The 42,624-nt window shown below is 43.1% G+C and carries 37 protein-coding genes; 24 read left to right on the top strand and 13 right to left on the bottom strand.

Annotated elements, in window-relative coordinates; all coding sequences use genetic code 11:
- Positions 1–201 precede the first annotated feature (201 nt).
- The 3 genes from ACEYW6_RS10715 to ACEYW6_RS10725 all read right to left on the bottom strand — a co-directional run bounded on the left by ACEYW6_RS10715 (position 202) and on the right by ACEYW6_RS10725 (position 4,917).
- Positions 202–462 carry a hypothetical protein gene (locus tag ACEYW6_RS10715; RefSeq protein WP_412979700.1) on the bottom strand — a complete coding sequence of 87 codons (261 nt, stop codon included), beginning with the start codon at positions 460–462 and terminating at the stop codon, positions 202–204.
- A gap of 1,262 nt (positions 463–1,724) precedes the next feature.
- The gene (locus tag ACEYW6_RS10720; protein WP_412979701.1) at positions 1,725–3,233 is read right to left on the bottom strand and encodes a M16 family metallopeptidase; all 1,509 of its coding nucleotides are present in this window, start codon (positions 3,231–3,233) and stop codon (positions 1,725–1,727) included.
- A gap of 28 nt (positions 3,234–3,261) precedes the next feature.
- Positions 3,262–4,917, bottom strand: coding sequence for a M16 family metallopeptidase (locus tag ACEYW6_RS10725; RefSeq protein ID WP_412979702.1), 1,656 nt, complete (start codon positions 4,915–4,917; stop codon positions 3,262–3,264).
- Between the two features lie 150 nt (positions 4,918–5,067).
- Here ACEYW6_RS10725 and ACEYW6_RS10730 point away from each other — a divergent pair, with 150 nt between their 5' ends.
- Complete coding sequence (locus ACEYW6_RS10730; RefSeq protein WP_190889630.1) at positions 5,068–5,682, top strand: TetR/AcrR family transcriptional regulator; 615 nt, start codon at positions 5,068–5,070, stop codon at positions 5,680–5,682.
- Between the two features lie 48 nt (positions 5,683–5,730).
- Here the strand turns inward: ACEYW6_RS10730 and ACEYW6_RS10735 are convergent, their stop codons facing one another.
- Entirely contained in the window at positions 5,731–6,171 is a 441-nt protein-coding gene (locus tag ACEYW6_RS10735; RefSeq protein ID WP_190889628.1) for a DUF4332 domain-containing protein, read from the bottom strand.
- Between the two features lie 481 nt (positions 6,172–6,652).
- Entirely contained in the window at positions 6,653–7,453 is an 801-nt protein-coding gene (locus tag ACEYW6_RS10740; RefSeq protein ID WP_412979703.1) for a PhzF family phenazine biosynthesis protein, read from the bottom strand.
- Between the two features lie 203 nt (positions 7,454–7,656).
- Here ACEYW6_RS10740 and ACEYW6_RS10745 point away from each other — a divergent pair, with 203 nt between their 5' ends.
- The 9 genes from ACEYW6_RS10745 to ACEYW6_RS10785 all read left to right on the top strand — a co-directional run bounded on the left by ACEYW6_RS10745 (position 7,657) and on the right by ACEYW6_RS10785 (position 17,574).
- Entirely contained in the window at positions 7,657–7,887 is a 231-nt protein-coding gene (locus ACEYW6_RS10745; protein WP_412979704.1) for a hypothetical protein, read from the top strand.
- Positions 7,888–8,049: 162 nt separating this feature from the next.
- Positions 8,050–9,432 carry an aminopeptidase P family protein gene (locus tag ACEYW6_RS10750; protein WP_412979705.1) on the top strand — a complete coding sequence of 461 codons (1,383 nt, stop codon included), beginning with the start codon at positions 8,050–8,052 and terminating at the stop codon, positions 9,430–9,432.
- 86 nt (positions 9,433–9,518) lie between these two features.
- Complete coding sequence (locus tag ACEYW6_RS10755) at positions 9,519–10,004, top strand: hypothetical protein (RefSeq protein ID WP_412979706.1); 486 nt, start codon at positions 9,519–9,521, stop codon at positions 10,002–10,004.
- A gap of 124 nt (positions 10,005–10,128) precedes the next feature.
- Positions 10,129–13,329 carry a GAF domain-containing protein gene (locus ACEYW6_RS10760; RefSeq protein WP_412979707.1) on the top strand — a complete coding sequence of 1,067 codons (3,201 nt, stop codon included), beginning with the start codon at positions 10,129–10,131 and terminating at the stop codon, positions 13,327–13,329.
- Between the two features lie 343 nt (positions 13,330–13,672).
- A complete protein-coding gene (gene ffh, locus ACEYW6_RS10765) occupies positions 13,673–15,139 on the top strand; it encodes a signal recognition particle protein (protein WP_412979708.1) in 1,467 nt (488 codons plus the stop codon).
- A 120-nt stretch (positions 15,140–15,259) separates the two neighbouring features.
- Positions 15,260–15,520, top strand: a complete 261-nt coding sequence (gene rpsP, locus ACEYW6_RS10770) for a 30S ribosomal protein S16 (RefSeq protein WP_012409382.1) — start codon at positions 15,260–15,262, stop codon at positions 15,518–15,520.
- Positions 15,483–15,917, top strand: coding sequence for a KH domain-containing protein (locus ACEYW6_RS10775; RefSeq protein ID WP_190889616.1), 435 nt, complete (start codon positions 15,483–15,485; stop codon positions 15,915–15,917). The genes rpsP and ACEYW6_RS10775 overlap by 38 nt, the downstream gene beginning before the upstream one ends.
- Before the next feature lie 257 nt (positions 15,918–16,174).
- Entirely contained in the window at positions 16,175–17,128 is a 954-nt protein-coding gene (locus ACEYW6_RS10780) for a PhoH family protein (protein WP_190889615.1), read from the top strand.
- Positions 17,129–17,169: 41 nt separating this feature from the next.
- The gene (locus tag ACEYW6_RS10785) at positions 17,170–17,574 is read left to right on the top strand and encodes a ChuX/HutX family heme-like substrate-binding protein (protein WP_412979709.1); all 405 of its coding nucleotides are present in this window, start codon (positions 17,170–17,172) and stop codon (positions 17,572–17,574) included.
- Positions 17,575–17,579: 5 nt separating this feature from the next.
- Here ACEYW6_RS10785 and ACEYW6_RS10790 read toward each other — a convergent pair whose 3' ends face one another.
- A complete protein-coding gene (locus tag ACEYW6_RS10790; RefSeq protein ID WP_412979710.1) occupies positions 17,580–17,918 on the bottom strand; it encodes a carbon dioxide-concentrating mechanism protein CcmK in 339 nt (112 codons plus the stop codon).
- Positions 17,919–18,221: 303 nt separating this feature from the next.
- On the opposite strand from ACEYW6_RS10790, the gene ACEYW6_RS10795 reads away from it, so the two are divergent.
- Positions 18,222–19,022, top strand: a complete 801-nt coding sequence (locus tag ACEYW6_RS10795) for a DUF6816 family protein (RefSeq protein WP_412979711.1) — start codon at positions 18,222–18,224, stop codon at positions 19,020–19,022.
- Between the two features lie 88 nt (positions 19,023–19,110).
- Positions 19,111–20,931, top strand: coding sequence for an ABC transporter ATP-binding protein (locus tag ACEYW6_RS10800; protein WP_196509719.1), 1,821 nt, complete (start codon positions 19,111–19,113; stop codon positions 20,929–20,931).
- Positions 20,932–21,034: 103 nt separating this feature from the next.
- Here ACEYW6_RS10800 and ACEYW6_RS10805 read toward each other — a convergent pair whose 3' ends face one another.
- Positions 21,035–21,991 (bottom strand): hypothetical protein, encoded by a 957-nt coding sequence (locus ACEYW6_RS10805; protein WP_412979712.1) that lies wholly within the window; start codon positions 21,989–21,991, stop codon positions 21,035–21,037.
- Positions 21,992–22,547: 556 nt separating this feature from the next.
- On the opposite strand from ACEYW6_RS10805, the gene ACEYW6_RS10810 reads away from it, so the two are divergent.
- Positions 22,548–24,659 carry a M3 family metallopeptidase gene (locus ACEYW6_RS10810; protein ID WP_412979713.1) on the top strand — a complete coding sequence of 704 codons (2,112 nt, stop codon included), beginning with the start codon at positions 22,548–22,550 and terminating at the stop codon, positions 24,657–24,659.
- Between the two features lie 109 nt (positions 24,660–24,768).
- On the top strand, positions 24,769–25,635 hold the full coding sequence (locus ACEYW6_RS10815) for a sulfite exporter TauE/SafE family protein (RefSeq protein WP_412979714.1): 867 nt from the start codon (positions 24,769–24,771) through the stop codon (positions 25,633–25,635).
- Positions 25,636–25,851: 216 nt separating this feature from the next.
- On the opposite strand, the gene ACEYW6_RS10820 is transcribed toward ACEYW6_RS10815, so the two are convergent.
- Both ACEYW6_RS10820 and ACEYW6_RS10825 read right to left on the bottom strand, forming a co-directional pair.
- Positions 25,852–26,307 (bottom strand): pentapeptide repeat-containing protein, encoded by a 456-nt coding sequence (locus ACEYW6_RS10820; RefSeq protein WP_190889598.1) that lies wholly within the window; start codon positions 26,305–26,307, stop codon positions 25,852–25,854.
- 291 nt (positions 26,308–26,598) lie between these two features.
- Positions 26,599–27,462, bottom strand: a complete 864-nt coding sequence (locus ACEYW6_RS10825) for an alpha/beta fold hydrolase (protein ID WP_412979715.1) — start codon at positions 27,460–27,462, stop codon at positions 26,599–26,601.
- A 207-nt stretch (positions 27,463–27,669) separates the two neighbouring features.
- Here ACEYW6_RS10825 and ACEYW6_RS10830 point away from each other — a divergent pair, with 207 nt between their 5' ends.
- The 6 genes from ACEYW6_RS10830 to ACEYW6_RS10855 all read left to right on the top strand — a co-directional run bounded on the left by ACEYW6_RS10830 (position 27,670) and on the right by ACEYW6_RS10855 (position 34,064).
- Positions 27,670–28,488, top strand: a complete 819-nt coding sequence (locus tag ACEYW6_RS10830) for a DUF1206 domain-containing protein (RefSeq protein WP_412979716.1) — start codon at positions 27,670–27,672, stop codon at positions 28,486–28,488.
- Between the two features lie 33 nt (positions 28,489–28,521).
- A complete protein-coding gene (locus ACEYW6_RS10835; RefSeq protein WP_412979717.1) occupies positions 28,522–29,673 on the top strand; it encodes a glycoside hydrolase family 10 protein in 1,152 nt (383 codons plus the stop codon).
- A gap of 12 nt (positions 29,674–29,685) precedes the next feature.
- Positions 29,686–30,114: a DUF2358 domain-containing protein gene (locus ACEYW6_RS10840; RefSeq protein ID WP_196509711.1), complete on the top strand. Its 429-nt coding sequence runs from the start codon at positions 29,686–29,688 to the stop codon at positions 30,112–30,114.
- Between the two features lie 354 nt (positions 30,115–30,468).
- Positions 30,469–31,983: a C-3',4' desaturase CrtD gene (gene crtD / locus ACEYW6_RS10845; protein WP_412979718.1), complete on the top strand. Its 1,515-nt coding sequence runs from the start codon at positions 30,469–30,471 to the stop codon at positions 31,981–31,983.
- Between the two features lie 152 nt (positions 31,984–32,135).
- Positions 32,136–33,242 carry a saccharopine dehydrogenase family protein gene (locus ACEYW6_RS10850; RefSeq protein WP_412979719.1) on the top strand — a complete coding sequence of 369 codons (1,107 nt, stop codon included), beginning with the start codon at positions 32,136–32,138 and terminating at the stop codon, positions 33,240–33,242.
- A gap of 435 nt (positions 33,243–33,677) precedes the next feature.
- The gene (locus ACEYW6_RS10855) at positions 33,678–34,064 is read left to right on the top strand and encodes a hypothetical protein (protein ID WP_412979720.1); all 387 of its coding nucleotides are present in this window, start codon (positions 33,678–33,680) and stop codon (positions 34,062–34,064) included.
- A gap of 193 nt (positions 34,065–34,257) precedes the next feature.
- Here the strand turns inward: ACEYW6_RS10855 and ACEYW6_RS10860 are convergent, their stop codons facing one another.
- Entirely contained in the window at positions 34,258–35,556 is a 1,299-nt protein-coding gene (locus ACEYW6_RS10860) for a cation:proton antiporter (protein ID WP_412979721.1), read from the bottom strand.
- Between the two features lie 510 nt (positions 35,557–36,066).
- Between ACEYW6_RS10860 and ACEYW6_RS10865 the strand changes: the two genes are divergently transcribed.
- Together ACEYW6_RS10865 and ACEYW6_RS10870 are read left to right on the top strand one after the other, a co-directional pair.
- Positions 36,067–36,330: a hypothetical protein gene (locus tag ACEYW6_RS10865; RefSeq protein ID WP_412979722.1), complete on the top strand. Its 264-nt coding sequence runs from the start codon at positions 36,067–36,069 to the stop codon at positions 36,328–36,330.
- 23 nt (positions 36,331–36,353) lie between these two features.
- Positions 36,354–36,485 (top strand): hypothetical protein, encoded by a 132-nt coding sequence (locus ACEYW6_RS10870; RefSeq protein WP_412979723.1) that lies wholly within the window; start codon positions 36,354–36,356, stop codon positions 36,483–36,485.
- A gap of 99 nt (positions 36,486–36,584) precedes the next feature.
- Here ACEYW6_RS10870 and ACEYW6_RS10875 read toward each other — a convergent pair whose 3' ends face one another.
- A complete protein-coding gene (locus ACEYW6_RS10875; protein WP_190889575.1) occupies positions 36,585–36,740 on the bottom strand; it encodes a hypothetical protein in 156 nt (51 codons plus the stop codon).
- Between the two features lie 111 nt (positions 36,741–36,851).
- Between ACEYW6_RS10875 and ACEYW6_RS10880 the strand changes: the two genes are divergently transcribed.
- Positions 36,852–37,655 (top strand): S-adenosyl-l-methionine hydroxide adenosyltransferase family protein, encoded by an 804-nt coding sequence (locus ACEYW6_RS10880; RefSeq protein WP_412979724.1) that lies wholly within the window; start codon positions 36,852–36,854, stop codon positions 37,653–37,655.
- A 110-nt stretch (positions 37,656–37,765) separates the two neighbouring features.
- Here ACEYW6_RS10880 and ACEYW6_RS10885 read toward each other — a convergent pair whose 3' ends face one another.
- Complete coding sequence (locus ACEYW6_RS10885; protein ID WP_412979725.1) at positions 37,766–39,754, bottom strand: ATP-binding protein; 1,989 nt, start codon at positions 39,752–39,754, stop codon at positions 37,766–37,768.
- Positions 39,751–41,025 (bottom strand): DUF4255 domain-containing protein, encoded by a 1,275-nt coding sequence (locus tag ACEYW6_RS10890; RefSeq protein WP_412979726.1) that lies wholly within the window; start codon positions 41,023–41,025, stop codon positions 39,751–39,753. The genes ACEYW6_RS10885 and ACEYW6_RS10890 overlap by 4 nt, the downstream gene beginning before the upstream one ends.
- Positions 41,026–41,595: 570 nt before the next feature.
- On the opposite strand from ACEYW6_RS10890, the gene ACEYW6_RS10895 reads away from it, so the two are divergent.
- A partial coding sequence (locus tag ACEYW6_RS10895) for a serine/threonine protein kinase (protein WP_412979727.1) occupies positions 41,596–42,624 on the top strand: 1,029 nt, incomplete at its 3' end.

Here is a 42,624-nt window from a genome sequence, read left to right on the forward strand (position 1 = left end):
ATTGTTCAGGTCGTTGAGGAAGCTTTCAGAATCTTGGAACAGTTCAGAACCAGTGGTATTTAGTTGCGAAAGAGCGATACTCGCCATAATTTTCTCCTAAAGGAATTGTCTACAGTTGAGCAGATTTGGTAGCGATTAAGCTGTGTATTGCTTAATCGCTAATTCCAAAAGTTCTACAGAGCAATGTAGCTCAGTAGTCAATTACAAGAAAGTATCAGTGTCGCTATATGACTTGAGGATGTGTGCAGTCAAGCTAGCTCCAAAGGCTAACAATCCGAACTCTTGTCCCTTAATGCCGTAACCTAAAAGTGGCTCTATGCCCTCAGAAACATCGGAAACTTCACTATCACCACCATAAATAGTGATGGAATCTAAATTGTTCAGGTCGTTGAGGAAGCTTTCAGAATCTTGGAACAGTTCAGAACCAGTGGTATTTAGTTGCGAAAGAGCGATACTCGCCATAATTTTCTCCTAAAATAATTGTCACAGTTGAGCAGATTTAGCGGCGATTAAGCTGTGTATTGCTTAACCGCTGATTCCATTTTTATTCGTAATTTTTAGAAAAATCAAGCTTGTAAACCTGATTCGTAAGACATAAATAAATGGGTTACGTCTTTCTTTATGGCTCTATTTTTATTCAAAAAATGTTTTATAAAGGGTAGCATTAAGTTTATTTATATACTCTCTTAACAATCAAGTATTTTTGGTTTTTCATAATTATGTATTGATGTCATCTATGAAAATTATCACTGTCCAGATTCCCGAATTATTGAGAATTCGAGAACCTAACTTTTAACGAATGATTTACGACTGCTATATTTAGCAACCTATTCGAGTTGAAGCTAATAGAGCCAGGTGTAGGGGCACGGGCAGTGCCCATTGGTGTCAACTTAAGCTAGACCTCGTTTCCAGCAAGAGGCTGGAAATGCTACTCAAAAGCGGCTCTGCCGCCAGCAAGAGAGGCGGCAGCCCCAACGACGGGCATTCCCAGTCTCCGACTGGGAACGAGGTAAGAGATAATCTTTAAAACCTTGTTTTAGACTGGCTTTCACGTTAAGTTGACACCAATGGGGCAGTGCCGTGCCCCTACGGGTGTACCTCACGTAAACGAGAACCGCTATATTTGGAGTTATCTGTTCAATCATTTGGAAAAATATCTGAATAAAAATCGTGCGCTCTTAATTAATCTAAGAGCGCACGATCCTAATGACTATCAAATTGTTATGATTGTGCACCACTAAGCTGAAGTCGTAAATCTACTATCTGTTGATCTAGCCTAGTTAACCAAGCAGCAACAGTCTCTTCCATATTTTCTGTTGAAAGTATATTAGAAGTATCTACTTCCTCTGTTCTTGATCTTCTTCTTCTTCTTCCACCCTCTATAGTTCTCATTTCCCAAGCGGTTACTTCAGTAAGCAGACTTTCGCCACTACTAGAATGCAGGTCGGATATTATTATCATGACTATTGATGTACCTCACAAAATCTAGTGATATTACTTGATTTAGCCTTAGATAAGATTAAGCTACAAATCCAGACTCCATCACTTTTATTTTGCAATCTAATTTTAAAGATTTAAATTTTTAGGCTTAATTTTCAAGACATAACTAAAGGAGTTTCGTCTGTAAAAGAAATGATTTTATAATATTCTGATATTGCTTGTCTTTCTAAATGAGTAGAGACACGATTGATCGCGTCTCTACTCATTTAGATTGCAATTTGTGATTAATTCTTCGCCTGTGGCTGCGAACCAGGAATGGTTACATCTATTGGTGTCACCTGTGCTGCTAGCTGCGTTAATGGTGGTTGAATGGCGGTTTGATTACCCACCACTAGAGTCACAAGCTTTTCTGGCTTGAGGTATTCTCGTGCTACCCGTTGCACATCAGCGGCGGTGGTGGCGGCGACGGCTTTTTGATAGCGAAAGAGGAAATCAGCAGGATAGCCGTAATATTCGTATCGCATCAACCGTGATAAGGTTTGGCTGGGGTCTTGAAAGTTGAATACAAAAGAGTTGAGTGTAGACTCTTTTGCAAAAGCGAGTTCTTTTGCAGTCACTCTTTGAGTTTGGATGCGCTTGATTTCATCTTGTAAGGCTTTGACAAACTGCACGGTAGCATCCGATCGCGTTTGCCCACCAGCAATAAACATGCCAGGATAGTCGAAACGGGGACTCCAGTGGCCATAGACAGAGTAAGCTAAACCTTGACGCGATCGCAATTCATTAAATAAGCGTCCACCAAATCCATTCAACACCCCATTCAATACATCTAGCGCTGCATAATCGGGATTGTCGAACCGTCCGCCTAAATGTCCTAGAAGCACACTACTTTGCGTCAGTTGTGGCTGATTGACAAAAAAGACTCCACCTGTATTAGCTGGCGAAACATTTGGTAATTTGGGTTTAGCAATACCTGGGTTGCGCTTCCAGTCACCAAACTTAGCTTGAATAAGCGATCGCATTTTCTTAGAGTCAAAATCCCCCACAATCCCCAAAATCATATTATTGGGGTGGAAATATTGCTGATAAAACTTGAGCAAATCCTCACGCTCAACCTGATCCACCGTTGCATACTCTATGGTGCGAGCATAGGGGCTATCTTTCCCATAGATCAATTTCTTAAATTCTCGACTTGCAATCCCATCTGGATCATCATTGCGACGGGCAATGCCACCCTTAGCCTGTGTCTTAGCCAAGTCTAGCTTTTCTTGAGCAAATACTGGCGATCGCAACACCTCAGCAAACAGCCCAAACACCGTTTCTAAATCTTCACTGAGTGCGTCAAAGCTAGCACTACCAGAAGCTTCAGCAATACTAACTTCCACAGATGCCGCGCGTTGTTCCAACATCTCGTTGAGTTCATCAGCCGAATGCTTCTTAGTTCCCCCAGTTCGCATCACCGCCCCTGTAAAACCAGCCAAGCCGACTTTTTCCAGTGGTTCCAAGCGATTTCCTGTCCGCACAAACGCTGTCCCATTCACCAACGGTAACTCGTGATCCTCCATTAAATAGACAACCAAGCCGTTTTGGAGAACAAACCGCTCATACTTGGGTAACTTGATCTCAGGTAGCGATGGCAACTGCAACTCAGTATGATGCTTTGCCTCAGCCGTCGCCGCCAGAGAAAAGTTACAAGTTAAAAGTAAACACGTAAAAACAGCAACCAAAGCATAAATCAGCCTCTGACTCTTTTGAATTCCGAATTGTTTACCCTTCACCTTAGACCTCTGCATATCTCTTTACCTTTGCGGTTCCTTTCTCTTAAGCTTCTTTCGACAACAACTTACCAATCGTGCGATTTTTCGGCGTAAATGTCTCCTTTGCCACGCGCACAATATCAGCCGTCGTCACCGCCGAAATATCATCCAACTGCTTAAACAAATTCCGCCAAGAGCCAGTTTTCACTTCATATTCCAACAATTGTTGAGCCATCCCCATATTTGAATCGAGGGTACGTAACAAACCCGCCCGTGCTTGGGTTTTCACCCGTTTTAAATCAGCCGCCGCTACAGGCTCAGTTTTTAATTTGTCAATTTCTTGGCGCAAAGCCACCGCCAATTCATCAACTGTATGACCAGGAGCCGTGAGAGCATAGAAAAATATGAGGTTTGGGTACTTATCTCCAGGAAATCCACTGTAACCTTGAGCATTTAACGCCAAACGTTGCTTTTCTACCAAAGATTTATACAACCGCGACGTGCGCCCATCACTTAATAAACTGCCAATGATTTCATAAACTGCATTATCTGGATGGGTAATTGCCGGACGATGATAACCTTCTAAATACCAGGGCTGAGAAGGTAGCTGTAAAGTAACTTCCCGTGTTTGTTGTTGTGGCGGTTCCACCGGGATTTGTTCAACAGCTTTGGTTTTTGCTTGAAAGCGGCCAAAATAAGTTTGCGCCAGTTTTTTCACCTCAGCCGGGTTAACATCTCCGACAATGGCAATGGTCAAATTACTTGGTACGTAGTGAGTATCAAAAAACTTTTGGACATCTTCTGGGGTCAGATTACGGATATCTTGGTCATAACCAATCACCGGCCGCCTATATGGATGTGCTTTGTAAGCAGTATCGATAAATTTTTCCACCATCTGTCCAATAGGTGAATTATCTACCCGCATCCGTCGCTCTTCTAAAATTACATCTTTCTCTTTATAAAACTCACGACGAATTACAGGATCGAGAAACCGTTCCGACTCCAGCGACATCCAAAGTTCCAGCTTATTGGCAGGAAAGCTGTACAAATAACGGGTAGCTTCAGTTGAAGTATTGGCATTTAAACCCACGCCTCCCGCTTGTTCGACAATTTGCCCCAATTCGTTTTGCTTGACAAGCTTGGCTGCTTGCAATTCCACTTGCTTAAACTCAGCTTCTAACCGAGCAACCTCATCTTTTTTGCCATCGGCTTTTGCTGTTTTAATTTGGCCATCCAACCGTTCTAAGGTTTCTAATAGAGGTTTTTCTTTTTTGTAGTCTTCTGTACCAATACGCGTCGTCCCTTTAAACGCCAAATGTTCCAGAAAGTGAGCTACACCAGTTTTGCCATCTGGCTCATCCACTCCACCGACATTTGCATAGGTAAGAAAAGAAACTACAGGCGCTTGATGTCGTTCCAAGACAATGAACTTTAGACCATTGTCGAGGCGAAATTCCGTTAACTCCTTGATGACTCGATCCAGATAAGGTTGGATCGAACTTTGAAGTGGTGGAGTTTGAGTTTTTGTAGGTTGCAGAACTCTTTGGGGAAAAGGTACCGTCTGAGTTTGAGCCAGAGCAATTTCTGGCAGCAATCCCCACCAGAAAATGATCAAAGCCAACAAAGCGACAAACAACCGCCGCAATATGACAGATACTTTATCTGACCAATGCAAAATCCCCAATCTAAAATCCAAAATTGACCGACTCATCTGGTTCATAAGCGCAAATTAAGATAAAGTTACACTACCTAAAAAACAGGATACTTAGCAAAAGGGCGTTAATGTTGTATTAAGCATGTTAGGCTTTTTGTTCTTGACGTTAGACAATAATGCTACAAATCCTGTTCCGCAAATCTCACCATAACTGTTATGCGAGTTTTTAATTCTTCCCCACCCTCAGAGGCTCAGACACGCACCCGGATTTTACAGGCAGCACAACGCTTGTTTGCCTCTCAAGGATTTGACGGCACTACCACCCGCGACTTGGCACAAGCAGCAGGTGTAGCTGAAGGCACTCTCTTTCGTCATTTTCCCAATAAAAAGGCAATTTTGGTGGAAGTAGCCACGAGTGGATGGGTAGAGATTCTCACAGATTTGCTGACAGAATTAAGTGAGATGGGCAGCTATAAAGCCGTAGCTCAGGTGATGCGTCGCCGGATGTGGAACTTCCAAAAAAATGCCGATTTAATGCGCGTTTGTTTTATGGAGGTGCAGTTTCATCCTGACTTGCGCGATCGCATCCAGTTAGAAGTCATTACCAAAATGACTGATGTGGGCGAAGCATTCTTTCAAACAGCTATGGATAAAGGCATTTATCGCAAAATGGATGCCAAGCTAGTTGCCAAAGTTTTCTTGGGAATGTTTGCGATCGCAGGTTTTTCTAACAACACCCTCATAGAACCTGACGCTTCTCCCCAACAAATGCAGGAAATGGCAGAAGGACTCGCTGATATCTTCCTTAATGGTGTTTTAGCCAAAGAGTAAAGAATTATGAGTTAGGAGTTATGAATGATGAATTATGAGTTTTAACTCCTAACTAATGATTGCTTGCGCTTGCTGACTCCACTGTTGTACTAGCTCAATAGCTGGACACAAATCTCGTCGCTGCATTGTTGCTACTTGCAAACGCATAATTTGTTGGTGCAATCTGTGAGTGGGAGTTTGAGCCAACTGCGCCACAGAGCCAATACCCGCATGGAGCAATAAACCACAATATTGTATGCCTACACTGGGAATACGCGCCAAGTCAGCTAAAGCCATCCATTTATTTACATACTGAAGATGGATTTGTAGTTTATTTGCTAACGCTAGTCTTGCCTCTAGAGTTTTCCCTTGTTTAATTAGCGCTACTGTGCTAGGAATTCCACAATTTTGCAGTTGAGATTGTTCCTCGTGGCTCAGTCCAGGCAATTGCTCAATTGGCCAGTCACGAGATTGGATACGACTCCGATTATTTGTATTTTTAGCAGACATTTTTGAAATTAAATATAGGCTTCTTTAAATATTGTGACAGTTGCCATCCAACCTCTTGCAATGAGATTGTATCGACTGACCGAAGAGGCGGAGGGGCAGTTCTTGCTGGGAGCAGGGGGAGCAATAGAAAGTCCCGTTTGCGCAGCGTCTCCAAGAGTTGCCGTGAAGCAGAGCGGAACATAGGTATCAAGCCCCGCCCAAAAGCGAGGGTTCTCGATTGGTCGGAGTACAAGATCCGTTACTACCTCCCCCTTGCTCCCTGCTCCCCGCTCCCCTGCCTCTTCTGACCCCGATTCCGAAAAGCGCAGCCCAACTCTATCAAACAAACTTTGTAGCATTCTTATTTCAAACGATTAAAATCCCGGCTAGACAAATCAAGTCTGCATCTGCGTACTAAGGTAAAATCAAGGGTTTTGAAGCTTGCCCATGCAGGCTTTGTTCTTGTAGCCGTGATTTTAATCGTTTGATGCAAGATATAAATTTATGCGGTAAATAATTCTCCTCGCATAACAGTTACCGCTTGTCCGCTGAGAAAGACGCGATCGCCTCCGTCATAATACACCTTCACCACCCCACCGCGTCTGGATGCCTGATAAGCCAATAACTCATTTTTGTGCAAGCGATCGCGCCAGAAGGGAGCAAGACAGCAATGAGTCGCCCCAGTTACAGGGTCTTCATCAATTCCTAAACCCGGTGCAAATAAGCGAGAAACGAAATCATATTGAGAATCAGGTTTAGTGAGGCTGGTGACAATGATCTCAGAAATAGGCAACGTTTTTAGTATTTGGAAATTTGGCTGAATTTGCCGTACCAAATCTTCAGATGCCAATTCCACTAAATAGCCAAAGGAATTCAAGAAAACAGATTTGTACGGTACACCCAAAGCAGCCTTAAGTTCTCGCGGGGCGACTGTTTCTTGTGAATGATTCACAGGAAAATCTAACTCAATCCACTCACCTTGCAAGTTAGCAATTAGCACTCCGCTTTTGGTGTAAAAACGCGCAACTTCATTCCGTGGCAAATGCCCCTCTGACCAAAGCACATGGGCACTAGCTAAAGTTGCATGACCACAAAGCGGTACTTCTACTGTGGGCGTAAACCAACGCAGATTGAAGCCATCATCCTGTCTAACTAGAAAAGCCGTCTCAGATAAATTCATCTCCTGCGCCACATTCTGCATCCAGCGTTCGTCTTGGGGAGTAGGCAAAACACAAACAGCAGCAGGATTACCTGTAAAAGGTGTATTGGTAAAAGCATCAACCTGGGTAATGGTTTGTCCCATTAGAGTCACCTTGAAAGTTAGATAGCAATATATTTATCAGCAGTGCGTTAAAGATTTATGCCGACCGTTGCAATTCTTCTAAGACTGCGGATCATTCCTAGGGGCGTACAGCCAGCCGTGTTACATCCAAACGCGCCATATACATATAAATTAGGAATAGAATCTCCAAAAACTGGGATCTAATGTCAAAGCAAAACGTAAACATGACGATAAAAATCTTTAGAAGCATCTTTGCTGCTGTCAACTTGGCGCTAATTTCTGGAGGATTAGTTAGTTGTGCTGTTGAAGTACCACAGCCACTTGCTCCAACTGAGCAACAAAAACCAGTCGTACAACCTAACCAGAACGACGAAGATGACGACGACAAAGATAGCGATCGCAAGAATAATGATCGCCAGGATAATAAAGACGATGACGATGATGATAACGACTAAATAAAGGCAAAGCTATAAGGGAACTCCAAAAAATAAATTATTCTGCTTGAGGTCGTTGACTGTTGACTGTGAACTGTCAACGGTCAACAGTTAACAGTAGCAATGAAATATTTTTTTAGTTGGAAGTCCCTAAACTTTATCCTTCTCTTTGAGTTTCCATTTATGCTGATTCAACAAACTTCTACTTCCCTCATCGATACTTTACGCCACCGTCGGCAACAACTAGCCAATCTCATTGATCTTCCAGTAATTTTGTGGTCAGGTAGCAACACTCCACGCAACTTTGCAGCAAATCCCTTTCCGTTTCGCGCTAGCAGTCATTTCCTCTATTTTGCCGGACTGCCATTATCAAAGGCGGCAATTCGTCTAGAAGCCGGCAAGCTAGAACTATTTATCGATGATCCATCACCTAGCAGCGCCCTTTGGCATGGAGAAATGCCAACCCGTGAGGAAATAGCTCAGAAGATTGGAGCGGATGTGGCCCGACCGATGGCAGAATTAGAGTCTTGGATAGAAGATGCCGCCACACTTGCTGTACAAGATGCAGCTACTTGGACGCAGCAGACGCAGCTATTAAGTAGATGGGTTTTACCACAAAGTCCTCCCCAAGGAATTGACTTAGAGTTAGCTAAAGCGATCGTTTCTCTCCGCCTCACTCATGATGAAGCTGCATTAACCCAGTTGCGAAAAGCTGCGGCTGTCACTGTTGAGGCGCACAAAGCTGGTATGGCAGCAACACCTAAAGCCAAGTTGGAAGCAGAAGTTCGTGCAGCGATGGAAGGGGTAATTATTGCCCACAATATGACAACTTCTTACAACAGTATTGTCACCGTCCACGGTGAAGTTTTGCACAACGAACAGTATCACCATCCCCTACAACCAGGCGACTTATTACTTGCCGATGTTGGTGCTGAAACTGAGATGGGTTGGGCAGGTGATGTGACTCGCACGTGGCCAGTTTCCGGTAAGTTTTCATCCACCCAAAGAGAGATATATAATGTCGTATTGGCAGCCCATGATGCTTGCATTGCTAAAATACACCCTGGTGCAGAGTATGGGGATATTCATTTGCTAGCTGCCACGGTTATAGCTGAAGGTTTAGTAGAGTTGGGCATTTTACAAGGAAATCCCCAAGATTTAGTAGAAATGGATGCCCATGCGCTGTTTTTCCCTCATGGTATCGGTCATCTACTGGGTTTAGATGTCCATGATATGGAAGATTTGGGTGATTTAGCAGGGTATGAAGAGGGACGTGAAAGGAGCGATCGCTTTGGCTTAGGCTACCTCCGTTTAAATCGTCCCCTGCGTCCAGGAATGTTAGTCACAATTGAACCTGGTTTTTATCAAGTACCAGCAATTTTAAATGATGTAAATGTGCGCTCAAAATATCAGAATGTAGTGAATTGGCAGCGTTTATCTGAATTTGCTGATGTGCGCGGAATCCGCATCGAAGATGATGTTTTAGTTACCGCAAAAGGTAGCGAAGTTTTAACAGCCGCATTACCGAATAGTGCCAGTGCTATAGAAGATTTAGTGGGTTGTTAAAAAATATCCACTACTTTAAGCCTTGCCGATTGGTATCGTGAAGACATAGTATTTCACCTCGTAATATCTAAAATAATTCCAAATTCATGATAAAAAACCCCATAGGATTATTACTCAACGGAGTTATTGTCAGCTTCGGACTCTTGCCATTATTAGCTCAAGCACAGCAGCCGGTTTCTGATATTCAAGTTGCGGCGATGGTAGAGGCATTGCGACAAGCTGCACCGCAGACAAAAAATCCCAACGATGGATATTACAGCGAATGGCAAGTTAAACCAGAAACCCTCAAAGGCTGGACAAAAACTTGTCTAAAACGAGAACTGACACCGACACAGTTTGAAAACAGCCCTGCGATCGCTCGTCAAGTTGTTTCTTGTATTACCCGCCGTGAGTTAACCAATCAGTTGAGCGCCACCAACAATAATGAAATTGCATCTGTGCGCGGCGCAGCTTGTTGGTGGATGACTGGTAGCTATACAGGTTGTGACAAAGGCTTCACTGCTGAGTATGTGCAAAAAGTTGTCCGCTTTTATCAACAACAGCGTTCAAAACCAACAGCAACTCAATCATAAAAGGGCAATTACAGCAGTTTTTAAATGATATGACCCAATAATATTGGCAATCTAGTTTCATTCTGTGATCTAAAAAATCAACAAGGGAATACTAAAAGGAGGTATTTCATTTTCTCTATACTTTATGACGATAAACGGTTATGAGTCGAACCTATTAGACCTGCAAGATTGCCACAAACAGCTACAGCTAACGGTCCAGTACCAAAAAATCTTGGGGAGAATTCTGGCTAAGATTCGCTCATCTGTAAACCTAGAATCTCTATGCTCGACTTCTTGTCAAGATATTTGTCGGCAATTGAAGATTGAGCGAGTTGCAATTTATCGCTTCAACCCAGACTGGAGCGGTAGTTTCATCAATCATTTTGGCTTTGCAGAACCTCCTTGGGATAGACTGACCGCCTTTGGGCAGGGCTTAGTATGGGAAGATTCACATTTGCAAGAAACTCAGGGAGGGCGATATCGCAAAAATGAGCCATTTGCCGTGGCTGACATTTACGATGCAGGACATTCTCGGTGTCATCTTGAGGTATTAGAACAGTTTCAAATTCGGGCTTATGCGATCGCACCTATTTTCATTGGTGCAAAACTATGGGGGATGCTTGCAGCATATCAACACTCCGCTCCTAGACAATGGCATCGTAACGAAGTCGAATTCTTAGTGCAAGCTGCCAGCCATCTCGGTGTGGCAATGCAGCAGGCAGAAAACCTAGAACAAACCAAACAACGCACAGCAGAACTGCAAGATGCGATCGCGCGGCAACGCGCCTTGACGGAAGTGGTAGGGAATATTCGCTCGTCTGTGAACACCGAAATTATTCTGAATACCGCCTGTCAGGAACTTTGCAAACTCCTGAAGCTAGAGCGGGCGGCGGTTTATCGCTTCAATGAAGACTGGAGCGGTGAATTTGTGAGCCAATTCGGTCTGGTAGAGGCACAGTGGGAGCGAATCAATCCATTTGGTAGAAATCTCGTTTGGGAAGATACCCACCTCCAAGAGACAAAAGGCGGTCGCTACCGCAATAACGAAAGTTTTACCGTAAATGATATTTATCAAGTCGGTCACTCGCGTTGTCACATTGACATTCTAGAGCAATTTAAGATTCGGGCGTATATCTTAGCGCCCATCTTCATCGGGCCAAAACTGTGGGGACTGATATCGGCGTATCAACACTCTGGGCCGCGGCAATGGGCAAATTACGAAGTTGAGTTCCTCGGACAGGTAGGGGCACAATTAGGGGTTGCAATTCAGCAAGCCGAGAATTTAACTCAGTCAAAACAACAGGCGATCGCCCTACAAGATGCGATCGCTCGGCAACGGGGATTAACTGAAGTTGTCGGCAAAATTCGCTCATCTCTGGATATTGATTTAATCCTGAAAACTACTTGCCAGGAAGTGTGTAAATTGCTGCGAGTTGAGCGAGTCGGCGTTTATCGTTTTAATCCAGACTGGAGTGGTGAATTCGTCAGTCATTTCGGCATGCTTGAGGCCCAGTGGGACAGCATCAATCCCTTTGGCAAAAATCTCGTTTGGGAAGATACCCACCTCCAAGAAACCAAAGGCGGACGCTACCGCAACAACGAAAATTTTGCTGTAAATGACATCTACCAAGCCGGACACTCACGTTGTCACCTAGATATTTTGGAGCAGTTTAAGATTCGCGCCTATGTGTTGACCCCAATTTTTGTAGGACGGAATCTGTGGGGATTGTTGGCTGCCTATCAACATTCTGCGCCGCGCCAGTGGGATAGTGTGGAAGTGGAATTTTTGGGGCAGGTTGCCAGCCAACTCGGAGTAGCGCTGCAAAGTTCGCAAATGGTGACTCAAATTCAAACTCGCGCTGATGAACTACACAAATCAGCGGAACAGCGCCGGATTTTATTTGATTTGGTCGTCAAAATTCGGGAATCGTTGGATTTGGAGACGATCCTTAAAACCACAGTACAGGAAGTGCGGCGATCGCTAAGTACAGATCGAGTCGGCATCTTCCGCTTTGATCCTAATGTCGGTTTTTGCAGCGGTGAATTTATTGCTGAAGATGTGTTACCCAAATTTGATTCTGCCCTCGCTGTAAAGGTGCAAGACTATTGCTTCGGTGACCAATACGCACCGCAATATCGCCAAGGGCAAGTGCAAGTAATATCTGATGTCAACAGCGTTGGCTCCAAAGTACCTCATCTTGATGTGATTGAGCGATTCCAAGTCAAAGCACAGATTATTGTGCCGTTGATGGAAGGCGATGAACTATGGGGTTTGTTGTGCATTCACCAATGCACCCATACACGTAATTGGGAAGAGGCTGAATTGGAATTTGTCACCCAAGTGGCAGCTCAACTCAGCGTAGCGCTGCATCAAGCCAACTTGTTTCAGCAATCCAGTTTGCTGGGTCAAACTCGTGAAGAAGCGAATCAACTCGCCCAGACACTAAATGAGTTGCGTAAAGCCCAGATGCAAATTATCCACGCTGAAAAAATGGCTAGTTTGGGTCAACTAGTGGCGGGAGTTGCCCATGAAATTAATAATCCCATTAATTTCATCCACGGCAACTTGGAACATGCCCACCAATACACGCAAGAATTGCTTCGCTATGTGGAACTTTTTTGGCATCATTATCCCAATGCCGTACCAGAGATCCAAGAGTTTTTCAATAAAGCTGAAATAGAGTATTTATTTGAGGACTTACCTAAATTATTCCAGTCCATGCAGGTCGGCACTGAGCGCATTTGCGAAATTGTCACCTCTTTGCGGAACTTCTCGCGCCTAGACGAAGCTGACTTCAAGCCAGCAAATATTCACGAAGGCATCGACAGTACATTGATGATTTTGCAAAACCGTTTGAAGCCCTCAGCCGATAGCTTCACCATTGATGTGAGCAAAGATTATAATACATTACCTCTAATAGAATGCTATCCCGGTCAGTTGAATCAGGTATTTATGAATTTGCTGTCCAATGCCATTGATGCCCTAGAAGAACGAACCACGCAACAATCTTCCGAAGCAATCGCAAAAAACCCCAGCAAAATCCGAATTTCTACCTCCCTGCTCAATAAAGATTGGATTGTCATTCGCATAGCCGACAACGGACTTGGCATGGATGAAAAAGTCCTTTCTCGACTGTTCGATCCATTTTTTACTACCAAGGTTGTCGGTAAAGGTACAGGACTGGGATTGTCTATCAGCTATCAGATAGTTACAGAAAAACACAACGGCAAGATATACTGCCAATCTGAACTTGGCAAAGGTACAGAGTTTGTGGTTGAGTTGCCAATTCGTCAGGTAACAGCTAGAAAATCAGTATCTAAAGTTAATGTGTTAGACCAAGTATAAACAAAGAGGCAAAGTGATGATTTTTGCGAACTCACCTGAAAAATTATCACTCAGCCCTCAGTACTGTTTTGATCACGGTAGTATTACATAATTGTTTTAACTTTTCAGTCACCCAGATAACTTTCCTAATCATCTGTAGTGCTGGCATTTTTCCCTTTGAAAAAATCAAAATTTACAACCAAAGGACAGTTTGCCAATTCAATAAAGGTAGGTATTTGGTTGCTACAGTCGCGGTGAAAAATACTAAGCTGGTAAATAGCACGTTTAAATTTTAGCGGAAATTCGGAATCGCATTCATCGGCGGTTCAAAATTTCCCATTGGCGAACTACCTGTAATTACATTATGTTTGATGCTTTATCTGACCGTTTAGAAGCCGCCTGGAAAAAACTGCGGGGACAGGACAAAATTTCTCAATCCAACATTCAAGATGCTTTGCGCGAAGTGCGCCGCGCCTTGTTGGAGGCAGATGTCAATCTCCAGGTAGTCAAAGATTTTATTAGCGAAGTCGAAGCCAAGGCACAGGGAGCCGAGGTGATTACCGGCGTGCGACCTGACCAACAGTTCATCAAAATTGTTCACGATGAACTGGTGCAGGTGATGGGAGAAGAAAATGTTCCCATAGCAGAAGCCCAGGAACAGCCTACTATTGTGTTGATGGCTGGGTTGCAAGGTACTGGTAAAACCACAGCTACCGCTAAGTTAGCCTTACATCTGAGAAAATTAGATCGTAGCTGTTTGTTGGTGGCGACAGACGTATATCGCCCAGCAGCGATCGACCAGTTACTGACGTTGGGTAAGCAAATTGACGTACCAGTATTTGAACTAGGAAGCGATGCAGATCCCGTAGAAATTGCAAGGCAAGGTGTAGAACGCGCTAGGGCAGAAGGTGTAAACACAGTAATTATTGATACTGCCGGTCGTCTGCAAATTGACGAAGATATGATGGCGGAGTTAGCCCGCATCAAAGCAACTGTCCAACCCCATGAAACTCTGTTGGTGGTGGATGCGATGACCGGTCAAGAGGCAGCTAATCTTACCCGCACATTCCATGAGCAGATAGGAATTACTGGGGCCATTCTCACCAAGTTGGATGGTGATAGCCGTGGCGGTGCAGCGCTGTCAGTGCGAAAGATTTCGGGAGCGCCGATTAAATTTGTGGGCGTGGGTGAGAAAGTCGAGGCACTGCAACCGTTTTATCCCGATCGCATGGCATCGCGGATTCTGGGAATGGGCGATGTGCTGACCCTGGTAGAAAAAGCCCAAGAAGAGTTTGATTTAGCCGATGCTGAGAAAATGCAGGAGAAAATCCTGTCAGCGAAGTTTGACTTTACTGACTTTCTCAAGCAGTTGCGGATGCTGAAGAATATGGGATCTCTGGGAGGCTTCATCAAAATGATCCCAGGGATGAACAAGCTCTCAGACGATCAGCTTAAGCAGGGAGAAACCCAGCTAAAACGCTGTGAGGCGATGATTAACTCCATGACTCGCCAAGAACGTCACGACCCCGATTTATTAGCCAGTTCTCCCAGTCGGCGGCGGCGGATTGCTGCTGGCTCCGGCTATAGAGAGTCAGATGTGACTAAACTGGTGGGTGATTTCCAAAAAATGCGATCGCTCATGCAGCAAATGGGTCAAGGTGGCTTCCCTGGAATGCCGGGAATGTTTGGCGGTGGCGGTATGGGCAACGCCTTCGCAGGCGCAGGCAATCGTCCCCCAGCCCCCGGATGGCGGGGTTACGATGGTGGTGCCCCAGCCACGAAAAAGAAAAAACCTAAAGATAAAAAGAAAAAAGGCTTTGGCAATCTTTAGTTCTTGGGCATGGGGCATTGCTAATGACTAATGACTAATGACTAATAGCACCAAATGCTAGACGAGTGCTAAAATTAGCATTTCGGCATACTTACCAATTAGGAGAATGATTCTTCAACCATGATCAAACTGCGCTTGAAGCGATTCGGTAAAAAGCGGGAAGCAAGTTACCGCATTGTCGCCATTAACAACCTCGCTCGCCGCGATGGCCGTCCCCTAGAAGAGTTGGGATTTTATAACCCCAGAACCGATGAAGTGCGATTAGACGTTCCCGGTATCGTCAAGCGACTACAACAAGGCGCTCAACCCACTGACACCGTCCGTCGCATTCTAGTAAAAGCTAATGTTTTTGAACAGGTCAGTGCAACAGCCGCATCATAATTTCGGAACAAAATTCCCAACAGCTAGTCCCAACTATGTTGGGCTGGTTCGGTTTTTGGTGCAGCCGTTTTTGGAATCTCCAGAGACTTTAAGCGTCGATTGTGAAATTTCTCAGGCCCTTAACCGGGTTTGGGTTCGTATCGCTTTTGAAAGCACAGATAAAGGGAAAGTTTTTGGTCGAGGGGGACGCAATATTCAGGCGATTCGTACAGTAATTGCCGCAGCCGCAGCCGCAGCTGGACAATCAATATACCTGGATATCTACGGCAGCACCACTCCGGGCCGCGAAGGTATGTCTTTTGATGAAGAGACAGAAGAACGATCGCCACCGCCGACTAGGAGAGAACCGCGTGGAAATGATGGGCCTAAACCCATTGTTAAACCCCGTCTCCGCTAGGTTAAAAGTAGAGAGCAAGTCTGAGCGGTTGTAGTTACCTCCGCTCAGAATTTTTGTAAAGATGGAAAGTAGCAAAAGGATTTTTGGATCTTTTTTTGGACTCTTCACCGATAGGGGCGTACCGCTGTACGCCCCTACAACCGATTCTTTTATTGCAAATATTTTTTCAAAATGTAAGTAATAAAAGCGTAATTTCGCCCTTGGCGAGAAAACATTAACCTTTGTCAAAAACAGATCCTCACCAATTAAGAAATACTATGGCAGGTGCCTTAACAATTCAGCTGCCCAATATTCCCAGTGCGATCGCTCTTGCGGGAGATGGAGAAGAAAATCTTAAAATCCTATCTCGCCAAACAGGAGCCACCTTAGTGCTACGTGGGCAGGAATTACTAATTTCTGGTACTGAAGGGCAAATTGATCTGGCTTCTAGATTAGTGCGATCGCTTGAAGACCTCTGGATTAAAGGCAATACTATTTCCAGTGCCGATATTTTAACAGCTCGTCAAGCCATAGATAGCGATCGGCAAGGAGAACTGCAAGATTTACAACGAGATGTCCTTGCTAAAAGTCGCCGGGGCGAAGAAGTCCGTGCCAAAACCTTCCGCCAGCGTCAATATATCGACGCACTCCGTAGGCGTGACCTCACTTTTGGCATTGGGCCAGCTGGTACCGGCAAGACTTATCTCGCTGTTGTTGTCGCCGTGCAAGCACTCCTTGCCAACCAGTTTGAAAAGCTAATTTTAACTCGCCCTGCGGTCGAAGCCGGTGAAAAACTCGGTTTTTTGCCAGGAGACTTACAGCAGAAAGTTAATCCCTATCTTCGCCCACTTTATGATGCTATTTATGAATTCATCGATCCAGAAAAAGTACCCAGTTTAATGGAACGCGGTGTGATTGAAGTCGCACCACTCGCCTATATGCGGGGACGTACCCTCAATAACGCCTTTGTAATTGTGGATGAAGCTCAAAATACTACACCCGCTCAGATGAAAATGGTTTTGACTCGTTTGGGCTTCCGTTCTCGGATGGTGATTACAGGCGACATGACACAAACAGATTTGCCGCTTTACCAACAATCAGGTTTAGGAGTGGCTTTACAAATTTTAAAACACGTTGAAGGCATTGCCTTTTGTGAATTTTCCCAAAAAGATGTTGTACGCCATCCTCTAGTTCAGCGCATTGTCGCTGCTTATGAACAATACGAAAAATAGGGATTAGTCATTAGTCAAAAAACTAACAAGGATAACAATTTATGAGTACTACTTTGAAAGAATTTTTAACAGCTTGCGAGACTTTGGGAACCTTGCGTTTAATTGTGACTAGCAGCGCTGCTGTATTAGAAGCACGAGGCAAAGTAGAAAAGTTATTTTATGCAGAATTGCCCAAAGGTAAGTATGCGAATATGCACACCGAAGGCTTTGAGTTTCACTTGAATATGGACAAAATTACTCAGGTGAAATTTGAAACTGGTGAAGCGAAGAGGGGTAACTTTACAACCTATGCTATTCGGTTTTTAGATGATAAACAGGAGCCTGCTTTAAGCCTATTTTTGCAATGGGGTAAACCGGGAGAATATGAACCAGGGCAGGTGGAAGCTTGGCAGTTTCTACGAGAAAAATATGGGGATCTTTGGCAACCTTTACCAGCAGAAATTTAATACAGCTAAACTGATAAGGGTGGAGGAAATCGGATATCTGCACTGAACTGCTCCATATTAACGCTGTGATGAATCGGTAAAACATATTCTAAATTTTCGTGGGGGCGAGGAATAATATGAGAAGAAAGCACCTCGCCACCGTTAACTAGGAGCACCGCCTTTAGTCCTGCTGTCACCGCCACATTCACCTCACCTATAACCCCCCGAATTAACACGGTAATTCGTCCCAAATCAGTATTTTCATAACCAACAAGAGTGACACGGGCAGCTTTACACATCGCATCTCCCACTTCTACTGCTGTGGGAACGCCATAAACTTCAATCATGCCTAGTGCCAATGTCATGCTGTCACCATAATTTAGGATTGTAGGGTTAAGTAACTTTAACTACATTGATTTCTTGTGATGTTAAATTAATGAATAAACGATATTCTGTAAGTGAATAGCTAGCAGGATAATACGCAATAAATTAAGTGTATCATTATCCCATAGATTAAGTAAAATGGTGCGACTAAAGTGAACTATACAAATAAAAATAAAACTCTATGATTAGCTGTTAGTAAGCGATTACTACAAACTTTTAATTTTTTACACAAACTTACTTAATTTTTTATCGATAAATAATAAACGTTAAATATAAAACTACTAATGCTTACAATGAAGGGAATTTGGAGTTTTTGCTTGCTGCTTTTATTCTTCCTGTGGGATGGTGAAGCTCTTGCAGGAGAGTTGTCTGAACGGTTAGCAAATTTTCCCCAATGGGAAAAATTAACTTCAGTGCAACCCGCTTCGGGTGATTTAGTTTACCCGGAATGGATGGCTGGTTCTTGGCAAGTTACAAGTACGTTGGTAGATTTGGCTGCGCCTTTGGCACCAGATATAGTAACTCCAGGTTTTGAAGGTAATCGCCGACAATTAAATCAGCCTGTGAGTTTTGTAGTAAGATTTGTGAAAGAGCAACCACATGTTTCTGGGTTAAATATATTACCTAAGATAGATAGCAAATCCTCATTTTTAGTAGCAGATAGAGCGTTTAATAGCTTGAATTTGGCAAGGGCTTATTTAGGGGATGAAGCAGTATTATTAGTCAAAGTAGATCCAGATTCACCTAATCGTCAGATTACATTTTTGCGTAGCAGTCGCCAACTAGTTTCCATTGTGACTGCACGGGGTACAGAAACTACCCCTGATGACATATTCATCACTACAGAACTGTTTCAACAAATATTCAAAGGCGGTTCACGCCCCTATTTAAACTCTGTAGAATCTACCACTGCTTATCATAAACTTCCAACAGCCAATCCGGCAATTGAGGCAGATCAAGTTACTGCTGTCTATCTTTCACCACAAGATCCAGATTACTTTAAAGCTGGTTCTCGACCAGTTGCTCTCTATCGCTATCGCCTAGAATTTGTCCCCACACAAATACCTACTACTCCAAAGGAGTGATTTAAATCTATAGCTCTTGACTACTTTGTAATACGCATGTAGTATATAAATTCCAAGTTTACGATCGCGCTCTTGGACGGTGTGCATCATGGCAAAATTTCGAGATATTGTCAATTACTTTCGCTCTTACTGGAAGCTGAGTGTTTTCAGTATTACAGCATCTAGCATTTACGAAGTTATTGATTTAGTTGTACCTTACGCGATCGGGCAGATTTTAAACGTTTTGTCTGATCAACCTTTGGATAAACCACTTCAAAGTGCGATCGCAACTTTTTCTGACATCACCAATTACCCAGTTAATAAAGCTCTATCTTTAGGCGTGTTACTGGGTTTAATATTCGTTGTCACCGTAGTGAAAGCGCCAACACAACCCTGGTTAACCAATTGGTTTCATTGGGATATAGCTTTCAGATCGCGTCGAGATAACAACGAAACAGCGATCGCTAAAGTTCTCACTCTCCCACTAGAATTTTATGATGAAAATAACCCTGGACGGATTGCCGGAAGAGTAGCTAGAGGTGTTGCTAACCACACTTGGGTGTATCCCGAAATCGCCGGACAGTTGATTCCTAAACTGGCTCGTGTATTGGGGATTTTTGTGTTTATCTTGTTCATTGAGTGGCGGATTGCAATTTTATATCTAATTTCCTTTGTAATTATTCTCAGCTTCAGCTTGAAGAATTTACAAAAGCTAATTGGGTATGAAAGTCGTCTGGATAAATATGGAGAAGACACCGAAAGCCGCACTTCCGAATTGATCACTAATATCAAAACGGTGAAAGCATTTGCTACAGAAGGAAGGGAACTGAAACGGCAAAAGCAACGTTTAGATCGTGAACTAACGGTACTTGATTATCGCATTCACAAAGGTTATACGATACTGGGTACTTGGCAAAGAACTGTAATTCAGTTTTGTGTGTTTACAATACTGGGTTTGACTCTAGCAGCAACAGTAAATGGGAGAATTTCTCTCGGTCACTTTGTCATGACCTTAACTCTTTCTAGCATGGCATATGCCGAATTAGAACCTATTAGTAGCTTGGCAGAAGTTTTTGCCCGTCGTTATTCTTCCATGCTGCGGTTTCACGAATTTCTGCAAGAGCCTACGGCATCTGATTCAGCTAGCCTTTTAGAAGAGAACAACCAGACAGAATCACCTTATAAATTTACTGGAAAAGTTGAGTTGTCGCACCTCAGTTTTGGATATGATGCCAAGCGTCAAGTTTTGCAAGATATTAACTTGTTGATTGAGCCATACCAAACAGTGGCATTAGTGGGGCGTTCCGGTTCTGGTAAGTCTACTTTAGTGAAATTGCTGTTGCGATATTTTGAACCTCAAGAAGGTCAAATTCTCATTGATGGTCAAGATATTCGGACTTTGGATGTGGGTAAGTATAGACGGCGATTAGCGATCGTTCACCAAGAAGTAGACGTTTTCAACGGTACCATATTAGATAACCTCACCTACGGCAGGCCGAATGCTAGTTTGGAGCAGGTTCAGGAAGCCTGTAGAATTGCCAGAGTTGATGAAGTCGTGCAGCATTTACCAAAAGGTTATTATACCGTCGTCGGGGAACGAGGTGTCAGGTTATCTGGAGGACAAAGACAACGGTTAGGAATTGCTAGGGCGTTGCTAGTGGAACCAGACGTGCTGATTTTTGACGAAGCCACCTCTAGTTTAGATTATGAGTCTGAACGTTCAATTCAGCTAGCAATGCGATCGATTCAGGGCACTTGTACAACCATCGTGATTGCCCATCGTTTAAGCACAGTGCGAGAAGCCGATAAAATTGTGGTTCTGGAGCAAGGAAAGATTGTAGAAGTGGGTAGCCACGATGAACTCTTGCGTCATGAGGGCATTTACCGCCGCTTGCACTCCCTGCAAGAAACAGGAGAACTCCTGAATTAGGGGACATATATATTTTGGATTTTAGATTGGCCCTACGAATTAATCCGCTTGATTAAATCGGTCTTATTGTTAATAAGGTCGATTTTTTTTCAATAATAAAAATCTAAGATTTACTCTTATCGGCTTCATTCTGTGCCGCCTCACTGTATTTCTTATATAGTTGAGTACGAATCTTAGCTTCCTGATAACGGCTGTGGTTTTGTGGCACCGTGCCCATTAAATCTGAAGCCCGTTGCCACTTAGCGGCGATCTCTAACCACTGAGTTGAGGTTGTGGCTGTTTTACCAGATGCAGAAGCTTGGTTGGCAATTCTCACAGATATTGCAAATGGGTCATCAGATACTTCAGAAAGGCTATTGTTAGGAGCACGGGATAGTGTTTGGGCTTTCTTCTCTTTAGTATTTTCTGTAGTTAAAGATTTAGAAGTTTCTAGTTGCATTAGGTTTTTCACTTTATTACCTAACTGGGCATAAACAACCCAACTAAGCAACAACAGTGAACATAAACCAGCCGCTGCTAATATCTTGGTTTTAGGCTTATTTTTGTGTTTTTCTTGATTAATAAGTACTAAAGGACGAGAAACTGGAGTTTTAGGAAAACTTGGTTTTCCTAGTTCAGCTTGAGCTTCTGTAAAATCTTTAATGAGTTGCTTGACAATATTAGGCTGAATTAATGTAATTTCCTGTGACCAAAGCAATTGATTTTCGCGATCGCTATCTATTTCTTTTAACCAAAGTAATTGTTGTTCCCGAACAATCCGACTGTTGATATTGACTCGGCGAATGTGACGCGGGGCGATGGAATCAAGAATTTGCTGGATTTGTTCTACGAGGGGAGATTGCTCAAGTTGCTCTACCCTAGCCGCCTCACACAGAAGTTGTAAGACACCATCAGAAAAAATGGCTCTAGTTCTGACACCAGACTTGGCTAGCTTTTCATTCAATAGCTGAATAATCGCAGCAACGCTACCTTGGTGAGCTTGCCAAACAATATCATTTATCCGGTCTACCATCTGAAATTTAGTGATAGCTCTTCCATCCTGACTGATTAACGTATTCATTAATTTAGGGACTCTTTTCTACTGACCTTGATCTTGTCTTCGATTTTACGAGTAAAAAGATGAGTTGCCAAATAAAATCATAAATATACAGCCTACTTTTTCGGTTCGGCAAGGACGCTCGATCACGCTAAGTTAATTGGACACTCTCACGCCTTGAAAGCGTGGGCTTCTTGAGATTAAACTGCGCTTTCAGGGTAATCCCCATGCTGGCGGACGAGCTACCTGTTTGACATAGTACATGATGATGTCTTTTAGCGATCGCCTTTAGTCAGGTTGAGGTAAGTAAATGCATTCTGTGATGGTGTGAAGCACCCACCATAGGCGATCGCAAATGTATACGAAGACTTTCGCTGATATTTCTGGAACTGTCACGCCGCCAGATATTGTTCACAAACCAAACAGAATAGCTGTATCAGGATAATTTTCTGAGTAATTCTTGCTTTTTTTACCTTTTTGTCAGAATGGCAAGATTATTGAGCACAGCGATCGCTACATTAGAAGATATATAAATAAAAATCATTATTGATTTTTATTCGTTCGCAGTTCATACAAAACCATGAGTGCAAGTACCATTATTTCCGACAATCCCTTACTCCAAGGCACTAGTTTACCTCCCTTTGCAGAGATTAAACCAGAACGAGTAGTACCAGCCTTTAATCAGTTGTTGGCAGAACTTGATCAGCAGCTTACCACCTTAGAGGCTAGTGTAGAGCCTACTTGGAGTGGTTTAGTAGAACCCTTAGAAAAGCTGACAGAACGGCTTACCTGGAGTTGGGGGGTGGTAAATCATTTAATGGGTGTTAAAAATAGCCCAGAACTGCGCGAAGCTCATGAAATCGTACAGCCACTAGTAGTACAATTTATCAATAAGCTCGGTCAAAGCCAACCCATCTACAATGCTTTTAAGGCACTCCGTACCAGTGATGGTTGGGCAACTTTAGAATTAGCCCAACAGCGCATTGTAGAAGCCGCCATTCGAGATGCAGAACTTTCTGGTGTTGGCTTAGAAGGGGAGTCAAGAGAACGTTTCAACGCTATACAAATGGAGTTAGCAGAACTTTCTACCAAATTCTCTAACCATGTACTTGATGCCACTAAAGCCTTCAGCTTAACCCTAACAACACAAGCGGAAATTGACGGTTTACCACCAAGCTTACTGAGTTTAGCAGCCCAAGGTGCTCGTGCAGCTGGCGAAAGCAATGCCACGCCAGAAAATGGCCCCTGGCGGATTACTTTGGACTTCCCCAGCTATGGCCCTTTCATGCAACACAGCACCCGTCGAGATTTGCGTGAAAAGCTCTACAAAGCTCATATCACCCGCGCTTCTGGTGGCGATTTGGATAACAACCCCTTAATTGAGCGCATTTTGAAGTTGCGCCAAGAACTCGCAGATATACTAGGCTTTAAAAGTTTTGCCCAATTGAGCCTCGCTAGTAAAATGGCTCCCAACGTTGAGGCAGTCAACGCCCTATTAGAAGAACTACGCCGCGCTAGTTATGATGCTGCTGTCAAAGACTTGGAAGAACTCAAAGCTTTTGCAGCAGCACAGGGAGCAGCAGAAGCTGAGGATTTAAAACACTGGGATATCAGCTTTTGGGCAGAACGCCAACGAGAAGCAAAATTTGCCTTTACCGCTGAAGAATTGCGTCCCTACTTCCCTCTTCCCCAAGTGTTAGATGGCTTATTTGGACTAGTCAAGCGGCTGTTTGGCGTTACTGTCACCTCTGCCGATGGTCAAGCGCCAGTATGGCATGAGGATGTCCGTTATTTCCAAATTGCTGACGAAACTGGTTCTGCCATAGCTTACTTCTACTTAGACCCTTACAGCCGTCCAGCCGAGAAACGCGGTGGTGCTTGGATGGATGTGTGCATCAATCGGGCCAAAATCACTGAAAATGGTGTCGCTGCCATCCGCTTACCTGTAGCTTATTTAGTGTGTAATCAAAGTCCTCCCGTAGATGGTAAACCTAGTTTGATGACTTTCTATGAAGTAGAGACTTTGTTCCACGAGTTTGGTCATGGATTGCACCATCTGCTCACCAAGGTTGATTATCCCGGAGCGGCAGGCATCAATAATGTGGAGTGGGATGCAGTGGAACTACCTAGTCAGTTTATGGAAAACTGGTGCTATGAGCGACCCACTTTGTTTGGAATGGCGAAGCATTACGAAACTGGTGAAGCCCTACCGGAGCATTATTATCAAAAGCTGCTAGCAGCGCGTAATTATATGAGTGGTACTGCCATGTTGCGGCAAATCCACCTGAGCAGTCTTGATTTAGAACTACACTACCGCTATCGCCCTGGTAGTGATGAAACCCCGTCAGATGTGCGTCATCGCATAGCCAAGACTACTACTGTTTTGCCACCACTTCCAGAAGATTCAATTTTATGTGCTTTTGGACATATTTTTGAGGGTGGTTATGCAGCAGGTTACTACAGTTACAAATGGGCTGAAGTACTGAGCGCTGATGCTTTTGCCGCTTTTGAAGAAGCTGGGCTAGAAGATGAGGAAGCTATAAAAGCTACAGGTCGGCGTTATCGGGATACGGTGCTGGCGCTTGGTGGTGGTCAGCATCCTATGGAGGTGTTTAAAACTTTCCGGGGTCGTGAACCAAGTACGATCGCTTTGCTCAGGCACAATGGTTTAGTTAGTGCTGCTGTAAATTAAATAACACTTCTTTAGGGACGTTGCATTGCAACGTCCCTACTCGCATCAACTCTTTGCAAACAGGCAACCACGAGTAGTTTAACGAGGAAAAGACCTAAGCAGAAAATTGATGAAAAAGAATAACTCGTCTGCGCCGGAGCCTACAACTACAAGCTTGGAAGTGCGTCGTTTCCGATTATCCTTTCTTTATGCCGTGCCAATTGGGCTGTTAGGAGGGCTGATTGGCTTGGGAGGCGCAGAGTTTCGCCTGCCAGTCCTGGCTGGAACATTGGGCTATTCAGTACGGCAGGCTGTGCCTTTGAACTTGGCTGTTAGCTTGATTACGATTGCTGCATCCTTGGTAATCCGGGGCAGTACGCTTTCCTTCAGCCCCGTTATTCCATTGCTACCTGTAATCTTCTCCTTGATTGCCGGAGCGGTTACCACTGCTTTATTTGGGGTGGCGATGGCGGGAAAGCTCTCAAACGAACAGCTTGAGCGAATCATCTTGGTGCTATTGGTAATCATTGGTATTGCCTTGATAATCGAGGGTTTTCTACCTCAACAAATACCAGCCCTTCTACCCCCTGCTTTAAGTTGGCGCATTTCAGCAGGTATCTTATTTGGACTAGCAATTGGGCTGGTAAGCAGTCTACTTGGGGTTGCTGGGGGTGAAGTGATTATCCCAACACTTGTTTTCGCTTTTGGTGCAGATATTAAGACAGCAGGTACAGCCAGTCTTCTAGTTAGCTTACCAACTGTACTGGTAGGGGTTATTAAATATGCTAATCGAGGTGCATTTGTAGATCGTACAGCCTTGAGCAATACCATAGCGCCTATGGGAGTTGGTTCGGTGATTGGAGCCATCATTGGAGGAATGCTTGTTGGCATTTTTCCAGCATCGGTACTCAAGATTACACTAGGGGTAATCTTAAATATCTCCGCGTTTCGGGTCTTTCACAAAGCCAAGTCCTCTGATGAAAAGCCTGAAAGCTAGACATAGCAGAACTTTGCAGCCTAAATCGCCCTTTTTTACCCAGATATTCGATTCAGCCCCAATAAAAAACCCCCTCTGCTTTCGTCATCGTAAAGTCATTACAAAGCAGAGGGGTTTCATTTTTTATTTTTGTATAGACAGATTTTAAGGATAATACCGGCAAAAAACCAGTTTCTCTGATGTTGTGTTTATTTTAACCTGCCTACTCAGTTCAGCCTAGTCCCAATCGGGAATCTCGGCATCTTCTCCACCAATCCCGATTCCAGTGTTAAATATTTCGGCATCAGTGAGATTGAGATCATTCATTGATGCTTTATACACATTAGAATCGTGAATCATAGCGCGAGTAAAATTTACCCCGTTGAGATTGGTTTGCTTCAAATTCACATTAGCTACATAAGCTGATGTTAGGTTAGCACCTGCCAAGTTTGCACCAGTTAAGTCAGCACCTTCGAGGTTAGCCCCTACAAGGTTGGCTCCTTGGAGCTTCGAGCCTCTCAAGTCAGCACCAATTAAATGAGCGCCACTGAGGTTAGCTCCCGCTAGATTGCACTGGATACATTCCCCAGTTGAAAGCAGCTTTTGTAAATCCTGCGGATTCTCGGCTTTAACCGAGCTAGTGAAAAATAGGGGAGTTGCTAAGGCCATGGCCGCTAATAGCTGGAGTTTCATAATTTTCCCCCTTAAATAATCAAGTTGCGTCCGTTCTGTCCCTCACAACTCTATTATCTCATTAAACTTCATAAGGTCAATCTATTTACTAACAAGTTAGTTGTGATATGAGACAGGGATAACGGTAATCTAATAAATGCCGTTAATTCTGATTTTTGGCGATTTTTACTTGACAATCCCCAAAAAACTGCCAGTGTTAAATCACTATTAAATCTTTTTAAAAGCTTGCACTACTCGCCATAATTTGGCTACTTTGATAAGTATTTATACTTTTTAATAAATACTGTTAGATTAAGCCGTCAGAAATTCTCGCATGTACTGATTGACCAACTCAGGCTGTTCTTGCTGCACCCAATGGCCGCAATGGGGAATGTACTTGATTTGAAAGTCCCTAACATACGCTGCGGTGTCGTAGGTTAGTTCCTTACCAAGTGCAGTGTCATTTTCTCCCCAAATCATTAGTGTTGGCACTTCCAGAATGCCCCAATTGGGATTTAGCATTCTCTGCTGAAAAATATTGCGGTAATAGTTCAACATTGCTGTGAGGGCACCGCGTTTTGCAGCAGCATCTTTATATGCGTCAATATCTACTTTGGTGAAAGCACTCTTGTTAACTGCTGTACCTTTAAAAGCTGTTTCAATTGCTTGGTAGTCGGAAGATTGTAAAAGTAATTCTGGTATCCACGGTAGTTGAAATAGGAATATGTAGTTGCTACGTAGCAACTGTTGGGGAGTACGTAAGCCTTGGGCAAATTTGGCAGGATGAGGCAGGTTAAGGATAATTAATCGCTCTAGCATTTCGGGGTGAGCATAGGCAAAATTCCAAGCGATCGCACCTCCCCAATCATGTCCGACTAAAACACATTTTTGGTATCCTAATCCTTTAATTACTCCTTCAACATCTTTGATAAACTCATCCATTACATAAGCTGATTGATCATTTGGTTTATCGCTATCGTTGTAACCACGCAAGTCAATGGCGACAACTTTAAAATTTTGGGCAAATTCTGGTATTTGATGCCGCCAAGAGTACCAAAACTCAGGAAACCCATGCAACATCAACATTAATGGCCCTTCACCTTGGGTAACGTAGTGTAGTTTTACCCCATTGGTAGTTATATATTCGTGTTTCCAAGAACTTTCGATTACAGACATAATTAATCCAAACTCAGCATTAAAAAATACTAAATAATAATACTGTGCTTAATAACTGTAATATTTTTTGAGCAGCCTCACATCTATTAAAAGACAGTATTACGATAGAGACTTTTTGCAAAAATATTAGACTATTTTCCCTGGGGTAGATGTGAATCGTGGGTAAATTTTGGTAAAAGGTAGATATAATAATTCTCCACAACTACCATGACACAACAGTTGGCAAACCATGCTTCATTGTGGGTTGAGCGACTGGGACGATTTGGCTATGTTTCTAAGGGAGTAGTTTACGGTATAGTTGGACTACTGGCAGCACAGGCAGCTTTTGGCACGGGTGGTAGAACAACTGATACCCAAGGCGCTCTCCAAACAATCGTCAACCAGCCATTTGGTAAATTTTTGCTGGCTTTAGTTGCAATTGGATTGATTGGATACGTAATCTGGCGTTTTGTACAGGCAATTAAAGACCCAGAAAATAAAGGTAACGATGCCAAAGGTTTGGCAGTACGAATTGGTTACGCAGTTAATGGCTTGATTTATGCAAGTTTAGCCTTAAGTGCAGTGCAAATCGTTATGGGTACAGGCAGCGCTAAAAATAGTAGTGATTCTACTGAAGATTGGACGGCACGTTTGCTTTCTCAACCCTTTGGTCAATGGCTAGTTGGAACTGTGGGAGTGTTGATAATTGCTTTAGGTTTCTATCAGTTTTATCAAGCCTTTAGTGCCAAATTTCGTAAAGAACTCAATTTAACTGAGTTAAGCAACAAAGAAGCCCAATGGGTAATGAGGATTTCCAGATTTGGTTTAGCGGCACGGGGTATAGTCTTTTGTATTATCGGCTGGTTTTTAATCGAAGCTGCAAGGCAATCGAACGCCGCTACCGCACAAGGTTTGGATCAAGTATTACAGACTCTAGCACAACAGCCTTATGGAGCATGGCTTTTAGGTATTGTGGCGTTAGGTTTGGTTGCCTATGCCATTTACACAATAATACAGGCGCGTTATCGTCGGCTAGTCAATGTTTAGATGGTGCAGTGCCGAGAATTTCAATTTATAGAAATGGCAATAGAAACCCGTGGTATCTGGCTGACCACTACTGATAGTAAAGTTCTCAGGTCAAAGGAACGTATTGCTGAGGCGATGAATTTCCTGGCCGAGACAGGATTTAATGTGGTGTTTCCCGTTGTTTGGAACAAGGCAGTAACTTTATATCCTAGTCAAACAATGCAGCAGACTTTTGGAGTCGAAATTGACCCGATGTCTGTAGGTCGTGACCCTTTAGAAGAAGTGGTGGTGGAGGCGCGGCGAGTTGGGTTAAAAGTAATTCCTTGGTTTGAATACGGTTTTGCCAGTTCCTACAATTTGAATGGTGGTGTACTTTTACAGAAAAAACCGGAATGGGCTGCGCGTGACTGTAACGGCAACTTACTGAAGAAAAACGGCTTTGAGTGGTTGAATGCACTCGACTTAGAGGTGCAGGAATTCTTCTTGAACTTGGTGCTGGAAGTTGTAAATAATTATGATGTGGATGGTGTTCAAGGAGACGATCGCTTGCCAGCATTCCCCTGTGAAGGTGGCTATGACGAGCTAACTATCACCCGCTATCGCCAGGAATTCGATCGCAATCCACCAGAGAATCCCAAAGATAGGCAATGGTTACAATGGCGTGCAGATATTCTGACTGACTTTTTGGCGCGTCTCTACGGGGAGGTGAAAGCAGTTAATCCTAATTTGCTAGTAGCGATCGCACCTAATATTTATGATTGGGCATTCCAGGAATATCTGCAAGACTCCCCCACATGGCTGAACCGGGGAATAGTTGATATGATTCAGCCGCAGATTTATCGCCGTGATTTTAGGAGTTATCAAGCGATCGCTGATAAACTAATAAACCAGCAGTTCACAGATGGGACACTGCCGAAGTTAGCACCGGGAATACTGATGAAGCTTGGTTCTTATTGCATTAGTCCAGAATATCTGGTGCAGGCAATTGAATACAATCGCCAACTTGGCATTCAAGGAGAGGTATTCTTTTTTTACGAAGGTTTGCGCGAGAATAACAATACCCTAGCGAAAGTTTTGCGAAATGGCCCTTATGCTAAGTCTGCATCATTTCCCACTCTGTCAGATTTGAGTGCGGGTGGTGTAGATAACAAGAGGACATCTTCTATTTGGCGAGGAGTGGAAAGGTTGTTAAAAAAGATTTTTTAAGGAAAAATGCGCGTGGAATCTCAATTATCGGTGGAACAGGTAATTAAGACTTTAAAAGAGGATTTACCAACACTTTTTGAAAAAGATATCTCCTATGATATTTATACACAGGATATCTACTTTAAAGATCCGGTAAATACATTTAAATACAAATTTAATTATCGCATTATATTTTGGACTTTGCGATTTCACGCTAGGCTATTTTTTACCAATATCTACTTTGATGTGCATGAAGTATCTCAGTCAGCCGAAGACACTATTTTAGCAAAGTGGACAGTGCGAGGAGTGTTACGCGTTCCTTGGAAAGCAGGTTTGCTTTTTAATGGCTATTCAACGTATAAACTAAATCAAGATAACTTGATATACGAGCATATAGACACTTGGGATCGTAAACCTGGGGAGATTTTACGGCAGTTTTGGCAAAGGGGAAGAGAGAGCTAATTAGCTGTTACATATTCATTCTTGAGACGAAGAATAATTAAGCAGGTAATTTCTGTTTCCTCTTATAAATTTATTTTAGAAGCTCTTTTCTATACAACTTCATATTAAATTGGTATAAGAAGATTTTCGTTAATTGTTGCTGGGCTTAGTTGTACTTTTTTTGACTATCGAATAGCGAATTCTACGTTGTCGTGTTTTTCCTGGTTTCCAACCTGGAGACTTTCTACAAGCTTTAGGCGAACGGCAAAAATACACGGTAGGAGCGCACAGCTATCTGCGATCGCATCCCATTTAGCTTTGAGATTAAGGTAAAATTATGAGTAGAAATATGAAGAATTTTAAATAAACTAATCAATGTCCAGCATTTCTCTTGACAAAAGTAACTCTCGTGTTGTTGTTATCGGTGCCGGAATAGGTGGACTGACTGCTGGAGCATTATTAGCTCATAGAGGTTACAGCGTCTTAATTTTGGATCAGGCCCTCGTACCAGGAGGCTGTGCTTCGACGTTTAAACGGCAGGGATTTACCTTTGATGTGGGCGCAACTCAGGTGGCGGGGTTGGAACCAGGGGGAATTCATCACCGCATTTTCTCAGAATTGAAAATTGATTTACCGGAAGCAACGCCTTGTGATCCTGCTTGTGCGGTATATTTACCTGGGGAAAGCACACCGATTAATGTTTGGCGCGACCAAGAGAAATGGCAAGAGGAACGACAAAAACAGTTTCCCGGTAGCGAACCGTTCTGGCAGTTGATGGCAACTTTGTTTGATGCCAGTTGGGAATTTCAAGGACGTGATCCTGTGCTACCACCACGTAATTTATGGGATTTGTGGCAGCTAACGCAAGCGGTGCGTCCCAGTACATTAATTACCGTACCCTTCACTTTGTTTACGGTAGGAGATGCTTTACGGTTATGTGGACTAGGAAATGACCAAAGACTGAGAACTTTTTTAGATTTGCAACTGAAGCTATACTCCCAGGTGGATGCAGAACAGACAGCATTACTTTATGCCGCCACAGCGTTGAGTGTATCCCAACTGCCCCAAGGATTGTTTCACCTCCAAGGAAGTATGCAAGTATTAAGCGATCGCTTGGTACAATCCTTAGAAAGAGATGGCGGCAAATTGTTGATGCGCCACACTGTTGAAGAAATCAAAGTAGAAAACGGCAAAGCTACTGCTGTAGTCATTAGAAATCAGAAAACCGGCGAAGTCTGGACAGAAGCCGCCGACCACATCGTTAGCAATGTCACCGTACAAAACTTGGTGCAGCTGTTGGGAGAACAAGCGCCATCTGGATATAAAAACCGGGTGGAAAAACTGCCCCAAGCATCGGGTGCATTTGTGGTTTATTTGGGTGTAGATGCCAGCGCGATTCCGCCTGAATGCCCTCCCCACCTCCAATTTCTGTACGATGTCAATGGCCCCATTGGCGAAAATAATTCCCTGTTTGTTTCCGTCAGTCATCCTGGAGACGGTCGCGCACCGGAGGGGAAAGCAACAATTATCGCTTCTTCATTTGTCGATCCTGCACAGTGGTGGCAGACTGAAGATTATGAAGGACTAAAAGAAAAGTTTACCCAAGAAGGGATCGCTCGTCTTGCCCAATACTTCTATCTCAAACCAGAAACGATTATTTATCAAGAAGCCGCAACACCCCGCACCTTTGCCCATTTCACAGCCCGCGATCGCGGTATAGTCGGTGGCATAGGTCAAAGGATTCCGACCTTTGGCCCCTTCGGGTTCGCCAACCGTACACCCATCCAGCATCTGTGGTTAGTTGGTGACTCCACCCATCCAGGGGAAGGTACTGCTGGGGTGAGTTATTCGGCGTTAACAGTAGTCAGGCAAATTGATGCGCAAATGTAGTACATTGTCAAGTTATTTTTTAGTCTTTACTACTAACTTGCTTACAACAATAAAAGCAGAAATTTCGTGAAATGGTATAAATCATACTTGTAACCGATGACAAATAGGATGGAAAACTGATGAAATAAGGTTAGTGTTGCTAATCTGGAGTAATGACAGACAGCGTTTTAATTCTTGGTGGACGGGGGCGGATTGGTAGCAGTGTTGCTCAGGATCTTGCTACCCATACGCAGGCTAAAATTACAATTACTGGACGTTCTGCGGAGTTTGGGAAGGCTGTTAGCTTGTCTTCGGGAGGACAGGTGCAGTTTTTGGTATTGGACTTGGCAGAAGTTGACAAGTTGCGAGATGCGATCGCAAACTCTAATTTAGTCATTCATTGTGCTGGCCCATTTCATTATCGAGATACTAATGTTCTCGAAACCTGTATTTCTCAAGGCGTTAATTATGTAGATGTCAGTGACCATCGTTCTTATACCAGCAAAGCTCTGAATTATCATGAACAAGCTGCTGCTGCTGGTGTAACTGCAATTATTAATACTGGCATTTTTCCTGGTATTTCTAACAGCATGGTACGTCAAGGTGTTGAACAATTTGATAAACCAGAAAAGATCCATTTAAGTTATTTGGTTTCTGGTTCTGGTGGTGCTGGCATTACAGTGATGCGGACAACTTTTCTGGGGTTACAGTATCCCTTTGAGACTTGGATAGATGGAAAATGGGAGTTAATTAAGCCTTATAGTGAAAGAGAATTAGTTGAGTTTCCACCTCCCTATGGACTCAGCGGAGTTTACTGGTTTGATATGCCAGAAACCTTTACGCTGCCCAAAGCTTTCCCATCAGTAAAAACTGTAATTACTAAGTTTGGCTCTGTTCCCGATTTTTACAATCATTTAACTTGGATTGCAGCACACGTTTTTCCAAAGTGGTTAATGCAACGCCGTTACATGATTGAATTTCTGTCTCATGTCAGCCATTCCATGACAGATGTTACTAATAATTTTAGTGGAATTGGTGTAGCAGTTCGTTCCGAAGTTACAGGGCAAAAAAATGGTGAAACAGCAGTTTATTGCTCAACTATAGTGCATGAAAATACAGCGGCGGCTTCTGGTTGTGGTACAGGTAGTATTGCCCAGTTATTGCTAGAAGGTAAACTCCAGAAACCAGGTGTTTTTGCTGTTGAAGAAGCACTACCAACAAAATTATTTGAAGATGTAATTCAAAGCCGAGGAATTAAAATTAATCACACTTGGTTATAGGTTAATACGCTTGGGTTAAGCACACAAGATCAATGGCTAATAATTTACCACATTTGAAATCGTGTTTTGTTTCTACACCACCTAACATAATTAGCCACAGATACTCGTAGGGACACGGCAATGCTGTGTCCCTAACTGTGTACTTCTTTCAAATGAGAATCACTATAAAAGATTTAGATATAGCAGTCCTAAATCATTCGTAAACAATAAGATCCCCGACTTCTTTGAGAAGTCGGGGATCTTAGTCTCTCGATTTTCACAACTTATTTAGGATTGCTATAGCATTAACTGAACTATAGGTAAAAATTATTATACCTTGCGATAGAAGTAAAAACTGTACTTAAAAACTTAGGATGCCTGTGAGCCTTAAATATTGCATGTATTTATACATGAATGAGGCTCATAAAATAAAACTAGGAGTAGGAGGATTTTTCAATGCAAAAAATTCTATTAACTTTAAAACAAGCGTTACGTTCAATTTTAGTTGTTTGCTTGATGGTTTCCATCAGCTTGTCAGGTTCATTCATTTTCGTTCAGCAGGCTAGTTATGCAACTACTCTTGAAGAATTAAAGCTAATACCCCCAGAGTATAAACCAAATTCTGAAGAAAAAATCAATCGTGCTAACGAATATGATCCAGGTGTTGGCGTTCAAGAAGAAAAACGACAAGAAGCTTATGAGCAAGCAATAAAAGATTCAGAAAATCTTAATACTCTAGAGAAAACTTACGAAAGGAATTTGAAGGCTGAACAAGAACAAAATCCCCCAGAAAGTTTTGGTGAAAAAGCCAAAGAAGTTATTGAAAAGGTGACAGGTAAATAGGAAATATAAACCTTAACCTTAAACCTAACTCCTTCCCAACAATATAAGGAGAATAAAACTCAAAACCTCTCTCCGGTTTTGAGTCAGGTTTAGAAAATTAAATTGTAGGGTGTGTTATTGCTAAAGCGGAACACACCTTAAATTTTTGATGGTGTATTCCAGTTTAGCCATAACACTACAACAAAAATTAATTTTACTCAAATTCATCTATTGTGGCGGGAGGAGTAGCTTTTCTCTGATTAGTAAGATTGCGCTCATACCACTTCATTAATGGAGTTGCACTAATTCCATGTATAATCACAGAAACTACAATAGTAGTGTAAGTTATCCAAGCAATTTGTTCAGCGGCTTCTCCTTTTAATCCATGACCAAACGCATAGGCAAGATAATATAAAGAGCCGACACCACGAATACCAAACCATCCAAATAACCAGCGAGTTCCTGGATGAAAGGTTCGGCGGTGTGAGTTGAGAGGGCGTTTACCTATTGTGCTAATCCAAACTCCTACAGGTCTGATTACGAATAATAATAAAATTACTACTAATAAAGATTGCATAGCATAGTTGAGCATTGGTTGCAATAATAATATTGAACCTAATAGTAGAATTGTTCCAACTTCCAGCAGCTTTTCAACTTGCTCAACAAATTCCAATTGCGCTAGCGGTTTTTCAGGATTTCTGTAACTGCGTTGGATAACTAACCCAGCAACAAATACTGCCAAAAATCCATAGCCATTAACCATTTCTGTTAAAGAATAAGTCAGTAGAATTGTGCTGATAGCAATAAAATCTTCCATTAACTCATCAGCAGGACGACGTTTTTGAATTCTTTTTTCAATCCAAACTATAGATTTGGCAACGACAATTCCCATAACAATGCCGGCTGCGATCGCCCAAATTAAATCAACCGCAATCCACTCTTTAAACCAATTACCCCAGTTATCATCTTCTAATGCATGAATGCCAAAGTAAACGAAGGGAAAAGCTAAAGCATCGTTTAACCCACCTTCAGAAGTTAAACCAAATCTCAACTCATCTTGGTCATTTGTATCGGTCAGTTGTACTTCTGATGCTAATACTGGATCGGTAGGTGCGAGAATTGCTCCTAATAAAATTGCTTCTCCCCAATTCATCCCTAAAAATAATTTACCTACAGCAGCTAAAGCAAAAATTGACATTGGCATCAGAAATACAATTAATCGTGCCGTAATACCCCAAACCCCCAATTGTAGAGGGCGAACAATTTTTAAACCACAGCTAAATACAGAAATAATTACTACAAGTTCTGTGATTCTCTCCAGCAGTTCGGCATTAAAAACTTCATCTCGACGTAATTGAATCAGCCCTAAGCCGTAAGGGCCTAGTAAAATACCAACTAGTAGATAGATAATAGCAAAAGAAAGAGGTAAGCGAGAAATCCAACCTGACCCTAATGTGACCATTAGCAGAAGCAGACCAATCACAAATAGCTCAATAATATAGATATCTACCATATAGCGATTTATATAAAAATTAGGCGTTACTTTGTAAGCTTAGTTGCAATAGCTTGATGTTAGAAATTACCTATGGACAGATTTTCTTGAATTGTAAATTTGGAATTCACACCCGCTACCAAATTTGATTGAGAATAAGGGAATAAATAAATGTGGCGTTGGCTTTTCCCGCCTTCTCTACGAGATGCTCCGTGAACGGCATCGCGCTTTGATAAAGAGTTGTTGGTATATAAGTTGGTATATAAGTAGAACGAAATGACTTTACGAAGCGGTTTGATTATTCCCCTCTGAATTAAAACACAGCCCCTAAAAAAATGGGATGTAGCACAAGAATATGGCTAACGCTCACTTGTGCGCTCCTAGTAATGGTCTGTATCCCCCAGTTTTTCACTCAGATATCACCCATTTTAGTACAAATATACTATAATAAAGATAGCGTCCACAAAGCCTAGTTAAATGCATAACGGCTCTGTGAAAACCTTCTGGAAGATGGATTCAAGGGTTAGTTCGATGATGAAGCATTACATTCTCAACCTCAATCCGACTGCCAAGCATGAATGGGATCGGTGTATTTTACGTGACCCGCTGACTGCTAAACGCCCAGACATTGCTAAATTAATTGCTGAAGCGGTTGGTGCTGATACAGGCAGTTATCTGGTGAGCGTGAATATCGAAGTTCAAGTTTTAGAACAGGCCGCAGTACCTCAAGCCGAACAACTCTCACTTTCATTTCCAGAGGTGAGTCTACCGTCACAGCTACGGGAAGTGGCTTGAGCTAGTGTCCAAAAACTGTATTTTTGAATACAGTTTTTAGACAACAGTCAACTAAAGGAGGTGTATACTCCAGAGCGATCGCAAAACTCTTCGGTCTGGTGACATTTGGTTATCGCCGCGATCACAGTTTTGTTTTCTATATGCAACTGGGTTAGTTAAAACGTTGTAAGAGAGAAATTACTAAAAAACCTCCTAAAAACAAAAAACCCGCTATAGCGGGTTACACAACAAACTAAGAACAATGAAAACTTGATTTAGCTGGAATACCTCATTTCAGCTTCTAGTTGACGAATCAGTTGTTCGTCGCCCTTTGCTCTGGCTACTTGCAAGCGATGCTCTAGGCTTTTTTGAATATTCTCTCTGTGAGTTTCTTGTGCTTTCCTGACACTTTGTAGTCTACCTTGATTCATAATGATTACCTTCTTTAATTTTTTGCTTTATGTCTGGTATTCTTAACATAGCATATATTTTGTAGCTGTTGCTACAGAAATTTCTGAATTAATGTAGATTTTAGCAAAAATATGTCTAAAAAGCAGATAGGTCAACAACCACTCGTGACTTTACTGAGTGATTTCGGCGATCGCGATGTTTATGTAGGCATAATGAAGGGTGTCATAGCCCAAATTAACCCCAGACTGACGGTGGTAGACTTAACGCACCAAATTCCACCGCAAGACATAGCCGCAGCCAGGTTTTCCCTGATGAATGCTTGTCCCTATTTCCCCGTTGGCACAGTGCATGTGGCAGTAGTAGATCCGGGTGTGGGAAGCAAGCGACGAGCGATCGCAGTAGAATTTGCTCAAGGGTTTTTGGTAGGCCCAGATAATGGTATCTTTAGCGGGGTACTTAGTCAAAGTCCTGCGATCGCAGCCGTCGAACTCACAAATCTTAACTATTGGCAAACTCCTCAACCAAGCAAAACTTTTCACGGTAGAGATATCTTTGCACCAGTGGGAGCTAATCTTGCTAGTGGTGTCTCCCTCAAACAGCTAGGACAAGAAATTGAGCCAGCAAGTTTGGTAAAACTGGATATAGGCGAGTGTAAGCAAACAACCACTGGTGTAGTGGGTTGCATTCAATATATTGACCACTTTGGCAACTTAGTGAGCAACATTGCAGGGAGTTACGTACAAGGCAAAACTTGGTCTGTGCAGGCTGCGGGGTTGAGTATACCAGGCTGTGAAACTTACAGTGATGTTAACGTGGGAGATATAATAGCTTTAGTTGGCAGTCACGGCTGGATAGAAATTGCCATTAATAGCGGCAATGCCCACTCACAGTTGCACCTAGATTGGCAAGAACCGCTTCAAGTTCTGCTAACGTGAACCACTCACACTGACTACAACTCTTCACTTACAGCAGCTTGCTTTTTAAGTAAGGTACAAAACGCAGGACTCACGCATCACATATAAAGAGTTTCTGCCTCCTGCCTCTTTCACATCCACCCCCCAACTTCCGCCTCAGTTAAAGGCTTCTCTAATTTGGTATATTCTGTCTGAGCAGCCCGCAACACGTGTTTCATCTGCACTGGTTCCCCAGCATCGGCAGCGAGGAAAGCTGCATTTAAGGCTATGTTACGGATATTACCCCCAGCGACATTAAGTCGTGCTAGTTGCAGAGCATCTAAATCTGCGGTTGGTGTGTCGGTTGGAAAGACGCGTCGCCAAATCTCGGCTCGTTGCGTTGTATCCGGGAAGGGGAACTGCACTACAAAGCGAATGCGCCGCAGAAAGGCTGTATCAATTGCACTCTTCAAGTTCGTAGTCAGGACTGCTAAACCTGGGTAGCTTTCCATCCGTTGCAATAGGTAGCTAACTTCGATGTTTGCGTAGCGATCGCGGGCATCTTTAACCTCACTCCGTTTGCCAAATAAAGCGTCAGCTTCATCAAATAACAAAATTACCCCGCCTTGTTCAGCAGCATCAAATACCCGGCGCAAATTCTTCTCTGTCTCGCCAATATATTTGCTGACTACCGACGATAAATCAATGCGATAAAGGTCGAGGCGCAATTTATGGGCCAGCACTTCTGCTCCCAAGGTTTTACCAGTGCCGCTAGCACCTGCAAATAAAGCGCTGATTCCCAATCCTCGCGCACTCTTCGCAGCAAACCCCCAATTGTTATATACAGTACTCCGTTGACGCACATGAGCTGCAATTTCCCGGAGAACTTGTTTCTGTGCCTCTGGTAATACTAAGTCCTCCCAATCACCAGATGGCTCAATTCGCTGGGCGAGTTCATCCAAGCGCGGACGTGCTTGCACACGGCAGGCATCCCATAAAATGCTAGTGATATCGTTTTCCGGTGTTTGTGCTAACTGCCCTATAGCTTCTGCACAAGCAGCGCGGATGGTTGCGGCGCTTAGGTTGAACTGATCCACTAGGGTTTTAACTTGCCCATTCATTTGCGGTGCAATTGCACCTAGTGCATCTTGCCAAACTACACCTTGTTCTTTGATAGTTGGTTGATGTACGTCAAAATTAACTACTAGGCGTTGTCCTAAGCCGATCCGTTCTCGACTCGTGACTATTAAAAAGCCGTTTGTGCGTTCGATGAACCGAGCGATCGCATTCAGCCGCGCTGTATCATTAGTATCCAGATCGTTGCAGTCTATTAGTAATGCACACTTACTTAAAATCGTCTCACGAGTCCATAGGCGGATGAGATTATCCAACTCGCCAGGTGCTAAGGGAATGACTTGTGCAGGCATTACCCACAGGCTTAAACCCTGGCTCTGACAAATTGTAGCGGCAATGGCACGTTTGCTGACAGTTTCATTACTACATAACTGAACGATTGGTAAGCTATTAACCTTGTAAGCTTGCGACCAAACTGCTGCTACTCGTTCTGCTAAATCTTGGTGCGAGGGTACTAAATCACTAACCTCTTGTAATGGCTCAATGATGCCAGCTAATCGTTCGTCAAGATATTGAATACCCGTTAAATAATGTAAAATCCGCTCGTCAATTCTCAAGGGACTGAGAGTAAGGGAATGACCGTCACCAATTTGAATTAACCGCCAATGACGTAAGGGAGCATTTGGAGCGATCGCATCCCAGTGGACATTAGGTAAAGCTGCCAGAGCTAAACTTAAGGTTGGGTAAGCTCGTTGTGAATCCCCGTGGACAATAGCACATAACTTCGCAAAATCTCCATTCAATTCCATACCTGCACACAACAGCAACAAATCACGTTCAAAGGGTGAGAGGCTAAACATTTTGCACACTCTCTCCAATGTCGATGGTGCAGGCATAGCAGCAGCAGCTTCCTGTAACGCTTGCTGTAAATGCTCTTGGTTTTTCTCCTCAGGTTGATTTTGCTCTTTTGCCGTGTGATTTTCTAAAATACCACGCACTAGCGCTAGGGCTGCTGATAGATAGCGGTAGTTTGCCTCATCCCAATTGTGATTTGTCGTAGCATTCATAGAATTGTCACCTGTGGCGAATCATATTCCCCGGACTGATTTTTATGCAGTGGACTTTCCGCCCCATCTACCTGCACCCGGACAATATAAGTTCCTGGTTTCACATTTTTGACAGGAATAGTGATTGCATCAGTGTTTTCGGTGCGTGGTGCAACCAAGAAAGAGTAAGCTACCGGGTTATTACCTGACGCTTCATTAAGTAGCAAAACTACCCGCTGTACCTTAGCAACTTTAGGCTGGAATTTAACGATAATTTCTGCTGTGCGTAAATTGTCGCCGCTATTTTCAACTTGAGCGACAAATGCTGAAATTGTTGGATGGAGGACAAAAGTTGCAACGTTTGATTCAACTAGATAATCCGTTTGTCCTGCGTTGTTCATTGTTAGATGTACAACTTGGATACCTTGCACACTTGCGTACAAATCTGGCGGGACTAACAAGCTGATTTGCGTTTCTTTAACATCCTGAGGTACTAGTAATGTCTCCGTATTACCCAAACGAACTCGTGTGATCTCACCCCGTAACCGTTTACCACGAATTACTAATGTTGTTCCCGCAACAATCATTTGCTCAGTCTTTGCCGTAGCCATAACTTGCTCTATACTCGGCTGAGACAAGGGCATCATATAGAAACTTTCAGAGTTGTCAGATTTGCTACTTTCAATCAATACCATTGATGCCAGATAGGTAGCTGAAGGTCGATAGTGCGTTTGTAAAGCAGACCATAACTTAGAAGTTTCTTCCATGTTAAAAAATTCTGGAGTCAGTTTGATCTGCCCAATTTGTTCAGCTAAATCGGATACAGACACACTTGCTAAAGCTTGCGAAAAAGCACTTGAGGTATTGGTTGTAGAGGCATTTCTCAGAGTATTCTCAATAATATCCGATGTGATAGCTGGTGTTTTGTGTAATAAATGCATTGCGTAGCCAAGTAGAAGCTCCGCCTGAAAATCCTTGGCTCCATAGGCTGTTAGCAAGTAATGGAGGTCAAGAGCTAGTGGTGGAGTCGGAGAGCGCGGGTTTCCATTAATACGTGAGTGCCTGCTCCGAAATTCCTGAGATACCCAATCGACATTGCGATTCTGCGTCACTTGATAGAGAAATAGGTTAATTTGAGCACGCTCGTCAGCTTCAACTGAAATTCGATCAGGCGGCAGGGCAGTTACAATCACATCACCAACACTAGCAGTGATCGGATCACTGACTAAACCATTTTCCAGCAAGACTTTTAGTACTGCTGTCACGGCGGCTATCGAGAGCACATTACTCATCCTCGTTCCTCATGGCAATAGCACATATCAATCATGTACGCCTGAGCACATTGACAGAATATATTTTGCAAAACTTTAAATATTCTGTAACGGAGACTATCTACACGGTATACAAAATTACATAAGCAATAGTCTGTCAAGTTTGAGTTGCTAGGTTCTTGGTTTGCGCTTTAATGCAAACTAAGAACAATCCCCACCCCTCAATTATTTCTTGATGCACTACTACTTATTAGCAGCTCGGCAGATAAAAATAACCTTAATTCGATGAGTAGAGTCTGCTATAGCTCAAAATCAGGAAAAAAGAGTTACGCTGACGACCCTCGTCGAATTTGCGTTAACTTAATATCAGGAACCAATTTCAACTGTCATAGGTCTTAACTTTAAACATTTTATCAAATTCTTCGTATTACTTTAAGTTACTAATATGTTAAGCTGAGTATAATTAGATAAATACTAGTAGCATATATTACTAAATATTTAGAGTTACGAAGCAAGCAATCATATTTGTAACACTAGTAGTATATCTGACTAAAGTTAACACTTTAAAGTAACTAGGATGGGTTGCCCCAGATGAAATCCCCACCTTCTTCAAATTCTTGGATTGGACGCTTCGTAGGTGATAACGAGCGATACCGTTTAGACAGACGGTTAGCCGGGGGTGGCATGGGAGAAGTCTTCCTGGCAACTGACACCCGTGTAGGTCAGCAGGTAGCACTGAAGTTGCTCAAAGATACGCTGGTGGCATCACAAGAAATGAGAAAGCGTTTTGAGCGTGAGGTAGCAGTTTGTGCTGCTTTGCAAAGTGACCACATCGTTAAGATTAGTGATTGTGGAGTCACCCCGGAAGGTTTTCCATTTTATGTAATGGAATATTTGCGGGGGCAAACCCTCAGGCAATTACTGCTGCGCGAAAAGCGGCTATCTGTTGAGCGGACTGTGAAGATTATGGCGCAAGTTTGCAAAGGTTTGCAGCTTGCCCATCAAGGGGTGACTCTCCAAAGGGATGGAGGTAAAACCACTGAACATATTCAGGTAGTTCATCGTGACCTGAAACCAGATAATATATTTTTAGTGCCTACAGATTTGGGAGAGTGGGTAAAAGTTTTGGATTTTGGTGTTGCCAAAATTCGGAGTGAATCTTCAGAAAATTCTAATATTACAAATATAACTAGTACATTTATTGGTACGTTTCGTTACGCACCTCCTGAGCAAATCCAAAGTGATAAAAACCTGGACGCTAGGGGTGATATTTACAGTTTAGGGATTATCCTTTATGAAATGCTGAGTGCAGCCGACCCCTTTGGAATCAGCATTAAGGGTAGTCATATTAGTGAAGCTTCTTGGGTATTAGCTCATGCTTATGAACCACCAAAACCACTGCGATCGCAACCAGGGTGTGATCACCTACCCGTACAATTGGAAGAGGTGGTGATGAAATGCCTCCACAAGAACCCAGCTAACCGATTTGCAACAGTAGAAGAATTGAATCAGGCTTTGCAAGCTGCTGCCAAATTTGCCACCGGGACTACTAGTGTACCCGGACAGGCTACTGGGGAGCCACAACCTTTTTACAATCAAGGTTCAAATCACGAAACTATT

The organism is Nostoc sp. UIC 10607 (assembly GCF_047228265.1).
In the GTDB taxonomy this organism is placed as follows: Bacteria; Cyanobacteriota; Cyanobacteriia; order Cyanobacteriales; family Nostocaceae; genus Nostoc; species Nostoc foliaceum_A.

Coding starts and splice junctions, on each gene's coding strand:
- ACEYW6_RS10865 (WP_412979722.1), top strand. CDS start 36,067: ATGATGAAGCATTACATTCTCAACCTCAATCCGACTGCCAAGCATGAA.
- ACEYW6_RS10830 (WP_412979716.1), top strand. CDS start 27,670: ATGACACAACAGTTGGCAAACCATGCTTCATTGTGGGTTGAGCGACTG.
- ACEYW6_RS10860 (WP_412979721.1), bottom strand. CDS start 35,556: ATGGTAGATATCTATATTATTGAGCTATTTGTGATTGGTCTGCTTCTG.
- ACEYW6_RS10815 (WP_412979714.1), top strand. CDS start 24,769: ATGAAAAAGAATAACTCGTCTGCGCCGGAGCCTACAACTACAAGCTTG.
- ACEYW6_RS10745 (WP_412979704.1), top strand. CDS start 7,657: ATGACGATAAAAATCTTTAGAAGCATCTTTGCTGCTGTCAACTTGGCG.
- ACEYW6_RS10855 (WP_412979720.1), top strand. CDS start 33,678: ATGCAAAAAATTCTATTAACTTTAAAACAAGCGTTACGTTCAATTTTA.
- ACEYW6_RS10730 (WP_190889630.1), top strand. CDS start 5,068: ATGCGAGTTTTTAATTCTTCCCCACCCTCAGAGGCTCAGACACGCACC.
- ACEYW6_RS10760 (WP_412979707.1), top strand. CDS start 10,129: ATGACGATAAACGGTTATGAGTCGAACCTATTAGACCTGCAAGATTGC.
- ACEYW6_RS10885 (WP_412979725.1), bottom strand. CDS start 39,754: ATGAATGCTACGACAAATCACAATTGGGATGAGGCAAACTACCGCTAT.
- ACEYW6_RS10715 (WP_412979700.1), bottom strand. CDS start 462: ATGGCGAGTATCGCTCTTTCGCAACTAAATACCACTGGTTCTGAACTG.
- ACEYW6_RS10795 (WP_412979711.1), top strand. CDS start 18,222: ATGCTTACAATGAAGGGAATTTGGAGTTTTTGCTTGCTGCTTTTATTC.
- ACEYW6_RS10775 (WP_190889616.1), top strand. CDS start 15,483: ATGTTTTTGAACAGGTCAGTGCAACAGCCGCATCATAATTTCGGAACA.
- ACEYW6_RS10875 (WP_190889575.1), bottom strand. CDS start 36,740: ATGAATCAAGGTAGACTACAAAGTGTCAGGAAAGCACAAGAAACTCAC.
- ACEYW6_RS10735 (WP_190889628.1), bottom strand. CDS start 6,171: ATGTCTGCTAAAAATACAAATAATCGGAGTCGTATCCAATCTCGTGAC.
- ACEYW6_RS10750 (WP_412979705.1), top strand. CDS start 8,050: ATGCTGATTCAACAAACTTCTACTTCCCTCATCGATACTTTACGCCAC.
- crtD (WP_412979718.1), top strand. CDS start 30,469: ATGTCCAGCATTTCTCTTGACAAAAGTAACTCTCGTGTTGTTGTTATC.
- ACEYW6_RS10850 (WP_412979719.1), top strand. CDS start 32,136: ATGACAGACAGCGTTTTAATTCTTGGTGGACGGGGGCGGATTGGTAGC.
- ACEYW6_RS10720 (WP_412979701.1), bottom strand. CDS start 3,233: ATGCAGAGGTCTAAGGTGAAGGGTAAACAATTCGGAATTCAAAAGAGT.
- ACEYW6_RS10825 (WP_412979715.1), bottom strand. CDS start 27,462: ATGTCTGTAATCGAAAGTTCTTGGAAACACGAATATATAACTACCAAT.
- ACEYW6_RS10740 (WP_412979703.1), bottom strand. CDS start 7,453: ATGGGACAAACCATTACCCAGGTTGATGCTTTTACCAATACACCTTTT.
- ACEYW6_RS10755 (WP_412979706.1), top strand. CDS start 9,519: ATGATAAAAAACCCCATAGGATTATTACTCAACGGAGTTATTGTCAGC.
- ffh (WP_412979708.1), top strand. CDS start 13,673: ATGTTTGATGCTTTATCTGACCGTTTAGAAGCCGCCTGGAAAAAACTG.
- ACEYW6_RS10725 (WP_412979702.1), bottom strand. CDS start 4,917: ATGAACCAGATGAGTCGGTCAATTTTGGATTTTAGATTGGGGATTTTG.
- rpsP (WP_012409382.1), top strand. CDS start 15,260: ATGATCAAACTGCGCTTGAAGCGATTCGGTAAAAAGCGGGAAGCAAGT.
- ACEYW6_RS10785 (WP_412979709.1), top strand. CDS start 17,170: ATGAGTACTACTTTGAAAGAATTTTTAACAGCTTGCGAGACTTTGGGA.
- ACEYW6_RS10790 (WP_412979710.1), bottom strand. CDS start 17,918: ATGACATTGGCACTAGGCATGATTGAAGTTTATGGCGTTCCCACAGCA.
- ACEYW6_RS10890 (WP_412979726.1), bottom strand. CDS start 41,025: ATGAGTAATGTGCTCTCGATAGCCGCCGTGACAGCAGTACTAAAAGTC.
- ACEYW6_RS10805 (WP_412979712.1), bottom strand. CDS start 21,991: ATGAATACGTTAATCAGTCAGGATGGAAGAGCTATCACTAAATTTCAG.
- ACEYW6_RS10835 (WP_412979717.1), top strand. CDS start 28,522: ATGGCAATAGAAACCCGTGGTATCTGGCTGACCACTACTGATAGTAAA.
- ACEYW6_RS10880 (WP_412979724.1), top strand. CDS start 36,852: ATGTCTAAAAAGCAGATAGGTCAACAACCACTCGTGACTTTACTGAGT.
- ACEYW6_RS10800 (WP_196509719.1), top strand. CDS start 19,111: ATGGCAAAATTTCGAGATATTGTCAATTACTTTCGCTCTTACTGGAAG.
- ACEYW6_RS10780 (WP_190889615.1), top strand. CDS start 16,175: ATGGCAGGTGCCTTAACAATTCAGCTGCCCAATATTCCCAGTGCGATC.
- ACEYW6_RS10820 (WP_190889598.1), bottom strand. CDS start 26,307: ATGAAACTCCAGCTATTAGCGGCCATGGCCTTAGCAACTCCCCTATTT.
- ACEYW6_RS10810 (WP_412979713.1), top strand. CDS start 22,548: ATGAGTGCAAGTACCATTATTTCCGACAATCCCTTACTCCAAGGCACT.